61 protein-coding genes, 1 tRNA gene and 15 pseudogenes (1 of these 77 only partly in view) are annotated in these 55,173 nt (G+C 63.8%); 55 read left to right on the top strand and 22 right to left on the bottom strand.

Features of this window, described 5'->3' with window-relative positions:
* The first annotated feature begins 471 nt into the window (after positions 1-471).
* From K0H76_RS12580 to K0H76_RS12495, 18 genes are all read left to right on the top strand, one after another.
* Entirely contained in the window at positions 472-846 is a 375-nt protein-coding gene (locus K0H76_RS12580; RefSeq protein WP_258933214.1) for a hypothetical protein, read from the top strand.
* Positions 847-863: 17 nt separating this feature from the next.
* The gene (locus K0H76_RS12575; protein WP_258933213.1) at positions 864-1,358 is read left to right on the top strand and encodes a hypothetical protein; all 495 of its coding nucleotides are present in this window, start codon (positions 864-866) and stop codon (positions 1,356-1,358) included.
* Positions 1,312-2,415 (top strand): hypothetical protein, encoded by a 1,104-nt coding sequence (locus K0H76_RS12570; protein ID WP_258933212.1) that lies wholly within the window; start codon positions 1,312-1,314, stop codon positions 2,413-2,415. The genes K0H76_RS12575 and K0H76_RS12570 overlap by 47 nt, the downstream gene beginning before the upstream one ends.
* A 754-nt stretch (positions 2,416-3,169) precedes the next feature.
* Positions 3,170-4,198, top strand: coding sequence for a phage portal protein (locus K0H76_RS12565; protein WP_258933211.1), 1,029 nt, complete (start codon positions 3,170-3,172; stop codon positions 4,196-4,198).
* A 151-nt stretch (positions 4,199-4,349) separates the two neighbouring features.
* Positions 4,350-4,994, top strand: coding sequence for a hypothetical protein (locus K0H76_RS12560; RefSeq protein ID WP_258933210.1), 645 nt, complete (start codon positions 4,350-4,352; stop codon positions 4,992-4,994).
* Positions 4,995-5,038: 44 nt separating this feature from the next.
* Positions 5,039-5,512, top strand: a complete 474-nt coding sequence (locus K0H76_RS12555) for a hypothetical protein (RefSeq protein WP_258933209.1) — start codon at positions 5,039-5,041, stop codon at positions 5,510-5,512.
* Positions 5,513-5,562: 50 nt separating this feature from the next.
* Complete coding sequence (locus K0H76_RS12550) at positions 5,563-5,982, top strand: phage major capsid protein (protein ID WP_258933208.1); 420 nt, start codon at positions 5,563-5,565, stop codon at positions 5,980-5,982.
* A gap of 111 nt (positions 5,983-6,093) precedes the next feature.
* Positions 6,094-6,324, top strand: a complete 231-nt coding sequence (locus tag K0H76_RS12545) for a hypothetical protein (RefSeq protein WP_258933207.1) — start codon at positions 6,094-6,096, stop codon at positions 6,322-6,324.
* Positions 6,321-6,500, top strand: coding sequence for a hypothetical protein (locus tag K0H76_RS12540; protein ID WP_258933206.1), 180 nt, complete (start codon positions 6,321-6,323; stop codon positions 6,498-6,500). Before K0H76_RS12545 ends, K0H76_RS12540 begins: the two co-directional genes overlap by 4 nt.
* Before the next feature lie 14 nt (positions 6,501-6,514).
* Positions 6,515-6,664 carry a hypothetical protein gene (locus tag K0H76_RS12535; protein WP_258933205.1) on the top strand — a complete coding sequence of 50 codons (150 nt, stop codon included), beginning with the start codon at positions 6,515-6,517 and terminating at the stop codon, positions 6,662-6,664.
* Between the two features lie 21 nt (positions 6,665-6,685).
* On the top strand, positions 6,686-7,039 hold the full coding sequence (locus tag K0H76_RS12530) for a hypothetical protein (RefSeq protein WP_258933204.1): 354 nt from the start codon (positions 6,686-6,688) through the stop codon (positions 7,037-7,039).
* Between the two features lie 6 nt (positions 7,040-7,045).
* Entirely contained in the window at positions 7,046-7,399 is a 354-nt protein-coding gene (locus K0H76_RS12525; RefSeq protein WP_258933203.1) for a hypothetical protein, read from the top strand.
* A 298-nt stretch (positions 7,400-7,697) separates the two neighbouring features.
* Positions 7,698-8,180: a hypothetical protein gene (locus K0H76_RS12520; RefSeq protein WP_258933202.1), complete on the top strand. Its 483-nt coding sequence runs from the start codon at positions 7,698-7,700 to the stop codon at positions 8,178-8,180.
* Positions 8,181-8,189: 9 nt separating this feature from the next.
* On the top strand, positions 8,190-8,348 hold the full coding sequence (locus K0H76_RS12515) for a hypothetical protein (protein ID WP_258933201.1): 159 nt from the start codon (positions 8,190-8,192) through the stop codon (positions 8,346-8,348).
* 3 nt (positions 8,349-8,351) lie between these two features.
* Complete coding sequence (locus K0H76_RS12510; RefSeq protein WP_258933200.1) at positions 8,352-8,516, top strand: hypothetical protein; 165 nt, start codon at positions 8,352-8,354, stop codon at positions 8,514-8,516.
* A 63-nt stretch (positions 8,517-8,579) separates the two neighbouring features.
* Positions 8,580-8,714, top strand: coding sequence for a hypothetical protein (locus K0H76_RS12505; protein ID WP_258933199.1), 135 nt, complete (start codon positions 8,580-8,582; stop codon positions 8,712-8,714).
* The gene (locus tag K0H76_RS12500) at positions 8,699-9,217 is read left to right on the top strand and encodes a hypothetical protein (RefSeq protein WP_258933198.1); all 519 of its coding nucleotides are present in this window, start codon (positions 8,699-8,701) and stop codon (positions 9,215-9,217) included. Before K0H76_RS12505 ends, K0H76_RS12500 begins: the two co-directional genes overlap by 16 nt.
* Positions 9,218-9,368: 151 nt before the next feature.
* Complete coding sequence (locus tag K0H76_RS12495; RefSeq protein ID WP_258933197.1) at positions 9,369-9,953, top strand: hypothetical protein; 585 nt, start codon at positions 9,369-9,371, stop codon at positions 9,951-9,953.
* Between the two features lie 310 nt (positions 9,954-10,263).
* On the opposite strand, the gene K0H76_RS12490 is transcribed toward K0H76_RS12495, so the two are convergent.
* Positions 10,264-10,785, bottom strand: coding sequence for a hypothetical protein (locus tag K0H76_RS12490; RefSeq protein ID WP_258933196.1), 522 nt, complete (start codon positions 10,783-10,785; stop codon positions 10,264-10,266).
* A gap of 34 nt (positions 10,786-10,819) precedes the next feature.
* Here K0H76_RS12490 and K0H76_RS12485 point away from each other — a divergent pair, with 34 nt between their 5' ends.
* The 17 genes from K0H76_RS12485 to K0H76_RS12405 all read left to right on the top strand — a co-directional run bounded on the left by K0H76_RS12485 (position 10,820) and on the right by K0H76_RS12405 (position 22,431).
* On the top strand, positions 10,820-11,188 hold the full coding sequence (locus K0H76_RS12485) for a hypothetical protein (RefSeq protein ID WP_258933195.1): 369 nt from the start codon (positions 10,820-10,822) through the stop codon (positions 11,186-11,188).
* Positions 11,158-11,943 (top strand): phage tail tape measure protein, encoded by a 786-nt coding sequence (locus tag K0H76_RS12480; protein WP_258933194.1) that lies wholly within the window; start codon positions 11,158-11,160, stop codon positions 11,941-11,943. Before K0H76_RS12485 ends, K0H76_RS12480 begins: the two co-directional genes overlap by 31 nt.
* A gap of 223 nt (positions 11,944-12,166) precedes the next feature.
* A complete protein-coding gene (locus tag K0H76_RS12475; protein WP_258933193.1) occupies positions 12,167-12,895 on the top strand; it encodes a hypothetical protein in 729 nt (242 codons plus the stop codon).
* Complete coding sequence (locus tag K0H76_RS12470) at positions 12,787-14,580, top strand: hypothetical protein (RefSeq protein WP_258933192.1); 1,794 nt, start codon at positions 12,787-12,789, stop codon at positions 14,578-14,580. Before K0H76_RS12475 ends, K0H76_RS12470 begins: the two co-directional genes overlap by 109 nt.
* 70 nt (positions 14,581-14,650) lie before the next feature.
* Entirely contained in the window at positions 14,651-15,772 is a 1,122-nt protein-coding gene (locus K0H76_RS12465) for a phage tail protein (RefSeq protein ID WP_258933191.1), read from the top strand.
* Positions 15,748-16,710 carry a hypothetical protein gene (locus tag K0H76_RS12460; protein ID WP_258933190.1) on the top strand — a complete coding sequence of 321 codons (963 nt, stop codon included), beginning with the start codon at positions 15,748-15,750 and terminating at the stop codon, positions 16,708-16,710. The genes K0H76_RS12465 and K0H76_RS12460 overlap by 25 nt, the downstream gene beginning before the upstream one ends.
* A gap of 206 nt (positions 16,711-16,916) precedes the next feature.
* On the top strand, positions 16,917-18,416 hold the full coding sequence (locus K0H76_RS12455; protein ID WP_258933189.1) for a hypothetical protein: 1,500 nt from the start codon (positions 16,917-16,919) through the stop codon (positions 18,414-18,416).
* Entirely contained in the window at positions 18,338-19,141 is an 804-nt protein-coding gene (locus K0H76_RS12450; protein WP_258933188.1) for a hypothetical protein, read from the top strand. The genes K0H76_RS12455 and K0H76_RS12450 overlap by 79 nt, the downstream gene beginning before the upstream one ends.
* Complete coding sequence (locus K0H76_RS12445; RefSeq protein ID WP_258933187.1) at positions 19,138-19,326, top strand: hypothetical protein; 189 nt, start codon at positions 19,138-19,140, stop codon at positions 19,324-19,326. The genes K0H76_RS12450 and K0H76_RS12445 overlap by 4 nt, the downstream gene beginning before the upstream one ends.
* A gap of 6 nt (positions 19,327-19,332) precedes the next feature.
* Complete coding sequence (locus K0H76_RS12440; RefSeq protein ID WP_258933186.1) at positions 19,333-19,635, top strand: hypothetical protein; 303 nt, start codon at positions 19,333-19,335, stop codon at positions 19,633-19,635.
* Positions 19,632-20,036: a hypothetical protein gene (locus K0H76_RS12435; RefSeq protein ID WP_258933185.1), complete on the top strand. Its 405-nt coding sequence runs from the start codon at positions 19,632-19,634 to the stop codon at positions 20,034-20,036. The genes K0H76_RS12440 and K0H76_RS12435 overlap by 4 nt, the downstream gene beginning before the upstream one ends.
* A 2-nt stretch (positions 20,037-20,038) precedes the next feature.
* Positions 20,039-20,521 carry a hypothetical protein gene (locus K0H76_RS12430; protein WP_258933184.1) on the top strand — a complete coding sequence of 161 codons (483 nt, stop codon included), beginning with the start codon at positions 20,039-20,041 and terminating at the stop codon, positions 20,519-20,521.
* A gap of 3 nt (positions 20,522-20,524) precedes the next feature.
* Complete coding sequence (locus K0H76_RS12425) at positions 20,525-20,908, top strand: hypothetical protein (RefSeq protein WP_258933183.1); 384 nt, start codon at positions 20,525-20,527, stop codon at positions 20,906-20,908.
* A 50-nt stretch (positions 20,909-20,958) separates the two neighbouring features.
* Entirely contained in the window at positions 20,959-21,111 is a 153-nt protein-coding gene (locus K0H76_RS12420) for a hypothetical protein (protein ID WP_258933182.1), read from the top strand.
* Positions 21,111-21,845: a hypothetical protein gene (locus tag K0H76_RS12415; RefSeq protein ID WP_258933181.1), complete on the top strand. Its 735-nt coding sequence runs from the start codon at positions 21,111-21,113 to the stop codon at positions 21,843-21,845. Before K0H76_RS12420 ends, K0H76_RS12415 begins: the two co-directional genes overlap by 1 nt.
* A 16-nt stretch (positions 21,846-21,861) precedes the next feature.
* Positions 21,862-22,191 (top strand): hypothetical protein, encoded by a 330-nt coding sequence (locus K0H76_RS12410; RefSeq protein ID WP_258933180.1) that lies wholly within the window; start codon positions 21,862-21,864, stop codon positions 22,189-22,191.
* A 3-nt stretch (positions 22,192-22,194) separates the two neighbouring features.
* Entirely contained in the window at positions 22,195-22,431 is a 237-nt protein-coding gene (locus tag K0H76_RS12405) for a hypothetical protein (RefSeq protein WP_258933179.1), read from the top strand.
* A gap of 58 nt (positions 22,432-22,489) precedes the next feature.
* Here K0H76_RS12405 and K0H76_RS12400 read toward each other — a convergent pair whose 3' ends face one another.
* The 6 genes and pseudogenes from K0H76_RS12400 to K0H76_RS12375 all read right to left on the bottom strand — a co-directional run bounded on the left by K0H76_RS12400 (position 22,490) and on the right by K0H76_RS12375 (position 25,936).
* Positions 22,490-22,714: a hypothetical protein gene (locus K0H76_RS12400; RefSeq protein ID WP_258933178.1), complete on the bottom strand. Its 225-nt coding sequence runs from the start codon at positions 22,712-22,714 to the stop codon at positions 22,490-22,492.
* A gap of 67 nt (positions 22,715-22,781) precedes the next feature.
* Positions 22,782-23,942: a site-specific integrase gene (locus K0H76_RS12395; RefSeq protein ID WP_258933177.1), complete on the bottom strand. Its 1,161-nt coding sequence runs from the start codon at positions 23,940-23,942 to the stop codon at positions 22,782-22,784.
* Positions 23,943-24,041: 99 nt separating this feature from the next.
* Positions 24,042-24,115: transfer RNA gene (locus K0H76_RS12390), tRNA-Val, on the bottom strand.
* A 47-nt stretch (positions 24,116-24,162) separates the two neighbouring features.
* Positions 24,163-24,960 (bottom strand): annotated as a pseudogene (locus K0H76_RS12385) (ROK family protein).
* 88 nt (positions 24,961-25,048) lie between these two features.
* A pseudogene (locus K0H76_RS12380) lies at positions 25,049-25,589 on the bottom strand (M24 family metallopeptidase).
* Between the two features lie 167 nt (positions 25,590-25,756).
* Complete coding sequence (locus K0H76_RS12375; RefSeq protein WP_258933176.1) at positions 25,757-25,936, bottom strand: hypothetical protein; 180 nt, start codon at positions 25,934-25,936, stop codon at positions 25,757-25,759.
* 70 nt (positions 25,937-26,006) lie between these two features.
* Here K0H76_RS12375 and K0H76_RS12370 point away from each other — a divergent pair, with 70 nt between their 5' ends.
* Positions 26,007-26,183 carry an SPOR domain-containing protein gene (locus tag K0H76_RS12370; RefSeq protein WP_258933175.1) on the top strand — a complete coding sequence of 59 codons (177 nt, stop codon included), beginning with the start codon at positions 26,007-26,009 and terminating at the stop codon, positions 26,181-26,183.
* An 18-nt stretch (positions 26,184-26,201) separates the two neighbouring features.
* Here K0H76_RS12370 and panB read toward each other — a convergent pair.
* Positions 26,202-26,983 (bottom strand): annotated as a pseudogene (panB, locus tag K0H76_RS12365) (3-methyl-2-oxobutanoate hydroxymethyltransferase).
* Between the two features lie 170 nt (positions 26,984-27,153).
* On the opposite strand from panB, the pseudogene glnA reads away from it, so the two are divergent.
* Positions 27,154-28,492, top strand: a pseudogene (gene glnA / locus K0H76_RS12360) (type I glutamate--ammonia ligase).
* A 25-nt stretch (positions 28,493-28,517) separates the two neighbouring features.
* Positions 28,518-31,520, top strand: a pseudogene (locus tag K0H76_RS12355) (bifunctional [glutamine synthetase] adenylyltransferase/[glutamine synthetase]-adenylyl-L-tyrosine phosphorylase).
* On the opposite strand, the gene K0H76_RS12350 reads toward K0H76_RS12355, so the two are convergent.
* From K0H76_RS12350 to K0H76_RS12320, 7 genes are all read right to left on the bottom strand, one after another.
* Positions 31,505-32,515 (bottom strand): LLM class flavin-dependent oxidoreductase, encoded by a 1,011-nt coding sequence (locus K0H76_RS12350; RefSeq protein WP_258935406.1) that lies wholly within the window; start codon positions 32,513-32,515, stop codon positions 31,505-31,507. The pseudogene K0H76_RS12355 and the gene K0H76_RS12350 sit on opposite strands and share 16 nt — an antisense overlap.
* A gap of 83 nt (positions 32,516-32,598) precedes the next feature.
* A complete protein-coding gene (locus K0H76_RS12345) occupies positions 32,599-33,021 on the bottom strand; it encodes a hypothetical protein (protein WP_258933174.1) in 423 nt (140 codons plus the stop codon).
* A gap of 114 nt (positions 33,022-33,135) precedes the next feature.
* Positions 33,136-33,642 carry a COX15/CtaA family protein gene (locus K0H76_RS12340; RefSeq protein WP_258933173.1) on the bottom strand — a complete coding sequence of 169 codons (507 nt, stop codon included), beginning with the start codon at positions 33,640-33,642 and terminating at the stop codon, positions 33,136-33,138.
* 53 nt (positions 33,643-33,695) lie between these two features.
* A complete protein-coding gene (locus K0H76_RS12335; RefSeq protein ID WP_258933172.1) occupies positions 33,696-34,055 on the bottom strand; it encodes a hypothetical protein in 360 nt (119 codons plus the stop codon).
* A complete protein-coding gene (locus K0H76_RS12330; protein ID WP_258933171.1) occupies positions 34,037-34,408 on the bottom strand; it encodes a hypothetical protein in 372 nt (123 codons plus the stop codon). The genes K0H76_RS12335 and K0H76_RS12330 overlap by 19 nt, the downstream gene beginning before the upstream one ends.
* Positions 34,405-34,644: a hypothetical protein gene (locus K0H76_RS12325; protein WP_258933170.1), complete on the bottom strand. Its 240-nt coding sequence runs from the start codon at positions 34,642-34,644 to the stop codon at positions 34,405-34,407. Before K0H76_RS12325 ends, K0H76_RS12330 begins: the two co-directional genes overlap by 4 nt.
* On the bottom strand, positions 34,620-35,420 hold the full coding sequence (locus K0H76_RS12320) for an ABC transporter ATP-binding protein (protein WP_258933169.1): 801 nt from the start codon (positions 35,418-35,420) through the stop codon (positions 34,620-34,622). The genes K0H76_RS12325 and K0H76_RS12320 overlap by 25 nt, the downstream gene beginning before the upstream one ends.
* Positions 35,421-35,699: 279 nt before the next feature.
* On the opposite strand from K0H76_RS12320, the pseudogene leuA reads away from it, so the two are divergent.
* The 3 pseudogenes from leuA to K0H76_RS12305 all read left to right on the top strand — a co-directional run bounded on the left by leuA (position 35,700) and on the right by K0H76_RS12305 (position 39,014).
* Positions 35,700-37,429 (top strand): annotated as a pseudogene (leuA, locus tag K0H76_RS12315) (2-isopropylmalate synthase).
* A 30-nt stretch (positions 37,430-37,459) separates the two neighbouring features.
* Positions 37,460-38,205 (top strand): annotated as a pseudogene (gene recO / locus K0H76_RS12310) (DNA repair protein RecO).
* A gap of 23 nt (positions 38,206-38,228) precedes the next feature.
* Positions 38,229-39,014, top strand: a pseudogene (locus K0H76_RS12305) (isoprenyl transferase).
* A 4-nt stretch (positions 39,015-39,018) separates the two neighbouring features.
* Here the strand turns inward: K0H76_RS12305 and K0H76_RS12300 are convergent.
* From K0H76_RS12300 to K0H76_RS12290, 3 genes are all read right to left on the bottom strand, one after another.
* Complete coding sequence (locus K0H76_RS12300; protein ID WP_258933168.1) at positions 39,019-39,324, bottom strand: hypothetical protein; 306 nt, start codon at positions 39,322-39,324, stop codon at positions 39,019-39,021.
* Between the two features lie 144 nt (positions 39,325-39,468).
* The gene (locus tag K0H76_RS12295) at positions 39,469-39,897 is read right to left on the bottom strand and encodes an alpha/beta fold hydrolase (protein WP_258933167.1); all 429 of its coding nucleotides are present in this window, start codon (positions 39,895-39,897) and stop codon (positions 39,469-39,471) included.
* The gene (locus K0H76_RS12290) at positions 39,890-40,105 is read right to left on the bottom strand and encodes a hypothetical protein (protein WP_258933166.1); all 216 of its coding nucleotides are present in this window, start codon (positions 40,103-40,105) and stop codon (positions 39,890-39,892) included. The genes K0H76_RS12295 and K0H76_RS12290 overlap by 8 nt, the downstream gene beginning before the upstream one ends.
* A 64-nt stretch (positions 40,106-40,169) precedes the next feature.
* Between K0H76_RS12290 and K0H76_RS12285 the strand changes: the two are divergent.
* From K0H76_RS12285 to def, 8 genes and pseudogenes are all read left to right on the top strand, one after another.
* A pseudogene (locus K0H76_RS12285) lies at positions 40,170-41,250 on the top strand (quinone-dependent dihydroorotate dehydrogenase).
* Between the two features lie 56 nt (positions 41,251-41,306).
* Positions 41,307-41,885, top strand: coding sequence for a DUF3043 domain-containing protein (locus tag K0H76_RS12280; RefSeq protein WP_258933165.1), 579 nt, complete (start codon positions 41,307-41,309; stop codon positions 41,883-41,885).
* A gap of 115 nt (positions 41,886-42,000) precedes the next feature.
* A complete protein-coding gene (locus K0H76_RS12275) occupies positions 42,001-42,396 on the top strand; it encodes an iron-sulfur cluster assembly accessory protein (protein WP_258933164.1) in 396 nt (131 codons plus the stop codon).
* Positions 42,397-42,602: 206 nt separating this feature from the next.
* Positions 42,603-43,505, top strand: a pseudogene (gene coxB, locus K0H76_RS12270) (cytochrome c oxidase subunit II).
* A 171-nt stretch (positions 43,506-43,676) separates the two neighbouring features.
* A pseudogene (locus K0H76_RS12265) lies at positions 43,677-43,883 on the top strand (cbb3-type cytochrome c oxidase subunit I); the annotation flags it as partial.
* Positions 43,884-43,903: 20 nt separating this feature from the next.
* A complete protein-coding gene (locus tag K0H76_RS12260) occupies positions 43,904-45,235 on the top strand; it encodes a cbb3-type cytochrome c oxidase subunit I (protein WP_258935405.1) in 1,332 nt (443 codons plus the stop codon).
* Between the two features lie 2 nt (positions 45,236-45,237).
* Complete coding sequence (locus tag K0H76_RS12255; protein WP_146341628.1) at positions 45,238-45,675, top strand: cytochrome c oxidase subunit 4; 438 nt, start codon at positions 45,238-45,240, stop codon at positions 45,673-45,675.
* Positions 45,676-45,679: 4 nt separating this feature from the next.
* Positions 45,680-46,288, top strand: coding sequence for a peptide deformylase (gene def, locus K0H76_RS12250; protein WP_258933163.1), 609 nt, complete (start codon positions 45,680-45,682; stop codon positions 46,286-46,288).
* 12 nt (positions 46,289-46,300) lie between these two features.
* Here the strand turns inward: def and trpD are convergent.
* Positions 46,301-47,340: pseudogene (gene trpD, locus K0H76_RS12245) on the bottom strand (anthranilate phosphoribosyltransferase).
* A gap of 244 nt (positions 47,341-47,584) precedes the next feature.
* Between trpD and K0H76_RS12240 the strand changes: the two are divergent.
* The 4 genes and pseudogenes from K0H76_RS12240 to K0H76_RS12225 all read left to right on the top strand — a co-directional run bounded on the left by K0H76_RS12240 (position 47,585) and on the right by K0H76_RS12225 (position 51,879).
* Complete coding sequence (locus K0H76_RS12240; protein WP_146342021.1) at positions 47,585-48,172, top strand: heme-copper oxidase subunit III; 588 nt, start codon at positions 47,585-47,587, stop codon at positions 48,170-48,172.
* A gap of 51 nt (positions 48,173-48,223) precedes the next feature.
* Positions 48,224-49,021, top strand: a complete 798-nt coding sequence (locus tag K0H76_RS12235; RefSeq protein ID WP_146341631.1) for a cytochrome c — start codon at positions 48,224-48,226, stop codon at positions 49,019-49,021.
* Between the two features lie 55 nt (positions 49,022-49,076).
* On the top strand, positions 49,077-50,162 hold the full coding sequence (locus tag K0H76_RS12230; RefSeq protein ID WP_146341632.1) for a Rieske (2Fe-2S) protein: 1,086 nt from the start codon (positions 49,077-49,079) through the stop codon (positions 50,160-50,162).
* Positions 50,159-51,879 (top strand): annotated as a pseudogene (locus K0H76_RS12225) (ubiquinol-cytochrome c reductase cytochrome b subunit). The gene K0H76_RS12230 and the pseudogene K0H76_RS12225 overlap by 4 nt, the downstream one beginning before the upstream one ends.
* 55 nt (positions 51,880-51,934) lie before the next feature.
* On the opposite strand, the pseudogene K0H76_RS12220 reads toward K0H76_RS12225, so the two are convergent.
* A pseudogene (locus tag K0H76_RS12220) lies at positions 51,935-53,302 on the bottom strand (replication-associated recombination protein A).
* Complete coding sequence (msrB, locus tag K0H76_RS12215; protein ID WP_146341635.1) at positions 53,299-53,691, bottom strand: peptide-methionine (R)-S-oxide reductase MsrB; 393 nt, start codon at positions 53,689-53,691, stop codon at positions 53,299-53,301. Before msrB ends, K0H76_RS12220 begins: the two are co-directional and overlap by 4 nt.
* A 279-nt stretch (positions 53,692-53,970) precedes the next feature.
* On the opposite strand from msrB, the gene K0H76_RS12210 reads away from it, so the two are divergent.
* Together K0H76_RS12210 and K0H76_RS12205 are read left to right on the top strand one after the other, a co-directional pair.
* Positions 53,971-54,525 carry a hypothetical protein gene (locus K0H76_RS12210; protein ID WP_258933162.1) on the top strand — a complete coding sequence of 185 codons (555 nt, stop codon included), beginning with the start codon at positions 53,971-53,973 and terminating at the stop codon, positions 54,523-54,525.
* A 102-nt stretch (positions 54,526-54,627) separates the two neighbouring features.
* Positions 54,628-55,158: a lysophospholipase gene (locus K0H76_RS12205; RefSeq protein WP_258933161.1), complete on the top strand. Its 531-nt coding sequence runs from the start codon at positions 54,628-54,630 to the stop codon at positions 55,156-55,158.
* A gap of 14 nt (positions 55,159-55,172) precedes the next feature.
* Here K0H76_RS12205 and K0H76_RS12200 read toward each other — a convergent pair.
* Position 55,173 (bottom strand): annotated as a pseudogene (locus K0H76_RS12200) (SufE family protein) (it continues 412 nt past the right edge of the window).

Here is a 55,173-nt window from a genome sequence, read left to right as displayed (position 1 = left end):
CACCATCCGACCGAACGTGCTGAGCTCATAGCTCAAGGCTTAGATCCGAACGATCCAAGCTTTGGAAGAGGACTTTGTAAGCCTTGTCACGACAAGCACACAGCCAAGACACACGGCTTCGGTGGCAGTCACTAAACAAAAAGAGTGAACACAAAAATTTGGCGCGCGATTCAGTCGAACAAGGTGGGGATACCCCTGATGAGCCTTTGTTATAGGCCGCTGGGGAGGGATCTCGATGGTCTGGAGGGTTCAAAAGTTTTGAGACTGCGCGTCTCGTAAGGTCTTTTCGCCGAAAGGGTGATGACTATGGCTTCTGGTGGAGCACGCAATCGTTCTGGTCCGCAGGCTGACCCTAAGTCGGGTCGCTCGGACCGCCGCGGGCTGTCCGCGAATCAGCTTCCTTCTGAGGGTCGCGCTGGAGCACCGCCTACTGAGTGGCCTCTGGCTGACCCGCAGGTCTATATCGAGACGATGAGTGAGTCTGGCAAGCCTGTGAAGGCGTATGACCACGAGGCGTCGATGGAGCGCAAGGAATCAGAGCTGGCTCTGTGGGAGCAGGTGTGGACTTACCCTCAGGCGGCGGCTTGGGAGCGTGAGCGGTGGCGCTGGAACATCGTGGCGATGTGGGTGCGCACGTTTCTGACGGCGTCGGGCCCGGAGGCTAAGGCCGCTGACAAGACTGCGTTGCACCGTTTCGGTGACCAGCTGGGCCTGACTCCGGCGGGGTTGCGTGAGAACGGCTGGGAGATCGTGCGTGACGAGGTGTCTGATCGCCGGGAAGCGACCGCCACGGAGGAGGTTCCTGCTGCGCGGCGTCAACGACGCTTGAGGGCGGTGGGTGAGTGACTGCGGATGGTCTTGGTGTGGTCGATTTCCCGACGTTGGGCGACCTGCTCGACGCTTGGTATGAGGCGCACTGCACGATTCCGAACACTCTTGGTCAGCGGATCCCTTTTCATCAGTCTGATTGGCAGTTCTGGTGCACCGCGAACCATTACCGCGTCCGGGAGTCGGCGAAATGGGATCCCGCAGCGCCACCGCTGGCGCAGGCGTTCGTGTATCGGCGCTCTTTGGTGGTCGCCCCGCAGAAGACGGGTAAGGGCCCCTGGACTGCGGCTATTACGGCGGGTGAGGCTGTTGGCCCGTCCATGTTCTGCGGCTGGGCGAAGGCCGGTGACACGTATCGGTGCGCGGACAATGGGTGTGGGTGCGGCTGGGAGTTCGAGTATGAGGCTGGCGAACCGATGGGCAGGCGTCGACCTGGCCCACTGATCCAGCTTCTGGCCTCTTCTGAGGAGCAGGTTAAGCAACGTGTACGGCCCACTGTCGACGATCATCATGGATGGTCCGCTGACTGACCTGATGGCGGCGCGTGAGGGCTTCATCCGTGTCCTTGATGGCGATGGCGGCCCGAAGTCGAACCGTATCGATGTGGTGTCCTCGTCGGCGAAGTCTCGTCTTGGGCAGCCGATCACCTTCGCCATTCAGGATGAGGTGGGGCTCTACACGAAGCAGAACAAGCTGATCGAGGTTGCTCAGACGCAGCGTCGTGGCTTGGCGGGCATGAATGGCCGCTCGGTGGCCACGACGAACGCGTGGGATCCGGCCGAGAACTCTTACGCGCAGCAGACGTTTGAGTCGACGTCGAAGGACATCTTCAAGTTCTACCGCCAGCCGCCGGCGGACTTGTCGTACACGAATAAGCGCGAGCGGCGCAGGATTCACTCTTACGTGTACGCCGGGTCGCCCTGGGTGGACCTGGACACTATCGAGGGTGAAGCTGCGGAGCTGATGCAGACGGACCCGGCGCAGGCTGAGCGGTTCTTCGGGAACCGGCTGGTTTACGGGTCTGGCACATGGCTCGGCGATGAGCACGCGAGCGCGATGGAGTCGGAATCACCCCTGCCGGCGGATGGTACGAGCGTCGCAGGCGGCTTCGATGGGTCGCTGAATGATGACTGGACCGCCATCAAGCTGGAGACCCGCGATGGGCTGCTGTTCACACCTCTCTACGGCCCGGATCAGCGCCCGGCGTACTGGAATCCGGCGGAATGGGACGGCTCGATCCCTCGCGGCGAGGTTGAGGCCGCCTGGGATGAGATCGCGAGGCGCTACGAGCTCGTCCGCGTCTACTGTGACCCCGGCTTCCATGATGAACGGTCCTGGGAATCAGAGATCGAGACGTGGGGGCAGCTCTACGGCGAGGACGTGTTCGTGTCCTGGCCGACGAACATGGTGAGTCGCATGTTCGGGGCTCTGACTCGCTTCCATTCCGACCTGCGCAAGCGTGACGTCACGCTCGATTCTTGCCAGCCGACGCGTGTGCACCTGCAGAACGCGAAGAAGGTGGCGAAGCCGGGGACAAGTACATCCTCGGCAAGCCATCACAGACACAGAAGATCGACATTGCGGTGACATCGGTGCTAGCCCATGAGGCGGCCGCTGATGCTCGCGCCGCTGGCTGGCTAAGCCAAGACCAAGGAATACGTCTACTTCTAGCTGTTCCTGACTCGCAGAGGGTGTGCATGGACCGCACGCAAGTCATGTCCGTGGTGAACACTCTCTTGCAGGAGCTGAACGACCGGCGCCCCGACATTCAGACTCTGAACGAGTACTACCGCGGGAAGCATCACTTGCGGTTCATGTCGGAGAACTGGAAGCGGCACCACCGCGACCGCTACTCGGGCTTCTCGGACAATTGGTGCGCCCCTGTGGCTGATGCGCCGTCTGAGCGGCAGCGGCTGGTCGGCATTCGTCTGAGCGACGAGTCGGCGGGCCGGAGTGCCGAGGAGCGCACGCTCTGGGATGACTGGATGCGCAACGAGGGCGACCTGCAGTCATCCCAAGGATTCCTGCAGTCGATCATCTCGTCGCGTTCGTTCGTGCTGGTGAACCCTGACGATGACGGGACACCTGAGATCACGTGGCTGACTCCCGGTCAGGCGATCGTGAAGTATGACCCGCAGCGCCCCGGTCGCCGTAAGTTCGCTCTGCGTTCGTGGGTGGATGAGCGCACCGAGTACGCGGTGCTGTATTCCCGGGATCACATCTGGCAGATGGAACGTCGCGCGTCGACGGACAGCGGCGGACTGATCCTCTCGGACTCTGCTACGGCCATGGCGCTTGGAACATCACAGATGATAACCGGAACCCTCTGGGCCTGGTGCCGGTGGTGGAGATCCCGAACCGGCCCATGCTCGACGGCAAGCCGATGTCGGACATCCGTGGGACCAAGTCGATGCAGGATGCGATCAATCTGCTCTGGGCCTACCTGTTCAGCGCCGCGGACCACGCGTCACTGCCTGCACGAGTCATCACAGGCCAGGAGCCGCCGAAGGTTCCCATCCTCGACAGCTCGGGTGCGAAGATCGGCGATAAGCCCATCGACCTCGAGCAGCTCGAGCGCGGGCGGATGCTCTGGCTCACGGGCCAGAACGCGAAGATCGATCAGTGGGATCCCGCGAGCCTGAACGTCTTCACGGAGGTCACCGAGAAGGCCATCGGGCACATCGCAGCGCAGACCCGTACCCCACCGCACTACCTGGTCACGAACAAGGGGTTGGCGAACCTCTCTGGTGATGCTCTGATCGCCGCTGAGACTGGTCTGGTCAAGAAAGTCGAAGAGCAACAGCTGTACTTCTCAGCCGCTATGCGTGAGGTGTTCCGCCTCATGGCGATGGTGCGCGGCATGCGCCGTGTGGCTGAGCAGCTGCGGACCGCTGAGGTGCAGTGGAAGGATCCGGCGATGCGCTCGGATGCCCAGCGCGCCGACTCGCTGATCAAGAAGAAGCAGGTCGGCTACCCCATGCGCTACTTGCTCGAGTCGGACGGGCACTCGCCTTCCGAGATTGAGCGGATCATGGGCATGGTGCGTGATGAGCAGGCGATGGATCCGCTGGCGGCTGCGACGGCGGCCGTGAGGCAGGGGTTCCTGATGAGCCTGGATTCACTGACTGACCAGCACTTGAATGGGCGTCAGCTGATGGCCCAGTCGGCAGCTGCCGCGGTGGCCTCGATCTGGCGCACATCAGTGGATCCACGGAACATCATCCGGTCGTGGCGTGCGGCGATCCCGCAGGCCGCCGAGTCGATCTCCGAGTTCCAGACGCGGGCTGCGATGGACAGTGAGTCATACATGGCCGCGACCGTGCTGGATATGGGACTGGAGCCGTCAGGGCCCCGCTTGAATCCTGCTTAGCTTCGCTGGCTTCACCTACCCACTCGATGGTGCACCCGCACGAATGCTTGAGGAGTCGCTGGAGTTCCCGGCCTACCGTTCATTGGATGGCCTGCGGCGCGGTGCTCCAGCCTCCCGAGCTATGGGCTCAGGGCTGGACTCACTGGTCTCCATGAGTGCGACAGCCGTTGCCGACGCGGGCAGGCAGGCGGATGGGGTGGCGGCCTCTACGGAGGAGCAGATCACCGGCTACGTCCGAGAGGTCGAGTTCGAAGCGTGCGCCAGGTGCTCAATCCTCGCTGGCCGTCAATACCGGACCAACGAGGGGTTCCTGCGACACCCGAACTGCCTGTGCACGCACAAGCCGATCATCTCTGGGCAGCCAGCACCCGTGGTCCAAGATCCGTACGAGATGTTCAACGAGCTCCCAGAAGACCAGCAGGACAGGTTATACACCAAGGCGGGCGCACAGGCGATCCGGGACGGCGCAGACATCTTCCAGGTCGTGAACTCCCGGCGCGGCATGAGCGAAACCGTAAGCGGATCCCTGGTCACCACCGAGGGCATGTCGCGGAGCAGAGGCCGATACCGCGGGGCGGCCGGACGAATCATGGAGCGCAACAACGTCCGCGGCGCTCGCATGATGCCCGAAGAGATCTATAAGCGCGCCAACGGGAACCAGCGGCTGATCAACCAGCAGTTGGAGCGCTACGGCTACACCCTCCCCGGCGGGCAGCAGGGCGAGGGAGTGATCGCGCCAAGCCGCTCCGGCTGGTACGGCGATCCTGCCGGTGAGCGCCGCTTACGCACCTATTAGACCATCCCGACCGTGAGGGTTGGGCGGATCCCGGAAGGGGAAGCATGTCAGAGGAACAGAGCACGGAGACGACTGAAACCACTGAGCCGAATCAGCCTTTGCAGGAGGTCACGGACCAGCCGGAGTACACGGCGCAGGGCGCCGAAACCCCGAGTGAGTCGGAGACTGACTGGAAGGCGAAGTTCGAGGCTCAGAAGAAGGTCAACCAAGACCTTGAGAAGAAGGTCAAGGGCGAAGCAGGGACGCTGCAGCAGCAGCTCTCGGAAGCTCGCAAGGAGGCTGAGAGCAACGCGACGAAGGCCCTGCGCTACGAAGTCGCCGCCGAGAAGGGGATTCCCCTCGAGGCTGCGGCGCGCCTGACCGGAGAGACCAAGGAAGAACTCGAGTCCGATGCCGAGAAGCTGCAGGCACTACTGGGCACCTCGCCCCGCGCCGCCTTCGCGCCTGGTAAGCACCAAGACCCTGAGACGAAACCGTCCCCGAATGATCTGATCCGCGCAGCCATGCGCACCACCTGAACCACCGTCACACATGACGGTTCTACATCACACCCGAAAGGAAGGCCGTCATGGCTGATATTTCCCGCTCCGATGCGCTGGCTCTGCTGGCGACTCAGGACATCAATGAGATTGTGCAGGAGGCGACCGAGTCTTCGGCCGCCCTGAACACGTTCCGGTCCCTGCGCATGTCCGCAGGCCAGGCCCGGATGCCCGTCCTGTCGGCCTTGCCGACCGCTGGGTTCGTCGGTGAGTCCGCGACCGACTCCGATGGCATGAAGCCCCTCACCAACGTCTCGTGGGGACGCAAGGAGCTCATCGCCGAGGAGATCGCTTGTATCGTCCCGGTCCACGAGAACGTTCTGGACGACGCGAACTTCGACATCTGGGGCGAGGTCCGCCCCTGGTGGCACAGGAGTTCGGTCGCGTGCTCGACGGTGCCGTGTTCTGGGGCACCAACAAGCCCGCCACCTGGACGGATCAGGCGCTGATCCCCGGCGCCATCGCCATGCGGCAATGTCGTCTCCGAGGGATCCTCAGGGGTTGACCTCGCGGAGGACATCAACCAGGTCTTCGCTGAGGTCGAGGATGACGCGTTCGACGTGAACGTGGCCTACACGGGCCGCTTCATGCGCTCTCGTCTGCGCGGGCTGCGCGACAACAACAACCAGCCCATCTACCTTGACGGGCTGCGCGGCGATGGCTCCACCCCTCGATCTATGGTCAGGATCTCCAGTACGTCGGAAACGGCACCTGGGACCGCGACCAGGCGCTGCTCCTGGCAGGTGACCGCAACCGCGCCATCCTGGGCATCCGCCAGGACGTGCAGGTGAAGGTTCTGGACCAGGCCACCGTGCACGGTATCGAGCTGGCCACCCGAGACATGGTCGCTCTGCGATTCAAGTTCCGGGTCGGCTTCGCGACCGCTTGGTCCATCTCGGCCGAGCGTGACAACCCCGACAACGCCTACCCGTTCGCAGTCCTTTCCCTGAGGGTGATTCGGGAATGAGTGACCTCAGTGTCATGACAACGAGCTCTGACACTGAGGTCGAACAGCCCGCAGGTAATGCCTCGCGCGCTGACTGGGTGGAGTACGCACTGTATGTGGGTGCCACTGAGGAAGAGCTCGAGGGTATGACCCGCGATGAGATCCGCGACACGTACGGCGACTGATCGCCCGGATGGGAGGCCGTCATGGCTGATGAGCTGAAACCACTGGTCATGACGGCCGACCTCCAGGTGTACGACATCGACGTGTCGAACGGGTCTCTGGTGAAAGAGATCATCGAGGCGGTCTCCGCTAAGCATCAGAGATGCTGCGGGTGCGCCCATCTCGAAGGTCACTTCGACGGCTGCGCTGTACGGCGTGCCGTCCTCATTCCTCCCTCTGCCTGGGGTCCACTGCTGGGCGTGGAGGAGGTTCAATTTAACGAGGTGCCCGTCACGGACTACAAGGTCCGCGATGGGGCACTGTGGCGCCGCTCCGGCTGGGGTGACATTGAGGATGACGTGACGGTCACCTTCACCCACGGCTGGGATCCCGTGTAAGCGGACGTGAAGAAGCTGGCAGTGAACCTGGTCGCAGCTGGCCTGAATGAGGCCACATCTGAGGGCGGCTTGGCTTCACGCCGCGGTCTGGTCTCTCGGCAGGAGTCGATCGACGACTACAGCCTGCAGGAGTCCTTCGTCCGCGGCGAGGACGAGGTCGTCGACCTCACAGAGATCCCCGACCGGACCCGTCAGTGGCTGAGGGAACGGTTCAGCTCCCAGGCATTCGTCACCGGGGGCGCTGATGGTGTCCCGACTGCTGGCCAAGGGACGCGAACGGGCCGAGTCCCTGATGACCGACACCTGCAAGGTTACTCGCGCTACCGGCAATCACGTGACGAACCCCGACACGGGCCGTGACGAGCCGGAGGTGATCGTGGTCTACCCCGTCGACGACGAGGTTGGCCGCTGCAAGCTGACCTCGACGCCGCAGACGGGGACCGGCGCGAGTCCGGTGAGAACGAGTTCACTGTCGAGGCCCCGCGCTTGCATCTTCCGCATGACGCGCCTGTGCAGACCGGTGACGGCTTCGTCATCGAGTCCTCGGATGAGTCGCCGATCAACGTCGACCTACGGGGACACTGCGAGACCTGAACCGCGGCACGTACCGCACTGCCCAGCGATGGAATGTTGAGGTGGTCACAGGATGAGTATTCACGTGAAGATCGAGGGTCTGGATCAGGTGATCGCAGATCTCGACGCCGCACCCCGCCAGACCGCCTCCAAGCTGCGGCCGATCATGCGCAAGGGTGGCGTGCAGATGAAGAACCGCATGACTCAGGCGTTCAGTGGGTCACGCAGCTTCGGGCAGGTTGCCCGCTCCATCGACTTCGACTTCATTGAGTCCGCCGCCTTCGGTATGGGGCACATGGAGGTCGAGGTCGGCCCGAACGCCTCCGTGACCCTTCGGCCGCGCTGGCAGGTATCGCCTACTTCGGCGGGTCGAATGGTGGCGGCGGAACGGTCGCTGAGCCTGATTCGATCCTGCAGGAGGAGGCCGATGTGGCCGCGAAGTTCCTCCGTGACGCCCTGGGTGATGTGCTGTGATCCACTTCGAGGCGATCAAGGCACTCATCACGGACCCGGCTGTGACGGTGCATGTGGGGCGCGCGCGAGTCTCTGGCACGCCGTCTCTGGATGACTACCCCACGTGACGATCTGGGGCGCCCTGCCGACTGAGTACAGCGGCAGCGGTCCGGACGCTCCGACGCTGGCGGATTTTCCGAAGGACTGGTCGGCGACGATCCGGCTGACCTATGCGGCCACCTCGCCGGGTTCGATGACATGGCTTATTGAGCGCGTCCGGTAAGCAGTGAACCGGCAGATCCCGAGCATCGAGGGCTTCGTGTGTGAGCGCATCCGCCTGCAGAGCCTGCAGCCCGTCGACCAAGACCCGTCCATCTCCCTGGAGGGCGGCCTGTATCCGCTGTACGCCATCGACGAGCTGACGCTGGTCGCTCACCGAGATGAGGAGTAGCCGTGATGAAGGAACCAATCGTGGTGGTGTCTAGGCGCACTGGGCACCAGATGGAAGTCCCGCGTGCTCGATATGAGCGCCGCAAAGACCTGTTCAGCCTTCCGGGAGACGCCCGCCGAGGTTGAGGTGCAGGAGCAAGAAGAAGAATCCCCGGAAGATCCTATTGATGAAGGAGGCCATGAATGGGCCGCAGATTGAGCCAGGGGCGCATCAAGCTCACCATCCTGGAAGACAAGCCCGAGAACCCTGAGCGTCCGACTGCTGAGGAGCTCAACGCGGGGCATGACGGTTCGGCGGACATCGATATGCCGTCGTTCGTGTTCACCGCGGCCGACTCGGACACGAGTCCGAACACGAAGCTGGTGTCCCGTTCGCAGACACAGATGGTGACCAACCGCAACCACGAGGCGTCGATGCGTGTGGAGCGCGGCTTCACCGCCGGCGGGGACACGGACAGCGACGACGCGACCGCGCAGAAGTTCATCGACAACGTCGGCTCCGAGCTGTGGGTCTACAAGCGCGAGACCGGCAAGTGGTCCAGCGACGAATGGGAGGACGGCGACATCTACGACATGGGCGGCTCCTTCGAGGTTGACCTGCCCAAGCGTGGCGCACTGGAGGGCAACATCGCCTTCGACGTTCGTCTCCTGCCTCGCCAGGTGTACGACAACGGCACGGTGGGCACCGGCACCGGCAGCTGACCACCCTTAGATCCCAGCGGCGGGGTTGCTCGTCAGGCTCTCGCCCCGCCGCTGGTCCACCCCTTGTAGAGCCTGACGCCACTTCCTTTCTGAGCTCCGGCTGAGCATGTCTCGTCGGGGCTTTGCTGTACCCGAACGAGGAGAGCCTGACATGACTGAAGAGCTGAACCCTGAGACTTTCGACCTGGACGCATGGCTGGAGGACGCGCACCTTCCTGAACGCTCCTGCCGCATCTTCAGCGGCGGTCACCTAGTGGGTGAACTGGAAGCCATCAAGCAGGAGATCGAGGACGAGAACACCGGCGGCGAGGGCACTCTGCGGTCCCTGGAGAAGATCTCGAAGCTGCAGGAGAAGTACGAGGCCAAGCTGGAGAAGCTGGCGAGCTCGGTAATCACCGTCTTTTGCCGGGCGCTGAGTGGGCCAGAGATGCGGGAGATCAAGGACCGCTTCGACAAGCTCGAGCAAGAGAAGAACTGGGACCGTCAGACCGCGGCCGCGAAGTTCTGGTACGCGATGGTCGGCCAGTCCGTGGTGGCGGTGAAGCCGCTCGATGGTGAGCGCCGCGAAGTGAAGTGGACGGCGGAGAACATCGAGGCGCTGGACACGAAGCTGGGCCTCGGGGAGTTCGGGAAGCTCAAGGCCACCTACCAGCTGGCGCAGACCGAAGTGAAGGAGCCGGATGCGGATTTTTTGCAGAAGTCCTCTGGCGCCAACAAGGGCGATACCGCCGAGTAATCCAAATCCTGGGGCTCGCTGAGCGTTACTGCCAGCCCCGTCGCGCTGGTTGCTGGGTGGTGACACCTGGAGCGAGAAGGATGCGCGCCTGACCCTGGCGCACGCGATCTACCAGGACGGGCTCTGCGGCTGCGGCAAGCCGGTCATCGTCGCCCACTCGGAAGAGAATAAGGGTTGGTACGAGACCAAGAGCAGTATCTGTCACGCCTGCGCGGCCAGCGAATCAGCCATGAAGGGCAAGGATGGTAAGCGCCGCGACGCAGAGCCGGGGAGAAGTCCTACGTGGTACTGGACCCCGAGGGTTGAAGCCTCAGTCCCACCAAGTGTCGGTCTCGGAGACGACCTCGTAGACGTCACTTTCCAGACCCTCCGCCATCGCGTCGCAGTCAGTCTCTGCGGGGCAGGCGTGCGAGTAGCGCTCGAGTGCTCGGGCCGTTCTAGTCACTTCGCCCGCAAAGCCCGGCGCGACGTAGTCCGGCTGACTCTCGTATGAGTCGCTCTCCGTAAGCGCGGCACCGAAGTCGGCCATCAGTTCGTCGCCATCAGAGAAGTGCTCGTAGCAGTCGGCCTCTGTGATGTCGCAGTCGGCGTCGTAGTGCTTGTTCCACCAGGCGACGAGGTCTTCGACGTGGTCGTCCCACATCTGGTCACCCCACTCATCACTGGCGGCCTGTCCGTCGCTCTCGGGTGTCTCGCTCGGGGTGCTCACCGGCGCCGACTCATCCGCCGGATCCGCATCGCCGTTCTCTACCTGACCTCCGCACGCCCCGATCGTGACCAGGCATAGCGCCGCCAGTGAAGCAGTCCCTGTGGCCTTCATTCCCTCACGCATCTCTAGATCTTCGCACAACTGAGGAGGCCCGGTTATGGCTGATCGCCGCGTAAAGCTGATTCTCGAGGCGCAGGTCGACCAGTTCAACTCGAACCTTCGGAAGGCTCGCGGCGAGGCTGACGACTTCGGGAACAAGCTGCGCAGTGCGATCAACCAGCCCGAGATGCAGCAGCTGGGTCGTCACCTTACGGCTTTCGGCACCCTGACTGTCGGCGCCCTGGGTATGGCGACGAAGGCGGCCATCGACTGGGAGACTGCCTGGACTGACGTGATGCGCCGTACGGACGGCACCCCTCAGCAGCTCAATGAGCTTGAGGGGCCCTGCGGGGCATCGCTACGGAGCTGCCGACGACGCACCAGGAAGTCGCCGCCGTGGCCGCCGCGGCCGCCCAGCTGGGCGTGAACGTCAACGACGTCGAAGAGTTTACCCGCGTCATGATCGACATGGGCGTCTCGACGAACATGACCGCGGAGCAGGCCGCGACCTCGATGCAACGGTTCGCGAACGTCATGGGCACTCCGACCGAGGAGATGCGCAACCTCGGCTCGGCCGTGGTGGACCTTGGCAACAACTCGGCCACCACTGAGTCCGAAATCATGGACATGGCTCAGCGGATCGCTGGTGCCGGTACTGCCTTCAACATGAGCGAGGGCGACGTGCTCGGCCTGGCGACGGCGCTGACCTCTGTTGGTGTCGCATCGGCCGCCGGTGGCACCGCCGTGTCCCGGATGATGTACGACATCAACGACGCCGTCACCAGCGGCGGGGAGTCCCTCGAAGGATTCGCAGACGTGGTAAGCATGGCTGCGGATGAGTTCTCCAACCTTTGGCAGGAAGACTCTGCGGCCGCCCTGGAGGCGTTCGTCGTCGGCCTGGGCGAAGCCGCTGAGCAGGGCACCAGTGTGCAGGAATCACTGTCCGAGCTGGGTGTCACTGAGCAACGCACCATTATGGCCTTCACTAACCTGGCCTCCATAAACGACATGCTCTCTGACAGCATGGAGCGCGGTAACGAGGCGTTCGGTGACGCGACCGCACTGGGTGAAGAGGCTACGTCTACGACACCGTCGCCGCCCAGGTGCGCGCCTTCTGGTCCAACATCCAGGACGCGGCCATCACCCTCGGTCAGGCGTTCCTCCCAGCCCTTGAGGGTCTAGTGACGAACCTCAGTGGCGCCGTGACGTGGTTCAACGAGCTCAACCCGGTCGCGCAGAACGCCGTCGCCTGGATCAGTGCCGCAGGTGGCGCAGCTGCCCTGGCGGCAGGGTCATTCATCCTGCTCGCTCCGGGCATCATGCAGTCCGCCACGGCCCTGACGGCACTGCGCCAGTCCGGGGCCGCGCGAACACCATCCTGGGGAATCTGGGGCGCACCACGGGCGTGCTGGTCGCCGGGTTCATCGCCTTCGACGCCATGGCGCGAGTCAAGGACCACTTCCGTGAGACCGGGCGTGAAGCTGAGGAGCTCAAGACCGAGCTCGACAAGCTCGCCATCAGTGGTGAGCACGCCGGGCATCTCCTCGGGAACGCTGGCCTGGAGATCAGCACAGGTGTGCACGGCGCCTCGATCGAGCTCAGCAACTTCGAGGACGTCCTTAAAACCCTGGATTCAAGGGCGTGGCTGGAATGGGTGCCCGACGCTTTTGAGCCGAACCACATTCGCCAGTTCCGCGAAGAGGTAGACAACACCAACGCGGCCTTCGAGGCCCTGGTGGCCGAGGGCAACATCGAGCAGGCTACGACCCAGATGTCGGAGCTGACCGAAGGTTCACGGGACAACGGACGAAGCCTCGAGGAGCTCGGGAGACCTTCGCTTACTACGTGGCAGAGCTCGACGGCTTCGCGGCCTCACATGACATCGCACTTGAGCGCCAAGAGCTCCTCAAGTGGGCCTTCGAGGACACTGTACCGGCGGCCATTGAGGCGGCTGGCGGCATCGAGGGGGTCGCGAACGCCGCGGAGGACGCTGCGCGGGCTGAGGCTGAGGCACAGATCGCGGCGATGGAGCTGGAGACCGCCCTTGAAGATGTCGGGGTCTCGGCCGACGGCGCCGTGGATTCGCTGCGCGAGTTCCTCGATGTTCTGTTCGAGGCTGGCATCCTCACCATGAGCGCCCGTGATGCCACCGCGCGCTTCCATGAAGCGATCGACGGCGTCGACACAGCTATCTCGCAGGTGAAGGAATCACAGGGCGAGATGGGCCGGATGCTGAACAAGAACAAGACCGACTTCGACCTCACCACAGAGGCCGGGCGGCTTGCCAACGGCGCCTTCCAGGACGTCGCCCGATCTGGCATGGACGCTGCCTCAGCTATGGCTGAGAACGGTGCATCTCAGGATGAGGTGCAGGGCAAGATTCGCCGGACGTACGACGGTCTACTCGAGGCAGCCCAGGCGTTCGGCCTTTCTGAGGATGCGGCGCGTGAGCTCACTCGTGAGGTTCTGGGTGTCCCGGATAGCGTCAGCATCGACTCGTGGATGTCGGAGGAGGCGAAGCGGGTTGCCGATGAGACAAACAATTCATTGGACCGCATCGATGGTCGGCAGACACGCTCGAACCACACTCACACGGTCACCACGATCCACCAGAGCAACAGCCCCAGAACTGGCCGGATGGCGAATCACAGCATCCCAGAGTTCTCTGGTGGTGGCTCTGTGCGTGGTCCTGGCACGGGAACGTCGGACAGCATCATCGCCGCCGTGTCCAACGGTGAGCACGTGCTGACTGCCCGCGAGGTTCAACTCATGGGAGGCCAGCAGGGCGTCTATGCCTTCCGTGCTGGCCTGACGGGCTCACAGCCGCAGCGGCCCTCTGGCCGCGACATGGTTCCGGCGTACGCGACCGGCGGTGCCGTCTCTGGCGGCGGCCGCGGCGGTGTGATGACGGCTGAGGCGACACTGGTGGGCGCCCGTGTGGAGTTCGGCAGTGATGGGCTCGCACGGTTCGTGGACGGCCGGGTGAAGGTGTCGATGGGTGACCCGTCCGTGATCCGCGCAGCATCCGAGGGGCTGGCTGACCAGTCGGCCCGTGACAGTAGGGGCCCAGTGGCGGAAGACGTTGAGATCACCTACGCCTACCAGTCGATCAACGAGGCTATGGCGGACGAGGGTGCCGAGTTCACCGTCAATGGCATCTCCGGTGACGGGTTGCTGGGCAGTGAGCTCGGCATCCGTGACGCGCCGGGCCGTGATGGGGATGTGCTGATCGAGCGGACACTGCCGTCGCGGACAGTTACAGTCGCGTACACGCTCAAGGTCGCCAAGGAAGCGTCCCACGCGGCGCTGACGGAGCACCGCCGGGTCGAGAGTGTCCTAAATGGCCTGATGAGCCGCCGGGGTTTGGTGGAGCTGGAGCTGAGCCACCTCGACGGGTACTTCATGGCCGCCGAGGGTGGGCTGTCGAAGTCCTCGGACTATGCGCACATGCACCAGGGCACGATGACGTTCTACTGCCCAAAGCCATTCCTCTACGGGTCAACCGTCACTACCACGATCGCGGGTGGACTGATCTCAGTGGGCACCAACCATTTCGTTCAGCCGGTCATCGTCTGGACGACCAGCAGCACAGTCGGTTCCGCCTGGATTGAGGTGGATGGGGTGCGGCTGAGAGTTGATCGGCAGATCAGTGAGGGCCAGCAAATCCGCATCGACTGCGAGCGGATGGAAACCCGTGTTGGCGGGGTGTTGAACGTCGAAGACATCAAGGGCTCCTACCCGCAGGTGCGAGACGGTTCTTCTGTTTCCCGCCACCCCGGCGGGCCGATCGAGTTCCGCTACCAGGAGCGCTGGATCTAGCGCCTTCAACTTCCCATTAACTTCCGAGCGCCTCTGACCGGGCGCTTTTTCTATGCCCTCTGGAGGTTCCATGCCCACCAACGGCACCGCACCCGTGGCGCTCCTGGACTGGGAGCTTGAGCCGATCCGTGTTGTTCAGGACGCCGAGTGGGTACTCGATGACCGGGATGACTCGACCAATGAGCTTCGGGTCACGACCACCCTGGAGCAGGCGGACGGGGTCAACTCTGAGCAGGAGCTGATCTTCAAGGGTCGCCGCTTCGGCATCCGTAAGGTCCATCGTGACCGAGTGGCTGACCGTGCTGTGATCACTGCTGACGAGGTGCAGGCGGAGTTGGCGGAACTCAAGCTCGTGGACTACCGGCCGGATAACTGGACACTGAACCGCGCCATCGATGAGGCAGTGTCCGGCACCCGCTGGACCCGTGGTGAGACCACCGGGATTCGTGAGGGCCGGGCAGACTTCGACGAGATTACCGCCCTGGATGCCCTGCACTTCCTGGCGCGGCACCAGGACGCACAACTGTGGTTCGACTCGTTGCGTCGTCGGATTAACATCACCGGCACCCGTGGCACCGACCACGAGTACGTGTTCACCTACGGCCGTCAGCTCGAGAACATCGAGAAGGTCGAGCGCAAGCCGGTCACGACCGTCATCTATCCGACGATGGCCGACGACGTCGCCCTCGATCCAGTGGAGGACTACGGGTACTACCATTCGCGGGGCCTCTCGATCGCTGAGGCGCGGGCTCGGTTCCGCAAGGAGGACCACTGGGCTGACAACGATTACGAGTTCGCGGCGAACATGCAGCGCGACGCTGCCGCCCGGCTCGCGGTCGAGGCGTACCCGCAGATCACCTACACGCTGACCGCCGCCGCCACGAAGCCGATTGATGGGCAGGATGACTTCGACCTGGCGGAGCTGCAGCTGGGTGACCGGGTCTACGTGTGGGACAACGACATCGACGCGCGCCTGCGCGCTGAGGTCACCGCTGTCACCACCAGCTCGGACGCCTCAGAGAACCGCCTGGTGCTCTCGTACCTGCCACCATCGCTGTCCACGGGCACTAACCGGGGCAGTTCTTCGGCGACTCTGGTCGCCCATCTGATGGCGGCCGTAGCCGCTCCGGCCCGCAGCCGCGCCCCTCCATGCCGATTCTCGAGGAGATGGGCACCTACGGGATCGCCGTGACCCGCTGGAACGGGCAAGACCACGACGGGAACTCGCACACGATCCCGCAGCGGTTCGGCCTGATGCTCACGCTGGTGGCGCCATTGGACGAGAACGGTGACATCCCTAGCCCGCGGGACAGTGCTCGGGTGTTCCGTGGCAGCGACATTGATTCCCGTGGCGGCGGCACGTCCATGATCGGGTTCAACGGGTACGGCGAGTTCGCGATCTGGCATCAGATGCAGGGTTGGGACGGCCGGACCCTCTCTGAGCTGTCTGAGCCGCTGGTGGTCGATGTCCCGCCGCTGTTTGACCCGGCGCCACTGAAGTCCACGCTTGAGGATCTGAACACCCGTGTCGGCCCGGCACTGGAGAAGTCGATCTCCGCGACGGTCTCAGAAACGGCTACATCCCTCGACCAGTTCCGCGTGGAGTGGGACGAGAACTGGGATCCGGAAGTCTTCGACACCCTGCGCGCTGTCACTGAGGAGCTGGATGAGACGCTGGCGCAGAAGGCAGACACGTCGCGGCTCAACGAGCTCAACGACATGCTTTCAGGGCGTGAGCGGGTCCACATCGGCGAGGGTGAGCCGGACGATGAGACCGGGGCGTTCGGGGAGACCTACGCGTGGGATGGCACACCGCATGATTCGACGTCTGCCAAGCGTCGAAATGGCATTGACGTGCAGCGCAACCTCATCGCCAACCCCAGCTTCGAGCAGGGGTTGGAGAGGCTGACACACACCAGCACCGGCGGAGAGTTGGGCAACCCGACATCCTCGTGGGTGGTAACCCACGGTAGCCGGGCGTTGCGTGTCGAGTTCAATGGCGCCACCGCGAACGCTCAGGTTCGCCAACCTGTTCTGGGGTGGTCGCGTGCGACCCTGGCCGCTGGATGGCGCTGTCGGCTGATGTGCGGCGTGGCTTCGAGAGCGAAGGTCGCGGCGCGTCCCACGTAAGGCTCCGTTTCCAGTTCCGCATGGGTTCCACTGAGGTCGCGATCACCCCGCCGGTATCACAGGAGATACCTCTTTCTGCTGGACGGCTTTCGCAGGCTACGCAGATCCCGGATGAGCCGTTCGATAACATCCTGGCGATCCTCTGGTATCAGGGCGGCCCGTCCTGGTCGGCGCCGACTGATGGTGCCTCGTACTCCGACGCGTGGATGGTTGGGGTCGCTGACACCGAAGAGGACGCCCTCGCTCGGGTCGCTGACTACTTCGACGGCGACACTGAGGGCACACTCGGAGACCCTGCGGTCAACGGGACCATCTACTACCAGACCGATGGTGACGACATCGTTGGGATCTGGCGCCGCGAATCGGGCGGCTGGCAGAAACTGCCTCTGCGCGATGAGGTTTTCAGCTCCATCAGTGTCGGGAAGCTCGCCGCTTCGGGCGCGAGTATCAACGAGGCTGTGGTCGAGCAGCTGTGGGGCCAGCTTGCAGTGTTCGACCGGGTTGACGCCCGCGAGGGTTGGATCGGTGACGTGGCGCTGCAGGACGGTGCTGTGAAGTCCCGTGCTGTGGACACCGTAGAGTTCACCGCGTCTGCGGCCTTCCTAGATAACGCCATGGTGAACCTGATTCAGGGCCGCATGGCCGACTTCGATCAGGCGCTGATCGGCGGCACGTTGCTCAAGGACAAGTCTGTGAGCACTCAGAAGATGGTGGTGGGCAACTACACCAACCTGATTACTGACCCGCAGTTCTCGCGTGAGTGGGGAATGGAGGGCGGCTGGCAGAGACACGACACCGCTGAGGATGAGATCGGTTACTTCTGGTGGAGCGCAGGGGACACCAACATCATTCGCCCCTCCGGCGGGATTAGTGGTGAGTTCCGTGTCCAGTACGGGCGTGAACGGCTCGAGGCTCGGCCTGGCGAGAAGTATTGGTTCTCCGCGAAGCAGATGAACAACAGCAACTCGAATCATCGCCTGGGCATCCGCGTGGGGTATTTGGGCGATCACGACGGGGTTATCTACCAGGAAGGTCGCCACTACTGGCCCGCCGGAATGAGTACCGGCGACACTTTGGACTACTCGTGGACAGTCCCTGAGATCGGGTCTATCCGCACGATGTTCATCCTGCTCTACTTCGAGCGGACCACGTCGCACATCGGCATGTATGCGCCGACGGTCACGCAGGCAAACAGTGGCAAGATGGTTATTGATGGCCTATTGCAGGCCACCGAAGCCGAGCTGGAGAACCTGTTCTTCAACGAGGCGGTCGGCAACAAGATCGCCGCAGGTTCAGCGGAGTTCCTAGAGCTTGACGCGGATCAGATCAGGTCGAATTCATGGACTGGTGTGGTCGCCACCGCGGCGACGTTCCAGACACACAGCCAGTCGAACCGTGGCGTGAAGCTCCAGCCTAAGCCGGTCTGCGCGCTTGGGACGGCAGTGGAAACCGCCGCTTCGACCTCTCGGCCAGCACCGGCAACCTCACCGCAACGGGCACCTTCCGGACCGCGTTCAACGGCAACCGGATCGAACTGGAGGACACCGCAGATGGCGGTCATATCCGGTTCTTCTCCGGCAATAACCGTTCAACGATCAAGTCACGGGCCACCATGGGCCGCCTCTCGATGGTCTACAACGACCTGGGTGGCGACGATGACGACACTGCCTACCCGTTCCTCGGCGTTGAGCAGGAGCGGGCGCTAATGCAGTTCCGTGGTCAGCGAATCAGCGTGGGCGGCACCACTCAGGACGACCAGTACATGCTGTTCGAGCCGGGCGCTGAGGGCCGCGCACGATTCCAGGGCGACATCGAAATGGAGCTCTCGAGCCGGGTTCGATTCACGTTCGGGAACTTCCGCACCTTGGGGTGGATGGGCCAGAGTCCCGCCACCTCGAACGCGCAGCTGGCCATCCGTGTTCAGGATGGCATGTCGCTGTCCATCGACAACGGGTATATCGACAACTTCAGCACCTGGGCGAACACCACGGGCGCCTCAGCGAACGTAGCTGTTGATTCGTCGGGCCGTTTCCGACGCAGCTCCTCAGCGTCGCGCTACAAGCTCGACCAGCAGGAACTCGAGGTGCCTGAATCCCTGATCGATATTCCGTTGATCGACTGGATTGACCGGGGCGAGTACGAGCGTCGGGCCCAGATGGACGAACAGCCGAGGCCGTTCACTGAAAAGGACCAGTCTCTGCATGACGCGATCCAGCTGCGCCGCATCCCCGGCGTGGTTGCCGAGACCGTCAAGGAGTACGGCGGGGAGCAGTTCATCACGTACGGCCCGGATGGACAGATCGAGGAAGTGCTCTATGACCGCCTGGCCTTGGCGCGCACCGGCATTCTCTACCGGATCATCCAGGCGGCATTCACTGAAATCAAGGCGCTGCAGGCCCGCGTCACCGAACTCGAAGGAGCAGCAGCATGAAGAACGAAACCGCACAGGCCGTCATCCAGAAGCAGGCCATGCAGATCGCGAACCTGACCCTGCAGAACACGGTCGCCGAAGTTGAGCTCGACGAGGCCAAGGCCGATAACCAGAAGCTGCGCGAGGAGAACCAGAAGTTGCGCGAAGCCAACGAGACTCTGCGCAGCCAGCACGGGGAGACGTGATCAACGATGCCGCTGAGTGACTTCCCAAGCATCCAGGGTCTCTCCGACGACGAGCTGGCCCAGCTTCGCCGGTCAATCATGCAGGAGCAGAACCTCCGCCGCCGACTCGACGCCTCACCGGAGAAGATCGAGGCCGCCATCGCCGAGTACCAACAGGCGTCGGGAATCAAGGATGGCGATGAATGGGTGCCCCGACATCCCCTTTATCGCGACCGATGGCAGGCTCAGAGCGCGTCCACGGAGGGCACACCTGGATCTCGACCATCGACCATAACGTGTGGGAGCCAGGCGAAAGTGGATGGATCATGAAGCCAGAGGTTGACCCTGATACTGGCGAGACCATCTACCCGCCCTTCAATCGTCCTAGTGGTCAGCATGACGCGTACAACACGGGCATGAGGATGACCTGGACGGACGGTGAGGTCTACGAGGCCAAGCGTGACGGTGTCGTGCATTCGCCTGACGAGTACGCCGACGACTGGAAGCTCATCGAGCCCGAGTCTGAGTCTGAGCCGGACGAGGACGACGAACCTGACGACGACGAGTCAGAGTCGGGCGAGCCCGCCACGGAAGCCTGGGAGGCGAACGTGGACTACTCCAACGGTGACGCGCTCACCTACGAGGGAGAGCTGTACTTCGTCATCCAGGACCACACCTCACAGGCACACTGGCCGCCGAACGAGGTCGCATCCCTCTACGAGAGGCAGTAGCCATGCCCGGTCAGTACATCACGCGGCATGAGCCGCCGAAGCTGCGAGACCGCTTCTACTCGGACTCGCTGGGCATCTCGATTGCGGTCGGGTCGCTCATCATTAGCGCGTTACTACTGCCCGCGGTGGCGCCGGAGTTCATCATCAGCCGCGCCCTCGAAGGCCTGCCCTGGTGGGTGCTGGTCATGCTCTCCATCACCATGGCCGTAGGTGCGACACGGTTCCTTCACGCGGCCATTACTCCCCGCAAAGCCTGGTCGAAGAAGGACATCATGCGCGTGAAGTACGGGGGCGCGTTCGCGTTCTCATGCGCATGGCTCGGGTACTGCATCTCAGTGCTCTCCACCGGAAACCCGAACGCCATAGTCACGATCGTCATGTCCTCGTCAATTGCTATCGGCTACGCCGGTCAAGCACGCGGGCTGTACCTCAGTGAGCGCATTCTCAATGCCCGAGAAGAGGCCGAAAAGTTCACTGAGGGGTGACGTATGCAAGCAGAGCATTGGGTAGCAATCATCGTCGCAAGCATCGCACTGATTGGCACGCTGGCGGGCGTGTTCTTCGGCAAGAAACCGGGCACACCTTCACTGGAGCGCAGGGATCGCGAGAACTATCTGGTGGACACTACGCACACTCCAGCGTCACCGGGCACTGAGGGCCAGAGCACAGCCCTTGACCTAGCGCACTATGCCGTCACTGAGGCGCGCGCAGTCGCCGCCCGGATGGATGCCATGGAGAGCAGGTTGAACCGCTGGCAGAAGGCCCATGAAGCCCTCTTCGGATGGGCGCGATGGATCGAAGCCGACTGGCACGACCTGCGCCTGCAGGACCGACCACCACCGATACCACCGGAAGCGCATCACCCCGAATAACCACTATGCCCCGCAGAGTCGGGGCCTTTCTCATGCCCAAGGAGGCACGCATGGCCGAGAAATGGCACACCACCATCGAGCCCTACCGCACAGAGGACGACCAGAGCCTCGATGAACTCACCGACGAAGAGCGCGCCGAGATCGACCGACAGGTGGAGGAGCTACACCATCGCGAGGCAGCAGGGGAGCGGGTGGGGCACTGATGAGCTTCATCGGCACCCACGGCACCAACCCCAACTTCGCCCAAGCCGCACGCACCTACCGACACGCTCGGCCGAAGATCCCACAGGTGGGCCTTCACACATCAGAGTCCGCAGCCGGGTCATTTCTGCTGGCTCTGTGGCAGTTCATTCACACTCGGCTGGGGCCCGGCTCCTACAACGCCGGTGCCGACGTGTACGGCACCGCGAATCAGTACGCGCCCTGGTCCTGGTACACCTGGCACGCCCCAGCGATCAACCCTTTCGCCGCCGGGATCACCGCGAACTGCCGCGCCGACGAATGGGACCGGATCAGCAAGACCTGGCGCGACAACCTCATCAAAGGCATGGCACGCATGGCTCACCAGTACTCCCGCTGGTGCGTGTCCCAGGGACTCGCGCCCGTTCCCGCTCGGTACATCACCGGGGCACAGGCACGCGCTGGCCATTGGGGATTTGTCTACCACGGCAGCTTGCAGAGTGATCGCACAGACCCCACCGGCCCGCGTGACGTCTTCCCCGCGCTGAGTTCATGGCCGAGTTCATCCGCCTCGAAGCCGGAGCAACCGGCACCACCCCGCATCAACTCCCACCCTGGAAGGAACCGTCATGTCCGCAGAAGAAGTCTGGCGCCACCGTGGCCTCGACCACGTGAACGACGACCCCTCGACCAAAGACAGCCAGCTCGCCCGTGCGCACGAGTATTCCGCGAACATCTGGTCACGGATGCGCAGTAACGACTGGCGCGCATGGATGGCTAATGCCGTCCAGCGCTGGCGCGGCCTGGACTACGTGAACGAGAACCCGTCCACCAAGGACAATCAGATCGCCCGCGCCCACCAGTACGGCTACCTCAACCGGGGTAACCATCAGAAGCTCCGAGAGATCGAAGCCGCACAGGACGCCGGATTCAAGGCGCTGGCCGAGCAGCTCGACTCCCTTAAGCCCGGACTCGCCAAGGCTGTGACAGACGCCATGGACTCAGCGCGATCCGAGCAGGTCAAGATCACTGCCGCCGAGGTCGCCGAGCAGCTCGAAGTGGACTCACGCATCACAGCCAAGGCCGACAAGGAAGAGGACTGACACATGCTCGACCGCATCATTACCGACCGCACGAAGCGCAAGTACATCTACGGGATCGTGCTCGCCGTCCTGCCACTGCTGGTGGCTTACGGGATCTTCGACGAGGGCACATCAGGAACGGTCGCACTGATCGCGGCCGCCGTGCTCGGAGTCGGGGAGTCCAGCCTCGCGCTGGCGAACACGCCCAAGAAGGAACCCGTGGAGGCCGACCCCATAGAGGATGCCTCCACACCCAAGTAGCACCACCACGAAAGAGCGCCCCACTTGGCTACGGCTGAGTGGGGCGCTTTTTCTGTGCCTACCGAAACTCTCCCAGCGGCAGTGCCCGTGTCCGCAGGAACTGCACCGGCCGCCAACGTCGCTCCGGCGCACGGCCGCCCTTGCGTTCGTGCTCCCACATCTCCTCGACTGGTGCGGCCATGAACCCGCTGGCACCCTCGGCCTGACTGCGCCGCTCCGACTTCACCCCGAGGTCGCGCACCAGCGCCTCAGCCTGACCCTGCAGGTAGTGGCGCATCTTCACGCTGGCTTACTCGCCGTAGGTCGCCTGGTGAGCTGAGAGCAGCTGCTGGTAGATGGCTCTGGTCGCGTCATCCATGGGCGGTGAGCTCGGCAGGTGCGTGCTCTACTGCCTGAGACCTCTTCGACTGCTGCAGGAGCTTACTGGCGGACCCCTGACGCGCTGGCACCATATGCGCGTACACCTTGTCAGTCATCGCCAAACTGGAGTGTCCTAGACGGCGTGAGACCTCATGCATGGGCTGTCCCAGGGCGAGCATGTGGGATGCGTGGGAGTGCCGCAGAGAGTGAACCTTCGGCGTCTTAGTGAAGCCTGCCTTCTGCGCACGCTTCACCGCAGGACGCCACATGCGCCTGTAGAGCACGGTCACCTCTTGGATAGGCTCAACAGGAAAGACATAGTTGCCGTGCCCCGCAGCGCGCACCAGCGGCCACACTACTGACATCGTGTCGTCATCCACGTCGATGCGCCGCCGAGAACTCTCACTCTTAGGCTCGCCCACATAGGTGCCGGGACCAGTCTCTGCACGCTTCATAGATTTAGTGACGCTCACGTAGGTCATGCCGTCTGCGACAGTGAAGTCCTCGGGCGTGAGAGCCAGCATCTCTGATCCGCGCAAACCTGTGTAGAACAGGAACACTGCGTAGGGCCTGAACTGATCCTCCACATGTCCAAGCACCGTGAAGAACTCCTCCTCAGTGAGGAACTTATTGCGCTCACTCCCTGGTGTCATCTTCGGGATACGTGTCTCTTCGGTGGGGTTCCACGTTATGTGCCCGAGCTTCACGGCATATCGGAGCAGGCTGGATAGGTAGCCATGCGTGTTCTTGATGGTCTTGGGCGCGTAACCCTTTCCACCCTTCCCTTCTCGGTGCATCCATGCCACCCACCGGGCGATGTCCTCTTCGCCGATGGTGTCTACAGGGTGGTCGATGACGTGCAGGTGGTGGCGCATATAGGTGCGGTACTTGGTGCGCGTGTAGTCGGCGGTGTCGATGAGGTTGCCGATGTAGCGCTCGGAGATTTCAGAGAGCGTAGGGACCGTCGATTCCGTGCGCCGTAGATTCTTCTCTGTCGCCACCGGATCGTTGTTCGAGAACTTGAGCAGCCTCACCCATGCCTCGGCCTTCTCGAGGCTGCTGAACGTCTCCGCATAGCGGTTGTTGTCGTGTCTCCAGATGACCCTGTAAGAGGTTTTCGTCTTACCGGAGCGCTTCTCGATGGTTGCCATTACCCAAGCATATGCCTGTCGTGGGAACATCTTCGTGTGATTTGGGAACATTTCGCGAGGTGTTGGGCCTCGATCCCTGTCATATCAACGATCTTTCGGTGCGCCGAGAGGGACTCGAACCCCCGACACCTGCGGTGTAAACGCAGTGCTCTAACCAACTGAGCTATCGGCGCGTGCTGGATGCGGTCACCCAGTGTAGCGGAGACGCAGCTGTCAGCAGCTACTCGCGCAGCCCTGCCGCCTGAGCCTGTTCGGCTGCGAAGAGCGCAGCGCCGACGATCCCTGCGTTCTTCTGGAATTTGGCCACGGACACCTCGGCGCGCAGGCCCGTCACATAGGGGAGGAAGTCCTCAGCCCGAGTGGAGATGCCCCACCGATGATGAACTGAGACACCGGTTGGATGCGCCACAGGTGAGCAAGATATCGAGCCAGGCCCTTTCCGTACTCGTCCCACGGCTGTTGGTTCCTCTCCCGGGCACGTGCGGAGAACACCGTCTCTGCTACCACGCCGTCGAGCTCCACGTGTCCGAGCTCAGAATTCGGAACCAGCACACCGTCATGGATCAGGGCGGACCCCACCCCGGTGCCCAGCGTGATCATCATGATCGTGCCGCTCCTGCCGTCGCTTGCGCCGTAGCGGGCCTCCGCCAACCCAGCAGCGTCCGCATCGTTCAGGCACGCTGTTCTGCCGGGAAGCGCGCTCAGGAGCTGACCTGCGTCGCAGTCGATCCAGGACGGATCGATGTTCGCTGCCGAGAGGACGACGTTGTCGATCACAATGGCCGGGAACGTCACACCCACCGCGAGCTGCTCCTCCGCGGGGCACTCGGGGTGGGAGGCAAGCTTCTGCAGCACCCGGTCCACGGTGTCCCGCACGGCCTCAGGAGTAGCTTGGCTGGGGCGTGTCGAAGCGGACTCGCTTGCTGATGAGGTCTCCCGCCTCGAGGTCGACGATGCCGCCTTTGATCCCTGTGCCGCCGACGTCGACGCCGATGGCGCAGCGCGGGAGATCCCTCAGCGCGGCGCTCGCCGGGCCGAGGGCTTCAGCGGCCGGGGCGCCCCGGCAGGACGATTGACAGCAGCAGAGGTCATGGTCCCTCTTCTCCTCAGGCGTTCTCGGTGGGCAGGGTCAGGATCTCTGCGCCGTCTTCAGTGACAACCAGTGTGTGCTCAAATTGGGCAGTTCGGCGGCGATCGCGCGTCACTGCCGTCCACCCGTCCTCCCACAGCTCGAACTGACGGGTTCCCAGGGTGATCATCGGCTCGACTGTAAACACCATCCCGGGCTCGAGCGGCTGCGAGTAGTCGGGAGCCGCATCGTAGTGGGGATCACCAGCCCGGTGTGGAAGGCGGGGCCCACTCCGTGGCCGATGAACTCGCGCACCGAGCCGTAGCCGAACCGTCGAGCGTAGACCTCGATGGCCCGTCCGATCACATTGATGGGACGGCCGGGCTTGACCGCGCGGATGCCCGCATCATGGCCTCGTGCGACCGTTCCACGAGGAGCCGCGACTCCTCATCCACCTCGCCGACGGTGAACGTGACGTTGTGGTCGCCGTGCACACCGTCGAGGTAGGCGGTGATGTCCAGGTTCACGATGTCGCCGTCAGCCAGCACGGTCGAGTCGGGGATGCCGTGGCAGACCACTTCGTTGACAGAGGTGCAGATGGACTTGGGAAGCCGCGGTAGCCCAGGCAGGAGGGTATGCACCTCGCTGGGTCAGGAAGTCATGGGCGAACGCGTCCAGCTCGTCGGTGGTGACTCCTGGCTTGATGAGCTTCCCGGTCGCGACCATCGCGTCGGCGGCGAGCCTACTAAGCTGCTCGGATCCGTTCGATGGTGGCCTGATCGAAGGCGTCCGGCCCGGTGTAGCTCTCGGGAACCTGCTTTCCGACGTACTCCGGCTGTGGGATCTGCGGCGGCACCGATCGTCGGGGAGAGACTGTGCCTTTGGTCAGCGTGCCGACAGGGGCGGCGGAACCAGCTGGTGACATGCCTGACAGCCTATCTGCTCCAGCCTCCTGCATTCCCCTCGCGGAAGGGCGTAGGGCGTATCCTGAGCCCATGTCTGAGTACTGGTACAACGTGACCACAGGTGAGGTGGAGGAGGGGCGGAAGTCCAGCTGGAAGCACCTCATGGGGCCCTACTCCAGCCGGGAGGCCGCTGAGCAGGCGCTCGAGCAGGCTCGGGAGCGGTCCGAGAGCTACGACGAGATGCTCAAAGAGGAGCGAGAGGGCTAGCGGGCGGTCCCGGAGGCGTCAGAAGGAGTGCTCCGCGGCAGGGAACGCGCCCGACTCGACGTCTTCGCGATACTGGGCGACTGCCTGGTGAACGACCGCTCTCAGATCCGCGTACTGCTTCACGAACCGGGAACTCGTCCACCATTGAGCCCGAGCATGTCCTGCCACACCAGGACCTGTCCCGTCGTGGCGTTGCTTACTCCGATGCCGATCGTCGGGACGGCCAGCTGCCTCTCGGCCTCCGCGGCGACATCGGCGGGCACCATCTCCATCACGACGGCGAACGCCCCTGCCTCCTGCACGGCCAACGCATCATCGATGACCTTCTGCCCAGCCTCGCCGCGTCCCTGCACGCGGTAGCCCCATGGCGTGCTCTGACTGCGGGGTGAAGCCTACGTGGCCCATGACCGGGATGCCCGCGTCGACGATCGCCCTGACGGCTTCGGCCCTCTCAGCCCCACCTTCGAGCTTGACCGCGTGCACGCGGCCTCCTTCATGAAGCGAACGGACGTCTCCACAGCCTGCTGCGAAGAGATCTCATACGAGCCGAACGGAAGATCCACCACGACCAGCGGGCGCTGCACGGCGTTGGTCACTGACCGGGCGAACACCATCATGTCGTCCACCGTGATCGGCAGCGTCGTCCCCGACTTCATCATCACGTTGGCAGCCGAGTCTCCCACCAGGAGCACCTCCACCCCAGACTCCTCGAACGCTGAGGCGATGCTCCCGTCGTAGGCGGTCAGCATCGTGAACCTCTGCCCAGCCTCCTTGAGCTGGAGCAGGTGGTGCGTGCGAATGCGAGCGGGGCGATTCTTTCAGCGCTGCGCTGCCCCGTCTGAGGATCCGCAGGAGTCTTCTCCCCATGCAAAGGTGATTCGGAACTCATGGGTGCAACAGTACTGTGTCTCCGCATTTGGGTAGAGTGACGATCGATAGCACGAAACACCCAGCAGGGAGGCTTGAGCCAATGGATCGCCAGCAGGAGTTTGTACTGCGCACCATCGAGGAGCGCGATGTCCGGTTTGTGCGCCTCTGGTTCACCGACGTGGTCGGGTCCCTGAAGTCTGTGGCGCTGGCGCCTGCCGAAGTCGAAGGAGCCTTCAGCGAAGGACTGGGCTTCGACGGCTCCTCCATCGAGGGACTCTCACGCATCTCCGAGTCGGACATGCTCCTGAAGCCCGATCCCTCCAGCTTCCAGATCCTTCCTTGGCGGGGAGAGGACGAGCCCACGTCTCGTATGTTCTGCGACGTTCTGACGCCTGACGAAGAAGCTAAGCCGCGGGGATCCGCGACACGTGCTGAGGCGCCAGCTCGATGCCGCTGCGGAGATGGGGTTCACCTGCTACACCCACCCAGAAGTCGAGTTCTATCTGCTGGACTCGGACCGCCCTGACAGCAGCGGGAGCCTGCACCCCGCTGATCAGGTAAGCTACTTCGACCACCTGACCGGGTCTGTGTCCCAGGACCTGCGGCGCCATACCGTCAACATGCTCGAAGCAGTGGGCATCTCTGTGGAGTTCAGCCACAACGAGGTGGGGCCGGGCCAGCACGAGATCGACCTGCGCTACGCGGACGCTCTGACCATGGCCGACAACATGATGACGTTCCGCACCATCGTCAAGGAGGTGGCGCTCCAGCACGGCAAGTACGCCACGTTCATGCCGAAGCCGTTCAGCGATCATCCCGGTTCGGCGATGCATACTCACTTCAGCCTCTTCGAGGGCGACACCAACGCGTTCTACGCTGCGAACACCGAGTTCAACCTCTCTGCGACGGCGCGTCAGTTCATCGCCGGCGTTCTGACGCACGCCCCTGAGATCACCGCCGTGACCAATCAGTTCGTGAACTCATACAAGCGCCTGTGGGGAGGAGAAGCCCCCAGCCACGTCTCCTGGGGCCACAACAACCGCTCCGCACTGCTGCGCGTGCCGCTGTACAAGCCCAACAAGGGTGGCTCCGCACGGGTGGAGTTCCGAGGCATCGACAGCGCCGCGAACCCATACCTTGCCTATGCTGCGGTGATCGGCGCCTACCTGAGAGGCATCCGCGAGGGCTACGAGCTGCCCGACCCCACCAGCGAGGACGTCTGGTCGCTGACATCGGCCGAGCGCCGCGCCATGGACATCAAGCCTCTTCCCGGCACCCTGCACGAAGCCCTCCGTCAGATGGAGGACTCGGAGCTGGTCGCCGAGATTCTCGGTGAGCAGCTCTTCGAAATATTCCTCCGGAACAAACGCCAGGAGTGGGACGCCTACCGGGTCAACGTCTCGCCGTTCGAGGTGAGCAGCTACCTCGGCGCGGTCTGATACCGCGCGCAGAGAGGAGCCCGGCATGCAGGAGCAATCTGTTCGAAGACTGATCGCAGCAGGGTTCCAGGACACTGCCCGTGCCAAGAGGTTCCTGGCGGACAGCCAGCTGGAGGCCATCCCCACCGAGGATCTGGTTGAGCAGATGCGCTGCGCACCGGACCCCGATCAGGCGCTGCTGCTGCTGATCCGTCTCGCGGAACGGGCGCCGGAGGTTCTCGAGCTCTTCCGGAAAGGTCAGTCCGCAGCCCTTCCTATGCTCCGACTGCTGGGAGCGTCCCAGGCGCTCAGCGAGTTCCTCATCCGGCACCCCCAGCACGTCGATCTCCTCATCGAAGGCCCTCGCCCCTTCTCCGATGCGAGTGAGCATCGCGACCCCTCCGCCGAGGAGCTGCACGCACGATTGGCATCTGCCTGCACAGCGGAGCAGCCGGGGACCGCCCTGCGTGTGGCGTACCGCCGCGAGCTCACCCGACTCGCGCTCGAAGACCTCATCGCCGAAGACCCCGCTGAGTTCCAGCCCAGGGCTTCGCGTCAGCTCGCGGATCTGGTAGGCGCGGCAGTCGAGGTGGCCCTGCGCATTGCCCACGAAGAGCTCAGCAGACGCAGGCCGGAGGCCTCGGAGGTGGAGCTGGCCGTCATCGGCATGGGAAAATGCGGTGCTCGCGAACTGAACTACGTCTCCGACGTAGACGTCATCTTCGTGCACCGAGCGCCCGAGGGTATGGAGCACGACGTCGCCCAGACGCTCGCAGCCGACCTGGCGGTAGGCATATCGCGCATCATCGGCGCCAACTCGGGCGAGTAGGCGCTCTGGGAGGTCGACGCCAATCTCCGTCCTGAGGGCAAAGACGGCCCGCTGTCCCGAACCCTGGACTCTCACAAGGAGTATTACGCCCGCTGGGCTCACGGCTGGGAGTACCAGGCACTGCTCAAAGCGCGCCCCATCGCAGGCTCCGCCTCGCTGGGGAGGACTACATGGACGCCATCTGGCCGCTGGTGTGGGAGGCCTCCGCCCAGACAAACTTCGTCGAGAACGTCAAGCGATGAGGCGCCGAGTCTTCGAGAACATCTCCTCAGACCACGCGGCGCGGGAAATAAAACTTGGCCGGGGCGGGCTGCGGGACATCGAATTCACCGTCCAGCTCCTGCAGCTCGTCCATGGACGTGTCGATGCCTCCCTCAGAGTGCGGGACACAGTCTCGGCCATCGCGGCGCTGGAGACCGGGGAGTACGTTTCCAGCCATGACGCCGAGGAGATGTCTGCGGCCTATCGTCGGCTTCGCCTGTACGAGCACCGCATTCAGATGTCGAACATGCGCCGGACGCACCTGATGCCCGAGAAGGAGGCCGATCTGAGGGCCCTCGCCCATGCCGTCCGAGGCCCTCAGGAGACCCGGCGACGAGCCCCGGCGAACTGCTCGACGAATGGAAGGCCGTTGCGCGCGAGGTGACCGGCTTCCACGAACGCATCTTCTACCGCCCGCTGCTGTCGACCACGGCCGCACTGTCTGATGAAGACGTTCGGCTCTCGCCCGAGTCTGCTCAGGCCAGGCTCGCAGCCCTGGGGTACATGGATGCACCGGGCGCGGTGCGGCATATCCAGGCCCTGACGTCAGGAGTCAGCCGCAGGTCCAAGCTGCAGCGAAGGGTTCTGCCCGCCATGCTCGGGTGGCTGGCCGACGGCGTCGACCCCGACGCGGGGCTGCTGGCCTTCCGCCGGCTCTCCGACTCATTGGGCAGCAGCCCGTGGTACATGACGATGCTGCGGGACTCCTCGGTCGCCGCTGAGCGGCTGGCCGCCATTCTTTCGGGCTCACGCTTCATCTCGGACCTTCTGGAGCACTCGCCGGAGGCCGCCCGATGGCTCGGAGACGATGAGCGGCTCGCGCCGCGCAGCTTCGATGCGCTGTGGACCGAGGCCCAGCACTCGCTCGCTCGACACACAGAGCGCGAGGGCGGGGACCCCACTGCGGGGTCCGGCTCGTGCGTCTGATCCGCCAGCGAGAGGTTCTGCGGACCGCAATCGCTGACACCGTAGGTCTTCTCACTGCCGAGCAGGTGGGGCGTACCCTCTCCGATGCGGATCGCTTGGTCACCCTGGGCGCGCTGCGCGTTGCGGAGCAGGAGGTGTACGGCGAGTCCGGTCAGCAGATCGACTTCCTCGTGGTGGCCATGGGTCGCCAGGGCGGACAGGAGATCGGGTACGGGTCCGATATGGACGCTCTCTTCGTCCATCGCGCAAAGGAGGGTGTGGAGCCCTCCGGGGCTGCTAACCAGGCGAAGAAGCTGACCCAGCGGCTGACCGCGCTTCTGTCAGCGCCGGTGAAGCCACCCGTGAGGAGAGAGCCCGCTCCAGATCGATGCCGATCTCAGGCCCGAGGGTAAGCAGGGCCCACTGTCACGGTCCCTTGACTCCTATGCTGAGTACTACCGCCGCTGGATCGCGGTGTGGGAGCGTCAGGCTCTACTCAGGGCGCGTCCTATTGCCGGATGCCCTCAGCTGGCCGCTGATTTCGTCCGTGTCGCGGATGAGGTGCGCTACGGCACGGCGCCCACTGAGTCGGAGATCAGAGAGATCCGCCGGATCAAGGCCCGCGTGGAGGCAGAACGGCTGCCTCGGGGCGCGGACCCCAATCGTCACGTCAAATTGGGCAGGGGCGGCCTCTCAGACGTCGAATGGCTGGTCCAGCTGATGCAGCTCCAGCACGCTCACGAGCTTCCCCGGTTGCGCACATCATCCACGCTCCAGGGCTTGGACGCCCTCGTCGACGACCAGCTGCTCAGCCCGATCGACGCCAACACGTTGGCCGAAGCGTGGAAGCTGTGCACCCGGGTCCGTTCCGGGAACAAGGTGTGGGGTCTGCGAACGATCGACGTGCTGCCCAGTGCCCGGCGCGACCTTGAAGCGGTCTCGCGCTGGTGCGGGTTCGGGCCGGGACGCGCAGCCGACTTTGAGGAGCACTACCTGCGAAGCACTCGCCGAGCTCGAGCAGTCTTCGAGCGGCTCTTCTACGCGACCGAGTAGGTAGGCGTCTCAGGCTGGTCCGGCGCGGGCTCAGAGGGAGCGAGCAGGTCGAGAGTGCGGTGCTGGGCGTCCTCCTCCGGGGCAAGGTTGACGAGCATCAGCTCGTCCGCCTCAACGCGGTCGCCGAATGCGTCCAACCACGCCACGACGTCATCCCGAGTGCCTGCTGCGGTCTCCTTGAGCATGCCCAGGACCTGCTGGCCCGCCGGATGGTCGCGCAGCGCCTCGACATCCTGCGCCGTCAGCTCACGGTTCCTGCCAAGCATGGCCTTGATCCACCCGTTCTGCGCGGCTCGCAGCTGATCTGCGGCCTCCTGCTCCGTATCGGCTGCGATGACATTGGCAGCGGCCATGAAGTGCGGCTCGGCGCCCGGGCCTGCGAGCGAGTGTGCGGCATCGAAGTTCTGCCGGTACGTCTGCGCTGCCTGGTCCAGCATCTGGGGTGCGAAATGCGAGGCGAATGCGTACGGAAGGCCGAGCTGCGCAGCCAGCTGGGCGCCGTACAGCGATGAGCCGAGGATCCACAGCGGCACATCGGTCCGCCAGCCCGGGTAGGCATTGACGCCCTTCACCCGGGACCTTCCGGTGAGATATCCGGAGAGCTCCACCACGTCGGAGCTGAACCGGTCGGATTCAGTGCCGTCACGGCGCAGCGCGTGCATGGTGGCTCCGTCGGTGCCCGGGGCTCGTCCCAGCCCAAGGTCGATGCGGTCTGGGTAGAGCTCAGCGAGTGTGCCGAACTGCTCTGCGATGACCAGGGGCGAGTGGTTGGGGAGCATAATTCCTCCCGCACCGACGCGAACGCTTCGAGTGTTCGCCGCGATGTGCTGAATCAGCAGGGAGGTGGCCGATGAGGCTACGTGAGGCATGTTGTGGTGCTCCGCGAACCATATGCGCGTGTATCCGCGGCTGTCTGCTGTCTGGGCCAGGCGCAGAGATCGGGCGATGCCCTCGCCGATCGTTTCCTCGTCAGTGACTTTGGCGAGGTCGAGCAGCGAGCGGGCGTTGTGCTGAAGTCATATGGAGGCCAACAGGATGGAGCCCGATGCCATTCCGCCCCGAGTGGGCCGAGCGCCTGTCAGTTCAGTGCCGGTTCGGCCGCGGCCGTCCGTGGGGCCGTCAGATCGCCGAGTCCTCGGGTTCGGTACCGCGCCAGTGTTCGATCCCATACGTTTGCGGCTGCGACCATCGTCAGAGCGGACCCCAGCATGTGCACCCAGACGAGCTGAACGGGAAGTCCCGTGAAATGCTGCCAGTAGCCGACCGCTCCCTGGAGCACGATGACGGTGAGAAGGAACCAGGCGGCGCGTCGCTGAGCGGAGGAGGCGTCTGCCCGTATGGTGCGCACGAGAAGCAGCGCGGCAGCCGCGCACAGAATATACACCGGCACCACATGCAGCTGGGTGACGAGCTGCGGGTCGAAGTCGTGGCGGGGGAGCCGGGGTCGCCCGCGTGAGGCCCTGTGCCCGTGACGATGGTGCCCAGCACGACGGCCGCCCACGCCGCCCCAGGATGGTCCAGGCGGTCGCCCGCGCGATTCGGTCGGCGGCACCGTAGGCAAGGGGCACATCTGCGCGCCCGCCTGAGCGGAGCTCAAGCCGCACCCGGCTGAGGATCAGGTGGCGACCATGACCAGGCCTGCCGAGACGATGAAGTGCAGCGCCACGACCCAGGGGTTGAGGTTGGTCCAGACGGTGATGCCGCCGATGATGGCCTGGATCGGTATGCCTGCCACGATGATCGCCGACATCACAGTCAGCGGCCTGTGCGTGCGGCGCAGCCTGATGACGGAGAGCAGCATGGCGGCGGCGATGATCACCAGCACGTAGGTGAGCAGCCTATTGCCGAATTCGATCGCCCCGTGGATTCCCATCTCCGGAGTGGACACGAGGGAGTCTTCGGTGCACAGGGGCCACTCAGGGCAGCCCAGCCCGGAGTCGGTGAGCCTCACCGCGCCGCCCGTGAGGATGATGCCGATGTTGGCGATCAGGGACGCCCACGCGAACCACAGGGTCCATCGGGTGATCTCCTGGGAAGCCAGCGCACTAGGGGCGAGAGCGTCGCTGCGATGCGTCTCCGCATCGTGCGGAAGGGCAGGGTCAGGGTCTCCACGGTGAATCACCTATCTCCACTGGAACCAGCGTCGGGCGGCCAGCACGGCAAGGATAGCCCAGCCTAAGCCAGGATCAGAAGCGGGATGACGGCAAGCTCGCCGCTGATGCTCGCCGCGCGCAGCAGCTCGCCGAGCGAGGCAGAGGGGATGAGAAGCAGGGCCGCGCCCAGGCCGTCATGGCTGAGCGGAAATACGCTTCCATAAGCAGCGCCCATCACAACCCACGCAACGTTCGTCAGCGCGAGTTGCTTCCGCGCGCACCGTTCCGCGATCAGCAGTCCCAGCGCCGTGAACGCCGCGGCCCCACCACCACGGCAGGCAGCATCCAAAGAACTCCGACCGGATCGGGGCTCCAGCCGAGCACGATGCCAAGCGGTGCCCAGTACGATCAGCTGCACCGCAATCACGGCGAGGACCGCCACGGCTTTGCCGAGAATGAGCCCAGTGGGCCCCAGCGGCGTGGTCGACATGTATGCCAGCACGCCGTACTGGCGTTCGAACCCTGCGGCGATTCCTGCCCGGTGAAGCCCGTCGCCATGACGGCAAGGGCGATGACCCCTGGGGTGAGCACGTCGATCGAAGGGATCGAGTCGCTAACCACGAGATCGAGACGATGAACGCCGATGAGGACCATGAGAGGTAGAAGCAGACTGACAAGCAGCTGCTCGCCGTTGCGGAGCACATTGCGCGTCTCGTACAGCCCCTGCGCCAAGACCCGAACGTGCGCCGAAGCCGGGGCGGGAGCACTCGACTCATGGGGCGGCTCGACGGTCATGGGGTGCTCACCTCCCAGAACACGTCCTCCAGAGTGCGTGCTTCGAAGCTGATCTCTGTGGGCATGAGCGCGATCTGCTCCCACCAAGCGGTGACGGCTGCCAGTTCGCTCGGGGATGAGATGCCGTAGACGGCCCACTTCGCGCCTGCCTTGTTGGAGGCGTCGCCGTCGAGCGCGGCCGGAAATGGTGCGCGCGCCAACTCCGAGGAGGTCAGGATCCGAGGCGAGGCGAACACCAGCTTGCGGGCGGGCGAGCGGCTCGAGAGCTCGTCACGCTGTTCCAGCGGGGAAGATTGCGCCTCTCGGCCGGGGCGTCGTCGCCGGTCAGTTCAGCCACGGTGCCATGGCGGACCACGGCGCCGTCCTTGAGGATGAAGACAGAGTCCGCCAGGCGCTGTGCCTCTTCGAGCAGGTGGGTGGTCAGCACAATCCCCACACCGCGAGCGCGCAGATGCTCAATGAGGTCGAAGACCAGGTGGCGAGACTGAGGGTCGAGCCCCGCCGAAGGCTCATCCAGGAACACGACCTCGGGCTGGCCGATCAGCGCGGCCGCCATAGCTGTGCGCTGCCGCTGTCCGCCGGAGAGCCGACGGATGCTTCGGTCCAGGAACCCGCCGAGATCGAGTAAGCGGGTCAGATCCTCCAGCGGCCAGGCGGAGCGATGCAGCTTCGCGACATGCGTCAGAAGAGTCCGCGGCTTCACGGACTGCGGCAGCCCTCCGTCCTGAAGCATCACCCCGACGCGGGAGCGCAGCTGCGCGCTTGCCCGATAGGGATCCTCGCCCAGAAGTCTCACGGTGCCCGCCGAAGGCCGCACCAGCCCCTGAGCTATGCCCATCGTCGTGGTCTTCCCGGCCCCATTGGGCCCGATGATGACCGTCACCTCGCCCCGCCGCGCCGCCAGGTCGACGCCCGAGAGGATCTCCTTGACGCCCGAGCCCGCGCGTGCAGAGCCGACGGCATAGCGTACGTCGCTCAGAGCGAGGCAGGGCGCGGAGACGGCAGAAGGCATCGCCATATTCTACGACTTCCCTCGCTTTTCTACATGTCGTAGAACACGCATGGCCAGGTTCACATTTTGGACGGCTCTCAATGGGGTGTGGCGGCCGGGTGCTCCGTGTTAGCTTCAACACTATGCAGACGCATCGTGGACTACAGCTACTGCTTCTTCGCCGCAGCGGGTAGCGAAGGTGCAGCGCCGAGAGCGCACACTGATGGCCGAGTCCCTGCTGCGGAGTACGGCATGACCTTGGCCGACCGTCAAGCCGCACCGAAGCGAGAAGGAACCCCCATGCGCCAGCTGCAGAAGCCCTCCCAGATGCCCTATCAGCGATATGAGCCTTTCCACGATCAGATCACGGTCTCGCTCCCCGATCGGACCTGGCCCGACAAAATCATCACCCAAGCCCCTCGGTGGTGCGCTGTGGACCTTCGTGACGGCAATCAGGCACTGATCGACCCTATGAGCCCCGACCGGAAGCATCGCATGTTCGATCTGCTGGTCTCCATGGGCTACAAGGAGATCGAAGTAGGGTTCCCCGCCGCCTCTCAGACCGACTTCGACTTCGTCCGTCAGCTCGTCGAGCAGGACAAGATCCCCGACGACGTATACATCCAGGTGCTGACCCAGGCCCGCGAGCACCTCATCGAGCGGACGTTCGAGGCAATCGACAGGGCGCCCCAGGCCATCGTGCACCTGTACAACTCCACATCGATCGTGCAGAGGGAAGTGGTCTTCAAGAAGGACCGTGCTTAGGCATCGTCGACATCGCCGCGCAGGAGCGCGACTCTGCCGGAAGTTCGAAGAGAACCTCACCCACGATACCGAGATCAGGTACCAGTACAGTCCTGAGTCGTTCACCGGCACCGAGCTCGACTTCGCTGCGCACATCTCGAACGAAGTTCTCGGCATCCTCGGAGCCACCCCGGACAAGCCGGTCATCGTGAACCTGCCCGCCACCGTCGAGATGGCCACCCCAACGTGTACGCCGACTCCATCGAGTGGATGCACCGGAACCTCACCCCGCGTGACTCCGTCATTCTGTCGCTGCACCCCCACAACGATCGCGGCACCGCAGTCGCCGCCGCTGAGCTGGGCTATATGGCGGGCGCGGACCGCATCGAAGGATGCCTCTTCGGCAACGGGAGCGGACCGGCAACGTGGACCTCGTCACGCTCGGAATGAACCTGTTCAGCCAAGGCGTGGACCCGCAGATCGACTTCGCCCAGATGGACGAGATCAAGCGCACCGCCGAATACTGCAACCAGATGCGAGTCCCGGAGCGTTCACCGTGGGCGGGAGACCTCGTCTTCACGGCTTTCTCAGGCTCGCACCAGGATGCGATCAACAAGGGATTCGCTCATATGGATGCCCGTGCTGAGGCCGAGGGCAAGGACCGAAGCGCGCTCACCTGGGCCGTGCCGTACCTTCCCATCGACCCCAAGGACATCGGCCGAAGCTACGAGGCCGTCATTCGGGTCAACTCTCAGTCGGGCAAGGGCGGCGTCGCATACGTCCTGAAGACCGAGCGGGGCATCGATCTTCCGCGCCGCACCCAGGTCGAATTCTCCGGCGTGATCCAGAAACGGGCGGACACGGGCGGGGAGAGGTCTCACCCGCCGAGATCTGGCGAATGTTCCAGGACGAATACCTGCCTGCAGGAGCGGAGGGCAACCAGTGGGGCGCTACCGCCTTGGAACTGTCGGACCTCCTCGAACGCAGGCGGGGACTTCAGCATGGACGTCGAGCTGATCGTCGACGGGTCTGCGCGCTCTGAGCAGGCGCAGGGCAACGGACCCATCTCGGCCCTGCTTCACGTCCTCCAGCGCGACGGCATCGATGTGAGGCTTCTCGACTATACGGAGCACGCAATGAGCGCCTCAGGGGACGCTCAGGCAGCCAGCTTCGTGGAGCTCGCCGTGGGAGACCGCGTCCTGTGGGGCGTCGGGCTGGACCATGACACCACCCTGGCCAGCCTCCAGGCAGTCATCAGCGGTGTGAACAGAGCGATGCGCGAATAGCCGCGCCGGTTCCAGGCGTACGCTGGAGCGGTGGCAGGAAGCACCTTCTCATCGCGCAGCTACCGGGACGTGGCCCTGGTGCTGCGCACCCACAAGCTGGGGAGGCGGACCGCATCATCACGTGTCTGACCGCCTCCCACGGACTGGTGCGCGGAGTAGCAAAGGGTGTTCGACGCACGACGTCCAAATTCGGCGCCACCCTGGAGCCGTTCATGGTGGCCGATGTTCAGTTCATCCACGGACGAAGCCTGGACATCATCTCTCAGGCGCAGGGCCGCTTCGCCTACGGTCCGCTGATCGCTGCTGACTTCGACGCCTATACAGCGGCCTCAGCTATGGCTGAGGCCGCTGAGCGTCTGGCCGAGCATGAGACCGAAGCGCGGCGTCAGCAGTTCGAGCTGCTGCACGGGGCATACGGTGCGCTGTCCCGCGGAGACCACCCCGCTGATCTCATTATGAGCTCCTACCTGCTCCGGGCACTCTCGAGCGCAGGGTGGCGCGTGACATGGTCCGCCTGCGTGGCCTGCGGCCGACCGGGTGCCCACAGCGGCTTCCACGCGCCCACAGGCGGCCCGGTGTGCGCAGACTGCAGGCCTCCGGGCACCCGGAGCCTCAGTGCAGGAGCTCCCCAGCTGCTCGAGGCGCTGCAGCAGGGGCGGTGGGAGGAGGTCGGACAGTCTCCGCTGGCTCTGAGGCACGAAGCGGTGGGCACCGTCGTCGACTATGCCCAGCATCATCTGGAACGTCGCTTCGCCAGCTTGAGGGCACTCGTGTGACCCGCCTGGCAGAATGATCGCCGATGGCATCGAAGCATAAGTACGAAGACCCGTGGCCGCACCCGGACGGCGCGACTGCCCGCAGCTGCCGGCGGCGCTGGTGCCGAGGCACGTCGCAGTCGTCATGGACGGCAACGGCCGCTGGGCCAACCAGAGAGGCCTTCCGCGCACCGAAGGCCACCGTGCCGGTGAGCATGCGCTGATGGAAGTGATGGCTGGCGCTGTCGAATCCGGTGTCAGCCACGTCAGCGTGTACGGGTTCTCCACCGAGAACTGGAAGCGTTCCCCGGATGAGATCCGATTCATCATGGGCTACTCCAAAGAGGTGCTGCGTCGGCAGCGCGACGTGCTGCACGCCTGGGGCGTTCGCATCCGTTGGTCGGGCGTCGTCCGAAGCTCTGGCGGTCCGTCATCCGGGAGCTTGAAGCTGCCGAGGAGCTGACCCAGGACAACACGCGAGCCACCCTGACCATGTGTGTGAACTACGGCGGGCGCGCCGAGATTGCCGACGCAGTGCAGAGGATCGCTCAGAAGGCAGCGACTGGGGAGCTGGACCCCAGGAGGGTCCGAGAGTCAACGGTGGCTGCGCATCTCGACGAACCCGACATGCCCGACGTGGACCTGTTTCTGCGGTCCTCGGGGAGCAGCGCATCAGCAATTTCCTTCTGTGGCAGTCTGCCTATGCAGAAATGGTGTTCCTGGACACCCTGTGGCCGGATGTGGACCGCACTACGCTGTGGGAGGCCATGAAAATATATGCCCGGCGCGACCGGCGCTACGGCGGTGCCGTCGACAGCGTGGCTGGCTGAACGCTCAGCTGCGCTGCGCCGGTGCGTATGCCTTCAGCCACCGCTGCACCTGGTCGAAGGCCTGCGTGCGCACCGGCTCAGCGGATGCGAACACATCGTGCATCGCACCCGGCACGCGCGCTACGGTCACCAGATGTCCCAGCCGCACCGCGCGGCGAGCCAGAAGCTCGACGTCGAGCACGCCGTCGTTCTCCTGGTACTCCGGTGTCCACTGCCTGCGATAGACGGTGTAGAGCGGACAGAAGCACCAGCACGGGAATGCTGAGGTCCAGCCCCTCGTAGACCCGCCGGTGGCCCGTCGTGACAGCACGCATCCAGTAAGCCGTCATCGGGAAGGACTTCCGGGGACGCCATGCAGGGTGGAGGTCCCACTCGCCGTGAGCCTCGACGCTCAGCGACTCCCAATAGTTCTCCAAGCGCGGCACGCGAAGCGCCGCCGTCGGATTGATGTGGCTCAGGGAGACACGAGCCCGTCAACAGCTGCTCGTGCCGGCAGGTCGCCGGGGACCTCCAGCCATGGTGCGTTGAGCACCAGCGCCCCCGCCGCGTCAGGGTGCTCCTGGGCCCACAGTGCCGCGACCAGCCCTCCGGTCGAGTGTGCATGGATGATGGGAGCAGGTGCCTGCGGATTCTCCTGACCGATGATTCTGACGGCTTCATTGATTTCGGCGTAGTAGTGGGTGAGGTCCTCTACGTAGCCCGGCGATTGGGAGGCTCGGAGGCTGCGGCCGTACTTGCGCAGGTCCAGGGCGTAGAACTGGTGTCCCGCATGAGCCCAGGAGCGCGCCATGGGGAGGTTGTAGAAATAGTCGGTCCATCCATGCAGGTGCAGCACAGGCGCCCGGTGCTGGGTCTCAGGGCGATCAGGGCGAGGCTCATCCATGCGCACCAGCGTTGCGCTGAGGGGCCCTCGTTGTCGGCGCCCAGGGGATTGTGCGCCTGACGCAGCCCGCAAGCACATCCGAGACCCACGCACCCTCCGGTCCTTCCTCGAGCAGCTCTGCCCGATCAGTCTCAAAAGCGCGGCCTGTTCTGTGCTGGGCGGGGACGGGGTAGAGGGCAGGGGCATCGGCGGAGACCTCAGATGACATGCCGATCAGGCTAAGAGATTTCTCTGAGGAGATGCTGAACTGACGTGCGGATAGGATCGGGGCCATGGCAGCCCCGGTCTACCGATTCGTCTTCCGCACGGTGCTCTCTCGGCTTGACCCCGAGAACGCCCACCGATTGGCGGTGCTGGGGCTCAGCGCGGTCTGCCGTGCGGGCGCCGATCGCGCCCTCGAGCATCTCACTCGCCCCGATACGCGGCTGCGGACGGAGGCGATGGGGCTCGAGTTCCCCTCTCCCTTCGGCCTCGCCATGCGCTTCGACAAAGGCGGGCGAACGGTGCTCCCTCTTGCCGCTCTCGGGTTTGGGCACATCGAAGTCGGCACGGTCACCGGCCAGGCCCAGCCCGGAAACCCTCGTCCCCGAATGTTCCGGCTCGTGCGGGACCGCGCCCTGATCAATCGGATGGGCTTCAACAACGACGGTGCTGAAGCTGTTCGTGCACGCCTCGAGGCCACGCGGCACCGCCTCGCGAAGCTGCGCCGTCGCGGCAGACACGTTCCCGCAGTAGGGGTCAACCTCGGCAAGACCAAAGCGGTTCCGCTGGACTCGGCCCTCGACGACTATGTCGATTCCGCGCGGCTGCTGGCACCTGTCGCCGACTACCTCGTCGTCAATGTTTCCTCACCCAACACGCCAGGACTCAGACAGCTTCAGAGCATCGATGCCCTGAGGCCGCTGCTGGAAGCTGTTCGCCGCACGGCGGACTCGGTGACTGAGAAGCATGTGCCGCTTCTCGTCAAGATCGCGCCCGACTTGGCTGACGAAGATATCGATGCGGTGGCAGATCTCATCGGCGAGCTGTCGCTGGACGGTGTCATCGCGACCAACACCAGTGTCTCCAGGAAGGGGCTCGTCACCCCCGCCTCCGAGGTGCAGGCGATGGGAGCAGGTGGCCTCTCCGGGCCCGTCCTGGCAGAACGAAGCCTCGAGGTCCTGGCGCGCCTCCGGAGGCGACTTCCCGCCTCAGCGACCATCATCTCGGTCGGGGCGCAGTCAGCGGTCGGATGTGGATCAACGGCTCCGGAGCGGAGCTGACCTCGTGCAGGGCTACACCGGCTTCGTCTATGAAGGTCCGCTGTGGGTGCGTCGCATCAACAGGCATCTGAAGAGCCTTGCCGTAGACTGAGCGCGTGCTGTTCAGCAAGAGAAAATCACAGAACGAAGTCCTCGAGGAAGAGGCGCGTGCCCACGCCGACAGCCGGCGATGCTGCCGCGGCGGCCCAGGCGCGAGCAAACAAGTTCCCTGAGAAGAAGGGCGGTCCCACGCCGAGGCGCAGGGACCAGGTCGCGGCCAGGAGACAGCCGCTGGTTCAGGCGGACCGCAAGGCCGCTCGCAAGGCTCAGCGTCAAGCCTTGGCCGACGAGCGCGCCAAGACCCGGCGCGCCATGGAGACCGGGGATGAGCGCCACATGCCGGTCCGGGACCGGGGTCCCCAGAAGCGATTCGTCCGCGAGTTCATCGATGCCCGCTACGGGATCGGGGAGTGGCTGCTCATCCTCATGGTGGTCTTCCTCTTCGTCTCCCTACTTCTCGGCGATCAGGTCATGGCCAGCCTGGGCCTCGCCCTCTACGGCCTGATCCTTGCGGTCATCGTGGAGTCCTTCTGGGTGGCACGACGGGCTAAGCGGCTGGCTGCCGCGAAGTTCGGCCCAGAGAATGTGGAGAAGGGGCTCGGCTTCTACGCCGCGATGCGAAGCATGCAGCTCCGCAGGCTGCGGCTTCCGAAGCCTATGAATGGCCGCGGCGAATATCCGGCCTGATCGATTCGCCGCTGGCGGGAATGCCGCGAGGCAGGGTCGCGTTGCTAGAGTGAACAAGACGGCCCCATCTGACTGAAGACCAGACGTGTACGTCCGTCGGGAAGGTAGAAGAACCATGAGCACTCCCACACAGGATGCCGCCGAAGCCACTGAGCTGCGCGGCGCAGAAGTCGACGGCCACAAGACTCACCAGGTTGAGCTGTCTGAGACCGCGAGCGAGAAGGTGTCTTCGCTCCTGCAGCAGGAGGGCCGAAGCGACCTTCGGCTGCGCGTGGCCGTCCAGCCCGGAGGATGCAGCGGACTCATCTACCAGCTGTACTTCGACGAGCGAGTGCTTGACGGAGATGCCCTGCGTGCATTCGACGGCGTCGAGGTAGTAGTCGACAAAATGAGCGTGCCTTATCTCGAAGGCGCAAAGATTGACTTTGAGGACTCCATCTCAAAGCAGGGCTTCACCATCGACAACCCCAACGCAAGCGGATCATGCGCCTGTGGAGACTCCTTCCACTGAGGCGGTAGGCGTAACTTCTACGTCATGTAGAACCTCGTGAAGGTCCGCATGCCCCAGGGCATGCGGACCTTCTGTATGCGGTCGGGTCTGAAGCAGTGTCAGAGCAAGCGCGCTTCTACATGACGTAGTAGTCTGGACCCCAGCGTTTACACCCAAGGTTCAGCGCGCGGGTCACTCGCTCGCTTGCATAAAGGAAAGGGCCGTCTTTGAGTTCGCACACACGAACCGGCAGCCGAGGAATGAATAGCCTCAAGGGCGCCGCACTAGCCGGAGCAGCCCTTCTGGCGCTCACCGCCTGCGATGAAGATCCGCTAAGCCAGCAGGGGCTGGCTCCCGGGCGAACAGGACACGACGTCAAACACTGCGCTGCTGACGGACCTCTGGGTCAACTCGTGGATCGCCGCCCTCCTCGTAGGAATCCTCACTTGGGGCCTCATGCTGTGGGTCATAGTTGCCTATCGCCGCCGCAAGGGCGATGTCGGCTACCCCAGGCAGCTCGCGTACAACGTCCCTCTGGAGATCATGTACACCGTGCTTCCGCTTGTGATGGTGGCCGTGTTCTTCTACTACACGGACCAGGCGCAGCGCGAAGTGGATGAGCCCTACGCCGAGCCAGAGGTTCAGGTGAACGTCGTGGGCAAGCAGTGGGCCTGGGACTTCAACTACACCTACACCTCTGAGGTAGGCGAGGAGTATGTGGTCCACTACGCGGGTGTGCAGGGCGATCTCACCTATGAGGACGGCTCCCCCGCGAAGAGGTGGTCGACACCCTTCCCACGCTGTACCTTCCTGTGGACCAGTCCGTCGAGTTCGAACTGACCTCACGCGACGTCATCCATTCCTTCTGGGTTCCCGCCTTCCTTCAGAAGCGCGACATGGTCCCAGGCCGCACCAACTACATGTACCTGACTCCGCAGGAGACGGGGACTTTCCACGGCAAGTGCGCAGAGCTCTGCGGGGAGTATCACTCGAATATGCTCTTCAACGTGGAAGTGGTCGAAGAGGACGAGTTCGTTGAGCACCTGGAGACCCTCGAAGAGGGCCACCTCGACGACACGTACGACCGCAACCCCAACCTGCACGATCAGGCCACCATCACCGGAGGATGACTGACCATGACGACTATGGAGTACTCCGCTGACGACGCGCGGGACAGTACGCGAGCGGTCCCCGTCTCAAAGGGCAAGGTCATCGTCAGCTGGCTGACGACCACCGATCACAAGAAGATCGGGTACCTCTACCTCATCACGTCGTTCATCTTCTTCTGCGTGGGCGGGGTGATGGCTCTCATCATCCGAGCCGAGCTCTTCGAGCCCGGCATGCAGTTCCTCCAGACGAGGGAGCAGTACAACCAGCTCTTCACGATGCACGGCACCGTGATGCTGCTGATGTTCGCCACGCCCCTCTTCGCGGGCTTCGCCAACGTGATGGTGCCGCTGCAGATCGGCTCTCCGGATGTCGCCTTCCCGCGCTTGAACGCGCTGGCCTACTGGCTCTTCCTCTTCGGATCGCTGGTGGCGCTGGCAGGCTTCCTCACTCCGCAGGAGCAGCCTCATTCGGCTGGTTCGCCTACGCCCCGCTCTCCGACACGACATACTCACCAGGACTCGGTGGGGACCTATGGGTTCTGGGGCTCGCGCTCACGGGCTTCGGCACGATCGGCGGCGGCGTCAACTTCATTACGACGATCATCTGCATGCGGGCGCCCGGTATGACCATGTGGCGCATGCCGATCTTCACGTGGAACGCCCTGATCACCTCCATCCTGGTACTCATGGCATTCCCGCCTCTCGCGGCGGCGCTCTTCGGCCTGGCGATGGATCGTCGTCTGGGCGGACATATCTTCGACCCGGAGTCTGGCGGAGCGATTCTGTGGCAGCACCTCTTCTGGTTCTTCGGCCACCCGGAGGTCTACATCATTGCCCTGCCCTTCTTCGGGATCGTCTCCGAGATCTTCCCGGTCTTCAGCCGAAAGCCGGTCTTCGGATACAAGGGCCTGGTATACGCCACGATCGCCATTGCTGCGCTGTCCGTGACGGTGTGGGCGCACCACATGTACGTCACAGGGGCAGTGATGCTTCCCTTCTTCGCGTTGATGACGATGCTCATCGCGGTGCCGACTGGGGTGAAGTTCTTCAATTGGATAGGCACGATGTGGCGAGGATCCATTACCTTCGAGACTCCCATGCTGTGGAGTCTCGGGTTCCTCGTCACCTTCCTCTTCGGCGGTCTGACAGGGATCATCCTTGCTTCCCCACCCCTGAACTTCCACCTCTCGGACACCTACTTCGTGGTCGCGCACTTCCACTACGTCGTCTTCGGCACCGTGGTCTTCGCCATGTTCGCGGGCTTCCACTTCTGGTGGCCTAAGTGGACGGGCAAGATGCTCAACGAGAGGCTCGGCAAGATCAGCTTCTGGATGCTGTTCATCGGTTTCCACGGGACATTCATGGTGCAGCACTGGCTCGGGGTCATGGGCATGCCTCGCAGGTACGCCGATTACATGATCGAAGACGGATTCACCGGAATGAACCAGTTCTCCACCGTCTTCTCCATGCTCCTCGGCGCTTCCCTCATTCCCTTCTTCTGGAACGTGTGGATCACGGCCCGGAAGGGCAAGAAGGTCCTGGTCGACGATCCATGGGGCTTCGGCGGATCGCTGGAATGGGCGACCAGCTGCCCACCTCCTCGACACAACTTCTATTCGCTCCCGCGGATCAGGTCTGAGCGTCCGGCACTGGATCTTCACCACCCGGAGCTGTCCGATCGGCACACCCTTGATACGCCCGCAGGCAAGGTGTTCGGGCCTGCAGACCAGCAGGACAAGGCAGGTATCTGAGCATGAGAACAAACATTGCACTGTTCGGCGGGATCGGCGCCTTCGTCCTGCTGGTGGCCGTCATCTACGCCTTCATCACCCTGAATTGGGCCACTGTCGGATCCGGGCAGGAACTCGGGATCGAGTGGGTCGGATTCATATGCCTCCTGCTCACGGCCGGGCTTGGATTCATGCTCTGGTGGTACCTCCGCTCCACGGCGAAGCACCAGCCTGAGGTTATGGATGCTGACAACCCCGAGGGCGAGATTCACCAGATGACCGGCAACTACGGTGAGTTCACGCCGTGGAGCTGGTGGCCCCTGGGACTCGGCGGCGCGCTGGCTTTCATGTTCTTCGGCTTTGCCGTCGACTGGTGGGTCTTCATGTTCTCGCTCATCCCCATCCTGTTCTTCATCAGCGGATGGGTTCTCGAGAACAACCGCGGACATTACCGGCACTGATCGGATGTCAGTGCTGCCTATCGTCGTCCATGGCGAACCCGTTCTTCATCAGCGGGCGAAGGAAGTGGAAACGATCGACGACGACGTGCGGCGTCTCGTGCAGGACATGGACGAGACGCTGGACGCCTCCCACGGGGTTGGTCTGGCGGCGCCGCAGGTCGGAGTGGGGTTGCGCATCTTCCTTTGGAAATGGCCGGGCGACACCGGCGACGTTCCTCACCGGGGAGTGATCATCAACCCCAGACTTCGGCTGATCGGGCGAGTATCTCAGGACGACCCTGATCCTGAGGATGAAGTGGAAGGCTGCCTTTCAGCGCCCGGATACAGCTACCCGCTGAAGCGAAGCGATCACATTGAGATCCAAGGGTTCGATACGAGCGGTGAGCGCCTTCAGTTCGAGGCGCACGGGTGGTTTGCCAGGATCATGCAGCACGAGTACGACCACCTCGACGGCTACCTGTACGTAAACCGTCTTAAGCCACGTTGGGCGAAGCGGTGGAAGAAGGCTGTCAAGAGGGAGGGATGGACCGTGCCGGGCCACTCCTGGATGCCCGGAGAGGATCCCGACCCCTTCGGATACGATGAGGATCCTCAGCTGGCGGAGCAGAGTTAGCGGTCAGCTGCCTCAGCCTGATGTGAAGTCCACCCACCGCCGGAGGGTCTCAGCGGCAGCGCCCGAATCGATGGACTGCGACGCCTTGGCCATATTGCTCTTCAACCGGTCCGCTACATGCCCGTCGGCGTGCACGTCCAGGGCCGTGAGTCCTGCTGCTGCGTTGAGAATCACGGCGTCCCTGATGGGTCCGCTTGCGCCCCTGAGGACGTCCTGAACGATCTGCGCGTTGTCCGAGGCCGTGCCGCCTGCGAGTGCCTCTACGGCGACGCGTTCCAGGCCCACATCCTCGGGCGCGATCTCGGAGTGAGTGATGCGTTCTCCTCGAATCTCCCACACATCAGTCGCCGCTGACGTTGTCATCTTGTCGCGCCCATCCTGACCCCGGAAGACCAAACCTCGGGTTCCGCGGGCGGCCAGGGCGTCTGCCATCTTCGGGGCGATCTCCAGGGCGGCGCAGCCCAGCGCCTGGGCCTCGACGCGTGCGGGATTGGAGAGAGGTCCGAGGAAGTTGAACGCTGTCCTGATGCCGAGTGCTCTGCGCGCTTAAGCATGACGTGCCTCATGGCCGGGTGGAAGACCTGCGCAAACAGGAACGTGATTCCCACCTGCTCGGCAGACTGCGCGACACGGTCGATGGGCAGGTCCAGGTCGACTCCCAGTGCTTCGATGACGTCCGCTGCCCCGGCGGTGGAGGAAGCACCGCGATTGCCGTGCTTGATGACTCTCGCGCCCGCGCCGACTGCGACGAGGGAGCTCATCGTCGAAATATTCACCGTGCCAAGCTGATCGCCTCCGGTCCCCACGATATCCAGCGCAGGGCCAGGGACCGAGATGCTCAGAGCCTCGTCCAGCATTGCGTCTGAAAGGCCCCGTAGCTCTGGTCCGGTCTCGCCCTTTGCCCGAAGGGCGACGAGGAATCCTGCGATCTCTGCGTCCGCCAGCTCGCCCGACATCAGACGGCGCATTGCGGCTCGGGCAGTATCGGATGTCAGGCTCTTTCGGCTCAGCAGTGCTTCGAGGAGCTCTGGCCACGAGGTCATTTCAGGCATGCGCCCACCCTATCGGTGGGGCTATTTCTACGAACTGTAGAAATATTTGGACCATTTTCGAAGCGAGGCACACCCACGGATCCCAGCAACGACGGGGCAAGCAGGCGGTACGTGCCTACATCCAGCTCCGCCACACCCATCCTTGAGAGTGCGCCAAGGTGCGGTTTCAGGACATAATGAATGCGTGACATCCGCAACCCAAGCCCCAGCAGCCACGGCACGCACGCTGCCGAATCGTCCGAACATGGTCTCTGTAGGAACCATGGTCTGGTTGACCAGTGAGCTGATGTTCTTCGCAGGCCTCTTCGCGATGTTCTTCACGCTGCGGTCGACCCAGCCGGACATGTGGGCCGAGTACAGCCAGCGCCTTGACTTCCCGCTGGCGCTCACCATCACCGTGATCCTCGTGGCCTCCTCCGTGACGGCGCAGTTCGGCGTGTTCGCTGCCGAGCGGCACCAGCCCCGACGCACTGGGGGACTCTTCCAGATCAAGGGCTGGGGCATGGTGGAGTGGTACTTCCTCAGCTACCTCATGGGCGCGGTCTTCATCGCAGGACAGACCTTCGAGTTCGCTGAGCTTGTTGACCACGGAGTGACCATCGGCGTGAACTCCTTCGGTTCGGCCTTCTACATCACAACGGGCTTCCACGGGCTGCATGTTCTCGGCGGACTCTTCGCCTTCCTGTACGTCATCGTGCGGGCCTACTTCTCCGTGAAGTTCACACACAAGGAAGCCAGCGCCGCCGTTGTCGTCTCGTACTACTGGCACTTCGTGGATGTGGTCTGGATCGCGCTCTTCGCGGTTGTCTACATTCTTCCGATGCTCGTCTGATCGAGCGATCCGCACACTTTTACCACCACACCTACAAGCAAAGGACCCCACGTGAAGGCACTCTCGCAGAAGCGCCGCCACCCGGCTGCGTTTGCCGTGCTGCTCCTGCTGGGACTGCTGCTGACCGGCGGACTCTACGCCGCTGCGACGACAGTCAACCAGGCCCAGGCATCTGAGCTCCCGGGCGACTACACCGCAGACCAGGTGGACGAGGGCGAACGTCTGTTCGTCGCAAACTGCGCCACCTGCCACGGCATCAACGCCGAAGGGACCAGTGAGGGTCCATCGCTCGTAGGCGTCGGCGCTGCGTCGGTGGAGTTTCAGGTCGGCACCGGCCGGATGCCCATGCAGATGCAGGGCCCTCAGGCACAGGCCAAGCCACCGCAGATGAACGACGAGCAGACGACGCAGCTGTCGGCCTACGTCGCCTCGCTGGGTGCGGGCCCCGGAATCCCGGATGAGGAGTACTTGGATGCCGACGCCGGTGACCCGGCTCGCGGCGGCGAGCTCTTCCGCATCAACTGCGCGATGTGCCACAACGCTGCAGCCGCAGGCGGCGCCCTGACCGAAGGCAAGTACGCACCGTCGCTGCACGGAGTGGACGAGGTTCACATCTACACAGCCATGACTACCGGCCCGCAGAACATGCCTGTATTCAACGATGCGAACATCCCACCGGAGGACAAGCAGGACATCATTGCATTCCTCAAGACGTATGAGGCGCAAGGATCTCCCGGAGGCTTCTCCCTGGGGTTCCTGGGACCTGTCTCCGAGGGACTCCTGATCTGGACCCTCGGACTGGCGCTCCTGATCGGCTCCATGGTCTGGCTGACCTCGCGCTCAAGCTGAGACCGCTGAGCACCCCAACAAGCATCGACTGAGAAGAGCAAAGGACAACACAACTATGGTGGACAACGGTCACGGCGGACGGGAAACTGGCGCCGTCGTCACTGCCGACACGGGATCAGATGGCAAGTTCGCCATCGAGAACCCGGGTCTGCCGCCGCATGCTCCGCGGACGGCTGACGTGGACGAGAAGTCGGCTAAGCGAGCAGAGCGGCAGGTGTCCGTTCTCTTCATACTGTCCATCATCGGCACTGTCGTCTTCTTCGTCGGATACTTCGCGATCGGCCGGACGGCCGAGGAGTATGCGGACTACTTCGATCAGATGGCAATGCTTCGGGTCCAGAACACGCTTCTGGGCGTCGGGGCCGCTCTGGCCATGCTCGGTATCGGCCTCGGGATCGTGCACTGGGCGAAGACCCTCATGCCCGACCACGAGGTCGTTGAGGCGCGTAAGCCGCTGAGGACCGAGAAGGACCGCGAGGAGGCAGCTGGCATCCTCAACGACGTGGCCGAGGAGTCGCAGGTCAAGCGTCGGCCGTTCATGGTCGGCTCGCTTGCTCTGGCCGCCCTTCTGGCGCCCCTTCCTTTCGTCGCCATGTTCCGCGACCTCGACAGGGCGTACGGAGAGGACTTCAGCCCCGAACGCCTCCGTCACACCCTGTGGGAAGAAGGGACGCGTCTGGTCAGGGACCCTACGGGGACACCCATTCGCGCCGCGGATCTCACTATCGGCTCGGCCGTGCACGTCATCCCGGAGAACCTCCGTGAGATCACATCTCACGGGCAGCGGCTCTCAGAGAAGGCCAAGTCCGTCGTTCTGCTCATGCGTCTCAGCCCTGATGACTTTGAGCACACCTCGCCCGGCCGCGAGGATTGGACCTACGAGGGCATCATCGCCTGTTCGAAGGTCTGCACCCACGTGGGCTGTCCGATTGCTCTGTATGAGCGTCACACCCACCACCTGCTGTGTCCATGTCACCAGTCGACCTTCGACGCGGCCCAGGAGTTCAAGGTCGTCTTCGGCCCTGCTGGGCGGCCTCTTCCGCAGCTGCCGATCACGGTGGATGACGAAGGCTTCCTCATTGCGCGCAGCGACTTCACAGAACCTGTTGGTCCTACCTATTGGGAGCGTCACGACGGATGAGTGCCGAAACGAAGAAGTACTCCGAGGCTGACTACCTCGAAGTCGACACCTACGAGCCCCGCACGCGCGGAGGCAAGATCGCCAACTACCTGGACCAGCGAGTTGCTTAAGCACAGGCATGGTGCGGGAATTCGGCCGTAAGGTCTTTCCTGACCACTGGACGTTCATGTTCGGTGAGGTTGCGCTGTACAGCTTCATCATCACGGTTCTCTCCGGTGCGTTCCTGACCTTCTGGTTCGACCCCTCGATGTCCACCACGCGCTACTCGGGCGCATACGCCCCGCTGCAGGGACTGGAGATGTCAAGCGCCTACGCCACGGCGCTGGAGCTCTCGTTCGACGTGCGCGGCGGACTCTTCATGCGCCAGCTGCACCACTGGGGTGCCCTGCTGTTCGTCATGGCGATGGCTGTCCACATGCTGCGAGTGTTCTTCACCGGAGCCTTCCGCAAGCCGCGCGAGATCAACTGGCTCGTCGGCGCGACGCTGCTCATGCTCGGAATGCTCGCTTACTTCACCGGCTATGGTCTGCCCGACGAGGTCCTCTCCGGCAACGGACTGCGGATCGCCGACGGAACCTTTAGGGCCATTCCGGTCATCGGCACGTACATGTCATACCTGATCTTCGGCGGGGAATTCCCGGCAGTGAGGTCATTCCCAGGATGTACAGCCTGCACATCTTCATAGTGCCCGCGCTGATTCTCATCATGATCGCAGTTCACCTGTTCCTGGTTGTGGTGCACAAGCACACACAGTTCCCTGGTCCGGGGCGGACCGAACGCAACGTGGTCGGCTACCCCGTGGGACCGGTCTACGCCGCGAAGGCTAAGCGGATTCTTCTTCATCGTTGCCGGAATTCTGGCCCTGATTGCTGGAACCTTCCAGATCAACGCTCTGTGGAACTACGGGCCCTACGACCCTCGCCTGTTCAGGCCGGGGCACAGCCGGACTGGTACATCGGGTTCCTCGAAGGTGCGCTGCGCATGATGCCGGGCTACATCGGAGAGATGTCTCTGGAGTTCGTGCTGCCCACGCCGTGGGGCGGAAACGCGATCGCAACGCCGATCCTGCTTCCCATGGGGATCATCGGCATCATGTTCGCAGGCATGTTCGCCTGGCCCTGGATCGAGGCCTGGATCACCGGCGACAAGCGGGAGCACCACCTCCTGGACCGTCCGCGCAACGCTCCGACCCGTACCGCAGTGGGAGTCGCCACGGTGTTCTTCTACGGCCTGATGTGGGAATGGGGTCAAACGACCTGATCGCCACTCACTTCCAGCTGTCAGTCAATGACCTCGTGTACTGGTCCTGGGCTGCGTTCTTCCTCGGAATCCCGCTCACCTACATCCTGACCAAGAGAATCTGCCTGTCTCTCCAGCGGAAGGACCGGGAGACCGCACTCCACGGTCACGAAGCGGCGTCATCGAAGTCAGCCCCGACGGCGGGTTCTCGGAGCGTCACAAGATGCTCAGCGACTACGAGCTCTGGACTCGTGGCATACGAAGCTCCAGCGCCGTCCGGCCCCGCCCCAACGCAAAGGGCAAGGTCACGTCGGTCGAGAAGCTCAGGGCTCGGCTCAACAGGATGTTCTTCGAGGACCGTGTTGAACCCGTATCCCGCGGAGAGTATCTCGAGGCGCTTGAGCACCACGGGCACCAGCCCGACCAGCTCGAGGCCGCGAGCTCAGCGGGAGCCGTCGAAAGCCCCGCACGGAGCTGAACGCACAGCACGAGTGAGGCCCCGAACCCCAGCGGGTTCGGGGCCTCACTCGTACTCAGAACGGTGAGCAGCGAGGACTAGGAGCCCGTCCTCGCACGATGCTGCGCAGTCTCTGCAGGCGATCGGCCACCGCCTTCTCATGGCCCAGGGCATTCGGCGTGTAATAGTCAACGCCCACCAGCTCGTCCGGCGGGTACTGCTGCGACGCCACATGGTGAGGCTCACTGTGCGCATACACGTAGCCCTTGCCGTGTCCCAGGCGCTCCGCACCCTTATAGTGCCCGTCGCGCAGATGCATCGGCACAGCGCCGCTTCGGCCAGCTCGGACGTCGGCAATGGCCTCATCAAGAGCCTTATAGCTCGCATTCGACTTCGGGGCCGTCGCAATATGGACGGTGGCCTGAGCCAGGACGATTCGGGCTTCCGGCATGCCGAGCAGCTGCACCGCCTGCGCTGCGGCGACGGCGGTCTGCAGGGCTGAGGGATCCGCCATGGCGACCTCCTCGGATGCGGCGATCACGAGCCGTCGGGCGATGAAGCGCGCATCCTCCCCAGCGACAACCATCCGCGCCAGATAGTGCAGCGCCGCATCCACGTCCGATCCCTCAGCGACTTGATGAAGGCCGAAACGATGTCATAGTGCTGGTCTCCGTCCTTGTCATAGCGCTGGACGGCGAAATCCGCAGCCTGCTCGGCATCCTCAGGTGAGATGACGGACGCTCCTCGGCCGGACGCAGTGGCAGCGGCTGCCTCCAGCGTCGTCAGGACACGTCGTGCATCGCCTCCCGCGACCCTCAGGATGTGATCCTTCGCAGAGGCCTCCAGCTCGAACTGAGCGTTGAGGCCCCGCTCCTCGTGGAGGGCTCGATGCAGGAGCCCTTCGAGGTCGTCGCGAGTGAGGGGCTGAAGCGTCAGCAGCAGAGACCTTGAAAGCAGAGGTGCCACGACGCTGAAGGACGGATTCTCAGTGGTCGCGGCGACCAGGATCACCCAACCGTTCTCCACCCCGGAAGCAGGGCGTCCTGCTGGGCCTTGTTGAAGCGGTGGATCTCGTCGAGGAAGAGCACCGTGGTGACGCCGTTGAGGTCCCTGTCATTGAGGGCCTGGTCCATCACCTGGCGAACATCCTTGACGCCCGCGCGGATGGCGGACAGCTCCACAAACCGTCGGGACCCCCGCGGGCAATCACATGGGCTATGGTCGTCTTCCCTGTGCCGGGAGGGCCATAGAGGATGACCGAGGAAGGACCTGCGGGTCCCGAGCTCTCCTCAGTGAGAACCCGGAGGGGCGAACCATCCTTCAGAAGGTGCTGCTGGCCCAGGACTTCACCGAGCGACTCGGGGCGCATACGAACAGCCAGCGGCGTGTGTCCGCGTCGCTGGGCATGCTCCCCGGATGACGCCGAGAAGAGGTCGCCTGTCATTCCTTCTCGAATGTCATGGAGATCGAGTTGATGCAGTACCTGAGGTCAGTGGGCGTCTCGAAGCCCTCACCCTCGAACACATGGCCGAGGTGGGACTCGCAGGATCCGCACCGCACCTCGATCCGGGTCATGCCCATGGATTCGTCGCGAATGTAGGTCACGTTGGAGCCCTCAGCGGGCTGATAGAAGCTCGGCCACCCGCAGCGTGAGTCGAACTTCGTGTCAGACTCGAAGAGCTTGTCTCCGCACGCGCGGCAGTAATAGATCCCAGTTTCCTTGTTGTCCCAGTATTCGCCCGTATAAGGACGCTCAGTGCCGCCCTGACGCAGCACCTGATACTCGAAGTCGTTCAGCTTGTCCCGGTATGGGTCTGTGCTCATGTGCACCATTCTAAGAGCCAGCGCCTAAAGTGGTCTCGAACGCGGCCCCGACCCTTCTGTGAGGTGAAGACTGGATGAATACGGACGCAGAGCCCTCCCGCATCAGTTCGGCGGCCCAGGGGCCTCCTCTCATTCCGACGTCTCCGTCTCAGAGGAAAGCGCCTGGGCGAGCGGGCCATCCGCAGGGCCCGAAGCGAACCCGAGCCCACCCCATGGATCCGAGCCGGTGCTCTCGGTGCGGCAGTCGGGCTCGGCACGGGCCTGACCCTCACAGCGGCGGCGTCTGCGGTGGCAGGCTATTTCGCGCGGACTGTCGTCACGCCGGTGAAGGAGCGCGTGGAGGACCTTGAGGTGCTGGCAGTCGTCAAGGGTCCCGACGGCGACGAGGTCATTCTCCCCGCCACCTCTCACACGGTCGTCGACGGTGTGTACGGCCTCTTCTTCCACGGGGGCCGCGGCTTTGCGCGTGTAGGGCGCATCACAAGCTTCACGGCCAGGGACGGGACGCTTGCCCGAAAGGTCGAACACGTCGCTTATGGCGATCTGCGCACTGCTGTTCGTGGCTGGTGGTCCGCAAATCCGCATCTGACGCCCCAGGAGGCGGGTTTCGAGGCAGAGGAGGTCGTCATTGAGCTGCCAGACGGTCCTGCTCCGGCGTGGTATGTGCTTAAGCACGGAATCCCGTGGGGCCCTGAGCGGGCGAAACATATGGGCCGTTATGGTTCATGGGCGCGGAGGCCGACGCACCGAAGGCATCAGAGCCCTTCCGGCGGCTCAGCAGCTCGGCGTCGATTCGCTGCTGATCTCCTACCGCAACGACGGCGAAGCTCCGCCGACCCCTGACGGCCGCTATGGCCTGGGCATTACGGAATGGCCCGATGTCGAAGCGGGCGTGCGATACGCATTGAACATGGGGCGGAGGACATCGTCCTCTTCGGGTGGTCTATGGGCGGGGCAATCTGTCTGCAGACGGTCGATCGTTCGCCCATCGCCTCCAAAGTGCGAGGGCTTGTCCTGACAGGACCCGTGGTCGACTGGATCGACGTGCTGAGCCACCACGCCCGCGCGCTTCACCTGCCTGAGCCGGTGGGCCGCCTGACGAGGCTGTTCATATCGCACAAGGCGGGTCGGCGCGTCACCGGCCTGGCCTCGCCTCTGGACCTGCGCATGATGAATTGGATCGACCGTGCCGAGCAGCTGAGGCACCGAACCCTGATCCTTCACAGCATCGACGACGAGGTCGTGCCCTACGGCCCCAGTCGGCAGCTCGCCGAGATCAGCGACCGTGTCAGCTTCGTACCCTTCACCCGCGCCAAGCACGTCAAAGAATGGAACCACAAGCCCCATAGGTGGGACTCGAAGGTGGTGCAGTGGGTCACTGATCTGTTCAATGCTGAGGTCCCCGGGGAGAGGACCGGTCTGCCTCGCCGGACCCCGACCCCGACACGATGGAGATCGAGGCTGTCACACGTATGACCGAGTGAAGGGCCT

The sequence above is a fragment of the Nesterenkonia pannonica genome, assembly GCF_019575955.1.
GTDB lineage: Bacteria > Actinomycetota > Actinomycetes > Actinomycetales > Micrococcaceae > Nesterenkonia > Nesterenkonia pannonica.
The sequence above is the reverse complement of the archived record's forward strand: the minus strand, read 5'-3'. Positions and strand labels throughout refer to the sequence as shown.

Excerpts from the sequence above, each read along its gene's own strand:
- K0H76_RS12405 (WP_258933179.1), top strand. The coding sequence starts at position 22,195 with ATGCTCGACCGCATCATTACCGACCGCACGAAGCGCAAGTACATCTAC.
- K0H76_RS12500 (WP_258933198.1), top strand. The coding sequence starts at position 8,699 with ATGGGCCGCAGATTGAGCCAGGGGCGCATCAAGCTCACCATCCTGGAA.
- K0H76_RS12230 (WP_146341632.1), top strand. The coding sequence starts at position 49,077 with ATGGTGGACAACGGTCACGGCGGACGGGAAACTGGCGCCGTCGTCACT.
- K0H76_RS12415 (WP_258933181.1), top strand. The coding sequence starts at position 21,111 with ATGAGCTTCATCGGCACCCACGGCACCAACCCCAACTTCGCCCAAGCC.
- K0H76_RS12330 (WP_258933171.1), bottom strand. The coding sequence starts at position 34,408 with ATGACCGTCGAGCCGCCCCATGAGTCGAGTGCTCCCGCCCCGGCTTCG.
- K0H76_RS12295 (WP_258933167.1), bottom strand. The coding sequence starts at position 39,897 with ATGGATGAGCCTCGCCCTGATCGCCCTGAGACCCAGCACCGGGCGCCT.
- K0H76_RS12580 (WP_258933214.1), top strand. The coding sequence starts at position 472 with ATGAGTGAGTCTGGCAAGCCTGTGAAGGCGTATGACCACGAGGCGTCG.
- K0H76_RS12535 (WP_258933205.1), top strand. The coding sequence starts at position 6,515 with ATGACAACGAGCTCTGACACTGAGGTCGAACAGCCCGCAGGTAATGCC.
- K0H76_RS12395 (WP_258933177.1), bottom strand. The coding sequence starts at position 23,942 with ATGGCAACCATCGAGAAGCGCTCCGGTAAGACGAAAACCTCTTACAGG.
- K0H76_RS12435 (WP_258933185.1), top strand. The coding sequence starts at position 19,632 with ATGAAGCCAGAGGTTGACCCTGATACTGGCGAGACCATCTACCCGCCC.
- K0H76_RS12320 (WP_258933169.1), bottom strand. The coding sequence starts at position 35,420 with ATGCCTTCTGCCGTCTCCGCGCCCTGCCTCGCTCTGAGCGACGTACGC.
- K0H76_RS12430 (WP_258933184.1), top strand. The coding sequence starts at position 20,039 with ATGCCCGGTCAGTACATCACGCGGCATGAGCCGCCGAAGCTGCGAGAC.
- K0H76_RS12465 (WP_258933191.1), top strand. The coding sequence starts at position 14,651 with ATGCCCACCAACGGCACCGCACCCGTGGCGCTCCTGGACTGGGAGCTT.
- K0H76_RS12375 (WP_258933176.1), bottom strand. The coding sequence starts at position 25,936 with ATGTCACCAGCTGGTTCCGCCGCCCCTGTCGGCACGCTGACCAAAGGC.
- K0H76_RS12445 (WP_258933187.1), top strand. The coding sequence starts at position 19,138 with ATGAAGAACGAAACCGCACAGGCCGTCATCCAGAAGCAGGCCATGCAG.
- K0H76_RS12420 (WP_258933182.1), top strand. The coding sequence starts at position 20,959 with ATGGCCGAGAAATGGCACACCACCATCGAGCCCTACCGCACAGAGGAC.
- K0H76_RS12550 (WP_258933208.1), top strand. The coding sequence starts at position 5,563 with ATGGCTGATATTTCCCGCTCCGATGCGCTGGCTCTGCTGGCGACTCAG.
- K0H76_RS12440 (WP_258933186.1), top strand. The coding sequence starts at position 19,333 with ATGCCGCTGAGTGACTTCCCAAGCATCCAGGGTCTCTCCGACGACGAG.
- K0H76_RS12240 (WP_146342021.1), top strand. The coding sequence starts at position 47,585 with ATGGTCTCTGTAGGAACCATGGTCTGGTTGACCAGTGAGCTGATGTTC.
- K0H76_RS12255 (WP_146341628.1), top strand. The coding sequence starts at position 45,238 with ATGAGAACAAACATTGCACTGTTCGGCGGGATCGGCGCCTTCGTCCTG.
- msrB (WP_146341635.1), bottom strand. The coding sequence starts at position 53,691 with ATGGTGCACATGAGCACAGACCCATACCGGGACAAGCTGAACGACTTC.
- K0H76_RS12290 (WP_258933166.1), bottom strand. The coding sequence starts at position 40,105 with ATGTCATCTGAGGTCTCCGCCGATGCCCCTGCCCTCTACCCCGTCCCC.
- K0H76_RS12450 (WP_258933188.1), top strand. The coding sequence starts at position 18,338 with ATGGTCTACAACGACCTGGGTGGCGACGATGACGACACTGCCTACCCG.
- K0H76_RS12425 (WP_258933183.1), top strand. The coding sequence starts at position 20,525 with ATGCAAGCAGAGCATTGGGTAGCAATCATCGTCGCAAGCATCGCACTG.
- K0H76_RS12455 (WP_258933189.1), top strand. The coding sequence starts at position 16,917 with ATGGTTGGGGTCGCTGACACCGAAGAGGACGCCCTCGCTCGGGTCGCT.
- K0H76_RS12410 (WP_258933180.1), top strand. The coding sequence starts at position 21,862 with ATGGCTAATGCCGTCCAGCGCTGGCGCGGCCTGGACTACGTGAACGAG.
- def (WP_258933163.1), top strand. The coding sequence starts at position 45,680 with ATGTCAGTGCTGCCTATCGTCGTCCATGGCGAACCCGTTCTTCATCAG.
- K0H76_RS12470 (WP_258933192.1), top strand. The coding sequence starts at position 12,787 with ATGGAGCTGGAGACCGCCCTTGAAGATGTCGGGGTCTCGGCCGACGGC.
- K0H76_RS12555 (WP_258933209.1), top strand. The coding sequence starts at position 5,039 with ATGTCAGAGGAACAGAGCACGGAGACGACTGAAACCACTGAGCCGAAT.
- K0H76_RS12495 (WP_258933197.1), top strand. The coding sequence starts at position 9,369 with ATGACTGAAGAGCTGAACCCTGAGACTTTCGACCTGGACGCATGGCTG.
- K0H76_RS12490 (WP_258933196.1), bottom strand. The coding sequence starts at position 10,785 with ATGCGTGAGGGAATGAAGGCCACAGGGACTGCTTCACTGGCGGCGCTA.
- K0H76_RS12275 (WP_258933164.1), top strand. The coding sequence starts at position 42,001 with ATGAGCACTCCCACACAGGATGCCGCCGAAGCCACTGAGCTGCGCGGC.
- K0H76_RS12485 (WP_258933195.1), top strand. The coding sequence starts at position 10,820 with ATGGCTGATCGCCGCGTAAAGCTGATTCTCGAGGCGCAGGTCGACCAG.
- K0H76_RS12205 (WP_258933161.1), top strand. The coding sequence starts at position 54,628 with ATGGGCGGGGCAATCTGTCTGCAGACGGTCGATCGTTCGCCCATCGCC.
- K0H76_RS12370 (WP_258933175.1), top strand. The coding sequence starts at position 26,007 with ATGTCTGAGTACTGGTACAACGTGACCACAGGTGAGGTGGAGGAGGGG.
- K0H76_RS12560 (WP_258933210.1), top strand. The coding sequence starts at position 4,350 with ATGAGTGCGACAGCCGTTGCCGACGCGGGCAGGCAGGCGGATGGGGTG.
- K0H76_RS12530 (WP_258933204.1), top strand. The coding sequence starts at position 6,686 with ATGGCTGATGAGCTGAAACCACTGGTCATGACGGCCGACCTCCAGGTG.
- K0H76_RS12460 (WP_258933190.1), top strand. The coding sequence starts at position 15,748 with ATGGGCACCTACGGGATCGCCGTGACCCGCTGGAACGGGCAAGACCAC.